39 protein-coding genes (2 of these 39 cut by a window edge) are annotated in these 57,671 nt (G+C 37.7%); 32 read left to right on the top strand and 7 right to left on the bottom strand.

Going from position 1 to position 57,671, the window contains the following annotated elements; translation table 11 throughout:
• Nucleotides 1–1,931, bottom strand: the 5' portion of a protein-coding gene (locus LUA86_RS18190; protein ID WP_231465470.1) for a DUF1553 domain-containing protein. Its footprint begins 808 nt before the window's first position; the window shows 1,931 of its 2,739 coding nt (coding positions 1–1,931); it begins with the start codon at nucleotides 1,929–1,931; the stop codon falls past the left edge of the window.
• An 831-nt stretch (nucleotides 1,932–2,762) separates the two neighbouring features.
• On the opposite strand from LUA86_RS18190, the gene LUA86_RS18185 reads away from it, so the two are divergent.
• From LUA86_RS18185 to LUA86_RS18150, 8 genes are all read left to right on the top strand, one after another.
• Nucleotides 2,763–3,452 carry an HAD hydrolase-like protein gene (locus LUA86_RS18185; RefSeq protein ID WP_231465468.1) on the top strand — a complete coding sequence of 230 codons (690 nt, stop codon included), beginning with the start codon at nucleotides 2,763–2,765 and terminating at the stop codon, nucleotides 3,450–3,452.
• A gap of 93 nt (nucleotides 3,453–3,545) precedes the next feature.
• Nucleotides 3,546–4,628 carry an alcohol dehydrogenase catalytic domain-containing protein gene (locus tag LUA86_RS18180; protein WP_231465466.1) on the top strand — a complete coding sequence of 361 codons (1,083 nt, stop codon included), beginning with the start codon at nucleotides 3,546–3,548 and terminating at the stop codon, nucleotides 4,626–4,628.
• Nucleotides 4,618–5,859: an MFS transporter gene (locus LUA86_RS18175; RefSeq protein ID WP_231465464.1), complete on the top strand. Its 1,242-nt coding sequence runs from the start codon at nucleotides 4,618–4,620 to the stop codon at nucleotides 5,857–5,859. The genes LUA86_RS18180 and LUA86_RS18175 overlap by 11 nt, the downstream gene beginning before the upstream one ends.
• 13 nt (nucleotides 5,860–5,872) lie before the next feature.
• Complete coding sequence (locus LUA86_RS18170) at nucleotides 5,873–6,781, top strand: alkaline phosphatase family protein (protein WP_231465462.1); 909 nt, start codon at nucleotides 5,873–5,875, stop codon at nucleotides 6,779–6,781.
• Nucleotides 6,782–7,165: 384 nt separating this feature from the next.
• Complete coding sequence (locus tag LUA86_RS18165; protein WP_231465459.1) at nucleotides 7,166–9,979, top strand: TonB-dependent receptor; 2,814 nt, start codon at nucleotides 7,166–7,168, stop codon at nucleotides 9,977–9,979.
• Nucleotides 9,980–10,002: 23 nt separating this feature from the next.
• Nucleotides 10,003–11,670 carry an alkaline phosphatase family protein gene (locus tag LUA86_RS18160; RefSeq protein ID WP_231465458.1) on the top strand — a complete coding sequence of 556 codons (1,668 nt, stop codon included), beginning with the start codon at nucleotides 10,003–10,005 and terminating at the stop codon, nucleotides 11,668–11,670.
• 41 nt (nucleotides 11,671–11,711) lie between these two features.
• Nucleotides 11,712–13,052 carry a DUF5690 family protein gene (locus LUA86_RS18155; protein ID WP_231465456.1) on the top strand — a complete coding sequence of 447 codons (1,341 nt, stop codon included), beginning with the start codon at nucleotides 11,712–11,714 and terminating at the stop codon, nucleotides 13,050–13,052.
• Complete coding sequence (locus LUA86_RS18150; RefSeq protein ID WP_231465454.1) at nucleotides 13,049–14,209, top strand: TIGR03364 family FAD-dependent oxidoreductase; 1,161 nt, start codon at nucleotides 13,049–13,051, stop codon at nucleotides 14,207–14,209. Before LUA86_RS18155 ends, LUA86_RS18150 begins: the two co-directional genes overlap by 4 nt.
• 74 nt (nucleotides 14,210–14,283) lie before the next feature.
• Here the strand turns inward: LUA86_RS18150 and LUA86_RS18145 are convergent, their stop codons facing one another.
• The 5 genes from LUA86_RS18145 to LUA86_RS18125 form a co-directional block, all read right to left on the bottom strand.
• Nucleotides 14,284–14,862 carry a helix-turn-helix domain-containing protein gene (locus tag LUA86_RS18145; RefSeq protein WP_231465453.1) on the bottom strand — a complete coding sequence of 193 codons (579 nt, stop codon included), beginning with the start codon at nucleotides 14,860–14,862 and terminating at the stop codon, nucleotides 14,284–14,286.
• A 228-nt stretch (nucleotides 14,863–15,090) separates the two neighbouring features.
• On the bottom strand, nucleotides 15,091–15,849 hold the full coding sequence (locus LUA86_RS18140) for an SDR family oxidoreductase (RefSeq protein ID WP_231465451.1): 759 nt from the start codon (nucleotides 15,847–15,849) through the stop codon (nucleotides 15,091–15,093).
• Between the two features lie 32 nt (nucleotides 15,850–15,881).
• On the bottom strand, nucleotides 15,882–16,760 hold the full coding sequence (locus tag LUA86_RS18135; protein ID WP_231465449.1) for a heparin lyase I family protein: 879 nt from the start codon (nucleotides 16,758–16,760) through the stop codon (nucleotides 15,882–15,884).
• 51 nt (nucleotides 16,761–16,811) lie between these two features.
• Nucleotides 16,812–18,791, bottom strand: coding sequence for a heparin-sulfate lyase HepC (gene hepC, locus LUA86_RS18130; RefSeq protein ID WP_231465447.1), 1,980 nt, complete (start codon nucleotides 18,789–18,791; stop codon nucleotides 16,812–16,814).
• Between the two features lie 2 nt (nucleotides 18,792–18,793).
• Complete coding sequence (locus LUA86_RS18125; protein ID WP_231465445.1) at nucleotides 18,794–19,996, bottom strand: glycoside hydrolase family 88 protein; 1,203 nt, start codon at nucleotides 19,994–19,996, stop codon at nucleotides 18,794–18,796.
• Nucleotides 19,997–20,322: 326 nt separating this feature from the next.
• Between LUA86_RS18125 and LUA86_RS18120 the strand changes: the two genes are divergently transcribed.
• The 20 genes from LUA86_RS18120 to LUA86_RS18025 all read left to right on the top strand — a co-directional run bounded on the left by LUA86_RS18120 (nucleotide 20,323) and on the right by LUA86_RS18025 (nucleotide 45,156).
• Nucleotides 20,323–21,276, top strand: a complete 954-nt coding sequence (locus tag LUA86_RS18120; protein WP_231465443.1) for an ROK family protein — start codon at nucleotides 20,323–20,325, stop codon at nucleotides 21,274–21,276.
• A gap of 177 nt (nucleotides 21,277–21,453) precedes the next feature.
• On the top strand, nucleotides 21,454–24,621 hold the full coding sequence (locus tag LUA86_RS18115; RefSeq protein ID WP_231465441.1) for a TonB-dependent receptor: 3,168 nt from the start codon (nucleotides 21,454–21,456) through the stop codon (nucleotides 24,619–24,621).
• A gap of 11 nt (nucleotides 24,622–24,632) precedes the next feature.
• The gene (locus tag LUA86_RS18110; RefSeq protein WP_231465439.1) at nucleotides 24,633–26,498 is read left to right on the top strand and encodes a RagB/SusD family nutrient uptake outer membrane protein; all 1,866 of its coding nucleotides are present in this window, start codon (nucleotides 24,633–24,635) and stop codon (nucleotides 26,496–26,498) included.
• Nucleotides 26,499–26,561: 63 nt separating this feature from the next.
• Nucleotides 26,562–27,941: an alpha-L-fucosidase gene (locus LUA86_RS18105; protein ID WP_231465437.1), complete on the top strand. Its 1,380-nt coding sequence runs from the start codon at nucleotides 26,562–26,564 to the stop codon at nucleotides 27,939–27,941.
• Nucleotides 27,942–28,008: 67 nt separating this feature from the next.
• Nucleotides 28,009–29,340 (top strand): sulfatase, encoded by a 1,332-nt coding sequence (locus LUA86_RS18100; RefSeq protein ID WP_231465436.1) that lies wholly within the window; start codon nucleotides 28,009–28,011, stop codon nucleotides 29,338–29,340.
• A 22-nt stretch (nucleotides 29,341–29,362) separates the two neighbouring features.
• Nucleotides 29,363–32,041 carry a DUF4962 domain-containing protein gene (locus LUA86_RS18095; protein ID WP_231465434.1) on the top strand — a complete coding sequence of 893 codons (2,679 nt, stop codon included), beginning with the start codon at nucleotides 29,363–29,365 and terminating at the stop codon, nucleotides 32,039–32,041.
• 142 nt (nucleotides 32,042–32,183) lie between these two features.
• Nucleotides 32,184–36,290 carry a hybrid sensor histidine kinase/response regulator transcription factor gene (locus LUA86_RS18090; protein ID WP_231465432.1) on the top strand — a complete coding sequence of 1,369 codons (4,107 nt, stop codon included), beginning with the start codon at nucleotides 32,184–32,186 and terminating at the stop codon, nucleotides 36,288–36,290.
• Nucleotides 36,291–36,317: 27 nt separating this feature from the next.
• Nucleotides 36,318–37,118, top strand: coding sequence for a hypothetical protein (locus LUA86_RS18085; RefSeq protein ID WP_231465430.1), 801 nt, complete (start codon nucleotides 36,318–36,320; stop codon nucleotides 37,116–37,118).
• 229 nt (nucleotides 37,119–37,347) lie between these two features.
• On the top strand, nucleotides 37,348–38,316 hold the full coding sequence (locus LUA86_RS18080; protein WP_231465428.1) for a formylglycine-generating enzyme family protein: 969 nt from the start codon (nucleotides 37,348–37,350) through the stop codon (nucleotides 38,314–38,316).
• A 645-nt stretch (nucleotides 38,317–38,961) separates the two neighbouring features.
• The gene (locus LUA86_RS18075; protein ID WP_231465426.1) at nucleotides 38,962–39,528 is read left to right on the top strand and encodes a sigma-70 family RNA polymerase sigma factor; all 567 of its coding nucleotides are present in this window, start codon (nucleotides 38,962–38,964) and stop codon (nucleotides 39,526–39,528) included.
• A gap of 11 nt (nucleotides 39,529–39,539) precedes the next feature.
• A complete protein-coding gene (locus tag LUA86_RS18070; protein WP_231465424.1) occupies nucleotides 39,540–39,815 on the top strand; it encodes a hypothetical protein in 276 nt (91 codons plus the stop codon).
• 90 nt (nucleotides 39,816–39,905) lie between these two features.
• Nucleotides 39,906–40,376, top strand: a complete 471-nt coding sequence (locus LUA86_RS18065; RefSeq protein ID WP_231465422.1) for a YHS domain-containing (seleno)protein — start codon at nucleotides 39,906–39,908, stop codon at nucleotides 40,374–40,376.
• A 27-nt stretch (nucleotides 40,377–40,403) separates the two neighbouring features.
• Nucleotides 40,404–40,847, top strand: a complete 444-nt coding sequence (locus LUA86_RS18060; protein ID WP_231465420.1) for a YHS domain-containing (seleno)protein — start codon at nucleotides 40,404–40,406, stop codon at nucleotides 40,845–40,847.
• Nucleotides 40,847–41,452: a hypothetical protein gene (locus LUA86_RS18055; RefSeq protein WP_231465418.1), complete on the top strand. Its 606-nt coding sequence runs from the start codon at nucleotides 40,847–40,849 to the stop codon at nucleotides 41,450–41,452. The genes LUA86_RS18060 and LUA86_RS18055 overlap by 1 nt, the downstream gene beginning before the upstream one ends.
• 13 nt (nucleotides 41,453–41,465) lie before the next feature.
• Complete coding sequence (locus LUA86_RS18050; protein WP_231465416.1) at nucleotides 41,466–41,855, top strand: DoxX family protein; 390 nt, start codon at nucleotides 41,466–41,468, stop codon at nucleotides 41,853–41,855.
• Nucleotides 41,852–42,367, top strand: coding sequence for a hypothetical protein (locus LUA86_RS18045; protein WP_231465414.1), 516 nt, complete (start codon nucleotides 41,852–41,854; stop codon nucleotides 42,365–42,367). Before LUA86_RS18050 ends, LUA86_RS18045 begins: the two co-directional genes overlap by 4 nt.
• A complete protein-coding gene (locus LUA86_RS18040) occupies nucleotides 42,355–43,059 on the top strand; it encodes an NRDE family protein (protein ID WP_231465412.1) in 705 nt (234 codons plus the stop codon). The genes LUA86_RS18045 and LUA86_RS18040 overlap by 13 nt, the downstream gene beginning before the upstream one ends.
• Nucleotides 43,060–43,084: 25 nt before the next feature.
• Nucleotides 43,085–44,071 (top strand): hypothetical protein, encoded by a 987-nt coding sequence (locus LUA86_RS18035; RefSeq protein ID WP_231465410.1) that lies wholly within the window; start codon nucleotides 43,085–43,087, stop codon nucleotides 44,069–44,071.
• A 2-nt stretch (nucleotides 44,072–44,073) separates the two neighbouring features.
• A complete protein-coding gene (locus LUA86_RS18030) occupies nucleotides 44,074–44,730 on the top strand; it encodes a LysE family transporter (protein WP_231465408.1) in 657 nt (218 codons plus the stop codon).
• Between the two features lie 6 nt (nucleotides 44,731–44,736).
• Nucleotides 44,737–45,156, top strand: coding sequence for a DM13 domain-containing protein (locus LUA86_RS18025; protein ID WP_231465406.1), 420 nt, complete (start codon nucleotides 44,737–44,739; stop codon nucleotides 45,154–45,156).
• A gap of 223 nt (nucleotides 45,157–45,379) precedes the next feature.
• On the opposite strand, the gene LUA86_RS18020 is transcribed toward LUA86_RS18025, so the two are convergent.
• On the bottom strand, nucleotides 45,380–48,463 hold the full coding sequence (locus LUA86_RS18020) for a beta-L-arabinofuranosidase domain-containing protein (RefSeq protein ID WP_231465404.1): 3,084 nt from the start codon (nucleotides 48,461–48,463) through the stop codon (nucleotides 45,380–45,382).
• Nucleotides 48,464–48,921: 458 nt separating this feature from the next.
• Here LUA86_RS18020 and LUA86_RS18015 point away from each other — a divergent pair, with 458 nt between their 5' ends.
• The 4 genes from LUA86_RS18015 to LUA86_RS18000 all read left to right on the top strand — a co-directional run.
• Nucleotides 48,922–51,666, top strand: coding sequence for a DUF5695 domain-containing protein (locus tag LUA86_RS18015; RefSeq protein ID WP_231465402.1), 2,745 nt, complete (start codon nucleotides 48,922–48,924; stop codon nucleotides 51,664–51,666).
• Between the two features lie 281 nt (nucleotides 51,667–51,947).
• The gene (locus LUA86_RS18010; protein WP_231465400.1) at nucleotides 51,948–54,965 is read left to right on the top strand and encodes a SusC/RagA family TonB-linked outer membrane protein; all 3,018 of its coding nucleotides are present in this window, start codon (nucleotides 51,948–51,950) and stop codon (nucleotides 54,963–54,965) included.
• A 26-nt stretch (nucleotides 54,966–54,991) separates the two neighbouring features.
• Nucleotides 54,992–56,389: a SusD/RagB family nutrient-binding outer membrane lipoprotein gene (locus LUA86_RS18005; RefSeq protein WP_231465398.1), complete on the top strand. Its 1,398-nt coding sequence runs from the start codon at nucleotides 54,992–54,994 to the stop codon at nucleotides 56,387–56,389.
• 83 nt (nucleotides 56,390–56,472) lie between these two features.
• A protein-coding gene (locus LUA86_RS18000) for a M1 family metallopeptidase (RefSeq protein WP_231465396.1) crosses the window boundary here: on the top strand, nucleotides 56,473–57,671 show its 5' portion. The gene runs 427 nt beyond the window's last position; 1,199 of the gene's 1,626 nt are visible here — the first part of the coding sequence; its start codon is at nucleotides 56,473–56,475; its stop codon lies off the right edge, out of view.

Below are 57,671 nucleotides of genomic sequence, written 5' to 3'. Positions count from 1 at the left end.
TCCTCCAATGTCTCCACAATACCAGCCCCATATAACTGTTCCCATAATCTGTTAACAATTGTTCTTCCCACTAAAGGGTTTCGCTTATCAGTCAGCCACATCGCCAGGCCCATGCGGTTCGCTGGTGCATTTCCGGGCATTGCAAATCCGAGTGAGGCTGGTACACCTACGGTAACTTCCTTGCCCTTTGAGGTCCAGGCGCCACGTTCAAAGACAAAGTTTCTTCGCCTCATGCTCGATGGATTCTCGATCATTACCGGTGTAGTAATCGTTCGGCTGTTCATCAAATCGGTAAAGGTTTTTTTATACTTCACATAATCTGCCCGTCCTTTTCCTGGAAACTGCTTTGTAAAGTAAAACCAGTCGAAGTAGAGCATAAATTCGTTGGGGTCTTTCACCGAAGGATTGATGTATTTCAGGTAAACATCTTTTGTCCCTTTCTGAAGAACGATATCTTTTTCAACCGTTTCATTGCCTTTGGTTTGATCAACTTTCCATGACGTTATCATTGGGCCATTTGGACCACCTGAGTGTAAACTCAGCGTCCCGTTTGATTTTGTACAATTATAGCGTAGAATGATATGATTAACATCTTCCATATTGACAGCTTTCAATCTCGCGGAGGATTTGTTTTTGAAAAATAGGGCAATATTATTATTTCCAATAACCGAATTTATAAGTTGGTCTGCTGTTGTGGAATTGATAGAAGGTTGTCCTGTCTTCAAAAACAGGCTCACTTTTTTTGCTCTTTCATTGCCCGCAATAGTACTGACCCAGCTTTCTAGATTGTTTAGCTCATTTTTTAAACTATCATTAAAAATCTTGAATAAAGGATACTCTGCTGGTACATCCTCATCTCTTGTATTGTTGAAATAAGACATGAAATTGTAGTACTCTTCATGCTTGAAAGGATCATAAGGATGGCTATGGCATTGTACACAAGAAAATGTCGTACTCATTAATCCCTCCCATGTTGCATTTACGCGATCTAAAACTGCTGAAGTTCTAAATTCCTCATTATTTGTGCCGCCCTCATCATTGGTTGGTGTATTTCTGCTAAAGGAGGTCGCGATATACTGTGCATCTGTTGGATTTGAAAATAGGTCACCAGCAATTTGATCGGTGATGAATTTATTATATGGCATATCAGCATTAAAAGCTTTAATGAGCCAATCCCTATAGCTCCAGATATTTCGGTTTGGGTCGCTCTCATACCCTTTTGTATCAGCATATCGGGCAATATCCAACCACATCGAAGCCCAGCGTTCTCCAAATTTCGGCGAAGCAAGCAAACTATCCACTAGCAATTCATAAGCCTGTCGTTCATTTTTGCTGCTCAAATATCTATTAGATAGCTTTTCAGATGGGTAGGTGCCAATCAAATCCAGGCTCACTCTTCGTAACAATGTTGCCCTGTCAGCATCTTCAGCATGCTGAAGTTTGTTTTCATTTAGTTTTACTAGAATGAATTTGTCCAGATCATTTCTAATCCAATTATCTTTTATCTGAGGTATGGTTGTGGGTGCCAAACTGACATAAGCCCAATGTTTACCCCATTTGGCACCTTGATTAATCCAGTCGCTTAGAATATTGATTTCTTGTAGCTCAAGAGCAGGGTGCTTGTATGGCATGCGCTCTTCCGGATCATTTGATTTTAAGCGCTTGATAAATTCACTATCCGCTGCGTTTCCGGGTATTATAGCAGGTTTACCACTTTGTGTTTTGGCTACTGCTTCTTCTCTAAACAGCACACTAAAACCACCCTGCTGTTTCACTCCACCATGACAGGAGATACATTTTTTATTTAAAATCGGTTTTACTTGCGAATTAAAATCTATTTGCTTTTCTATATTAAAAGTGGAAAAAGCGATCACTGCGATAACAGTTAACGTAAATCCTACAGGAAAGAGTATTTTTTTATTTCGTAACATCAGGTATCCTTAGGGTTAAACATGATTAAAAAATAGAAATGGCATGATATCATTGGATGTACTGCTTTCCAAATCCAATTTATTTTATGTAGTATATCTGGTTTACACAAATATAAGGTGAAAACCATATTTTTAGTTGTCTTTAAAGGTCTACAAACTGTAATATATAAAATGGAAAAGTAATATTCAGTAAATCAGCTATATAGGTCGATTGTTTTGAAATTTTGTATGAGAAACAAGATTGTTTTTTATTGTTTTAAGCTCATAAAAAGATACGATGACTGGTTAGGTCTAAGTAAATTGCTCGGTATGCACAAAAATAAGATTCTGTTCGCGATCAATAGTCATACACATATTAACGCGTTGTTAACCATTTTAGGGATTCTGTGTTTATATATTAATTCTGCTTCTTACTTTTGTAGGCGATCAACACAACCGTAAGACTTATCCTACTGAATTTGAGCAACAATATCCATATTTAAGAATGATCTGCCCTATAAAGACCCTTTGTTCACTCTTATTGCGATTGATGCGAAGCGAAAAACAATAATTATCAAAGGCGCTTCCGGCGAATGGATTGGGCAATCACCAGAGCAGCTAGGTTACAAAGGGATGAAATTGCACCTGTGATTAGCCCAAGAAAGTTCAGCTATTGAGTGCAAATAGTAACGTCTTGGTAAGTATTTGCAAGTTCGAAATTGCTTTAGCGCTTCCAGAAAAGATAGCCTTAACAATAAATTAACACCAATGCCTTTTATTTTAAATAAACAATGTTTAGTTTTGCTAAACAAAAGTTATTTTCTTTTGGTGTAATATTTAAAATTAAAGATAATGGATATAAAAATGGTTGTATTCGATATGGCTGGAACAACAGTGGATGAAAACAATTTGGTATATAAGACACTTCAAAAATCAATCAATTTGGCTGGTTTCGATTTTAGTTTAGATCAAGTTTTAGATCAAGGCGCTGGTAAGGAAAAAAAGCAAGCCATTAGAGATATCTTGGCGACATTTGCCAACGTTGAAAAAGAATCGGTTATTGATGAAATCTATTCAGACTTTATCGTATCATTAACACTTGCCTACCAGGAAGCGGAAATTTTTCCTCAACCCAATTCATTTGAGCTTTTTTTAGAGCTGAAAAGAAGAAATATTTTGGCTGTTTTAAATACAGGATATGACCGCAAAACAGCAATGTCAATATTAAAAAAATTGGGCTGGAGAATAGGGGTCGATTTCGATGCCCTTGTTACCGCATCTGACGTTCGCAAAAATAGACCCGAGCCTGATATGATTGCATTTGCGATGGATCAATTTAATATCCAAGATAGTAGAAGCGTGGTAAAAATTGGTGATTCCACCATTGACATCATGGAAGGTAAAAATGCCGGTTGTGGTTTAAGTATTGGCATTACAACGGGTGCGCACACCTCTCAACAATTATTAACGGTCAAACCAGACTACGTAATCAATAATCTGTCTGAATTGCCAGCACTATTGAACTATCCTATAAATGTCTGAGAGATTGACAAATTATAAAATTTATTCCTGATACACTTGGTTGGGTTCTCCTAAACGCAGTCTCCTAAACCATTCAGGACAATGAAATAAGCAATGGAAAAAGCAAATCTTCTTGCCTTCAACGGACCAGGCTCGTCGTTGGAAATGTTAACAGTAGACATACCACCTTTAAAAAAAGATGAGCTTTTAATCAAAAACCTATATACCACCATTTGTGGAAGTGATCTGCATACCTATTGTGGTTTGAGAGCAGAAAAAACGCCAACAGTTCTTGGCCATGAAATAGTTGGTGAAATTGCTCAGTTTGCTGAAGGACACCGCAGGTATGATTATTTGGGTAACCCATTAAAAATTGGTGACTTAGTTACCTGGAGTATTTTCTCTTCTGATCCAAACTCTTTGTTAGCAACCAGAGGCATGCCTCAAAAAAGCGATAATCTCTTTAAGTACGGACATGCTCAAATCACATCTGATGATTCGCTTCATGGGGGATTGGCTACTCATTGTATAATCAAAGCAGGAACCACCGTTATCAAGTTAAGCAAGGCTATTCCTTTAAATGTAGCAGCTACCATTAATTGTTCTATTGCTACAGTTGCGGGGGCAATCAGACTCTCTGGTAATGTTCGCAACAAAAGAATATTTATCACGGGGAGTGGGCTGTTAGGTATAGTTTGTGCAGCGATGTGTCACTCTAATGGTGCAGAGGCCATTTACATGGGCGATATTAATGCCGATAGATTAAAAAGGTCAGTCGATTTTGGTGTGAAAGAAACCTTGCTATTAACTAAAGGACAGGCATTACCCAAAAATATTGATGTTGTTTTCGACATGAGCGGATCTCCTGATGCCATGGAGCAAGGGCTTGAGACACTTGCCGTCGGCGGTATGGCCGTTTGGATAGGCGCCGTATTCAAATCCCGGCCTGTTCATGTAGATGCAGAAAAAATTGTGCGGGGGATTATTTCGATTAAAGGCCTTCATAATTACAATCACGATGATTTAGTTGCTGCTGTTGATTTTATCACCGAGCATCATGATGCTTACCCTTTCGAGCAAATTGTTGAGAAAGAATTTAGTCTTGAAGATGCTGAAAGCGCCTTGGCTTATGCAGTAGCGCAAAAGCCCATCCGAGTAGGAATAAACATAACTAATCTTAAAAGCAATGGACAGTAAATCTTTCAGAAAGCAGCAGTGGAGGATGTTGCTGGTGACGATGGTATGTTATCTGTTTTTCTATACAGGGAGACATAATTTTGGTTGGGCGGTAACAGGTATGGCTAAAGATCTGGATATTTCCTACACCAGAATTGGCTGGATTAGTTTTTCTATGCTGATTGGTTACTCCATCGGTCAGTTGATCAACGGAAACTTGGCCGATAAACTAAGCGCAAGGTTTATGGTGCCAACAGGCGCTTTTCTTTCCATTATGGCAAATGTTGCCATAAGTTTCTCGCATTCTTCAGACATGATACTCATTTTATGGGCGCTCAACGGATACTTTCAATCCATGGCATGGGCACCCGGAAGTAAGGTGATTTCCAATTGGTGGTCTAAAGATGAACATGGAAAGGCTTTCGGTTTCTATACCATGGCTGCTGGATTATCTTCCGTTGTTACCTATTTATTCTCCATAGTATTATTGCAAATGAACCTCGACTGGCGCATGCTTTTTAGGGTACCGATCATTCCACTGGGCTTTGTAGCCATTTTATTTTTAATTTTAATTAGAGACAGGCCTTCTGCTTCACTCCACTCCATGTCTGCATTACCAACTCAGGATTTGCTGGCGAATGAAAGTTGGCTATCCAGGTATAAAACCGTATTGGCCAACCGAAACTTTGTATTGGCCACATTATCTTTTGGCTTTGAAAGTATGGCCAGGTATGGTCTGATTTTCTGGGTACCGGTTCACTACCTGGGAAAAGGTTGGAAAGATAACCCGCACTATTTGTGGGCCACCCTACTATTGCCAATAGGTATGGCTGCCGGAGCAATTTCTTTCGGAACCCTGTCTGATTCAATATACAAAGGCAACCGAATTGCTTCCATAAGATTAGGAATGGGCATAAGCGCAATCTTAGTGATTTTAGTCTACATTTCTCCATCATCTAACCTTTTATTAGGTGGAGCACTGATGTTCCTGTCGGGATTTTTTGTTTATGGACCGCAAGCCAATTTTTGGCCACTAAGTCCACAAATGCTACCTGCTAACTCCGTTGCAACCGGCATAGGTTGTATGAACATGATTGGCTACTTATTTGCTGCCTTAGGCGAACCGATTTTTGGATGGGTTATCGATTTAACGAAAAGCACTTCAAGTGTTTTTGTGCTTATTTCTATCATGTGTTTAATGTCGGTAGTACTTATCTCTACCATTACGAAATCAAATACTAACAGTAATTAATTAACAGAATTAAATGAGAAAAGAAATGAAAATTATTTTGTCCCTATTATTAATATTCTTTTGCAGTTTTGCTCAGGCTCAGAAAGCCAGTACCCGTGTGCTGGTGCTTGGATTAGATGGATTTAGTGCTGAAGGATTCAAAAAAGCAAAACATCCCAACTTGGACCGAATGATTGCTGATGGCGCACTATCACTCTCCACCAGGCCAGTAATGCCCTCTGTGACATTACCCAATTGGACAAGCCACTTTACGGGTTCTGGGCCTGAAGAACATGGAATAACCAATAACGCGTGGACGTTGGCAACGCATGAGTTGTCGAGTGTTGAAACTGATGCGGATGGCTATTATCCTTCCATTTTCAAAGTGCTGAAAGATCAGATAAAGAACGTCAAAACAGCCTACTATTACAACTGGAAAGAATTAATATACCCCATCAATAAAAAATATTTAGATGAAATCTCCTTCGGAGAAAATGATGCTTACCTTGAAAACTACAACAAAGCATTTGATTTTCTTTTAAGGAATCAAAAAAATCCTACTCTTGCCTTTTTATACAGTGTGCATACTGACCACGCCGGACATGGTTTTGGTTGGATGAGTACGGAATATATTACCGCAATTGAACAAGCTGATGTTGCCATTGGCGAGCTATTGGAAAAGTTGAAAAAAGTTGGTTTATATGAATCTACACACTTCTTATTAATTACAGATCATGGCGGGAAAAATAAAGGGCATGGAGGTGTATCAATGGTTGAAATGGAAGTGCCCTGGGCAATTACAGGTCCAAAAATAAAAAAATTGGGGCTTTTTACCCAGTATAACAGCAACAAAAATACATCAATGGTAATCGCTGATATTTTCGGAGCCAAAAAACTTCCCCAATCATGGACAGGCAACTTACTTTTAGATTTGTTTAAATAAAGATTTAACCAGTTTGGTTGCAAGGCCCATAAAGCGTATAGCATAATTATTAAAGTTGACTATTCTTTTTCGTCCCACAACTGGTAAAGGACGAGGACAATTTGCGAGCCATCACATGTCTAATATTTCACTTGATGGTCATCACAATAGGCCATTTTTTCCCATCCTTGAAATTGCTTCGCTTCTAGAATAAAATCTATAAGCGGTTTCTGATTCACATTAAGCTCATATCCTCAGAGTAAGTGATAGTTTAGTATTTGTTAACTTTATTTAACTATAAAGTTAAGCATACAATATCCATATTATGATTACGTTAAATTTGTAAACATTGTATAGTATTTATAAACATTGAAGTAGTTTTGTCTTGTTATAAACGCAAGCGAAATGAAAAAACAACTCTTACTGCTACTCATAATTTTTATGATGGTACAATATGCATTTGCCCAAAAAGGAAATTTAACAGGATTGGTTCGTGATAACCTGGGCCCACTTCCTGGGGTATCTATATCAATAAAAAATGTAAAAATAGCTACAAGTACTGATGTAAACGGAGCATTTACATTGAGCAATGTTCCCTCCGGGATGCAAACTTTAACCATAACCTCCGTGGGTTACGATGCACAAGATATAATACTTGACGTTACAGAAAACTCGGTGGCAGTAGTACCTGCTATCATTTTACTTTCTAATCAGCGCTCACTAGGAGAAATAACCATTAAAGGCAGTTCCTCTAACCGTGCTTCGGAAGCAAGGGCGCTTAACATGCAGAAAACTTCTCCTCGAATTGTAAATGTAATTGCCGCTGATGGAATTGGGAAACTACCCGATAGAAATGCAGGTGAGGCTGTTCAACGTATACCCGGTGTAGTATTGGAAAGAGATCAAGGGGAAGGGCGTTTTATTTCGCTCCGTGGTTTGCCAGCTCAATGGAGTGCGGCTACTATCAATGGCGACAGGATTCCAACGGCCGAAGAGCAAACCACATCAAGATCTACAGCATTTGATTTTTTTCCTTCGGAACTGATTCAGTTTGTCGAGGTTTCAAAAGCCATTACGCCCGATCAGGAAGGGGATGCCATGGGTGGTTCAGTGAATTTTATTACCAGAACTTCGGTAGATCAACGCACTTTGGGTGTTTCTTTAGGTGGTGGATATAATGATTACGGCAAAGGGCCAATTTTTAGTGGTAACATTCTATATGGCAACAGGACTAAAGATAAAAAGTTCGGATTTGTGGTAAATGGTACCATTTGGAATCGCAAATGGGGAACAGATAATTTTGAACCAAGATTCTCCGGAAACAGAATTGCCAGAATGGAATTACGGGATTATTTCGGTACCAGAAATACTGTAGGATTAAATGCTGCAGCTGACTATCGTATTGGCCAGCAATCAAAAATTTACGTTCGCGGTTTATACGGATCATTAAATGACAATGAAAAACACTATAAACTGCGTCTTCGTTATGAAAAAGACAGGGCTGAAGCTCAGAACATTCATAATATACTAAAAACGAGGATGTTTGGAGGAGATGTAGGTGGCGAATTTGCACTAGGTTCAGCAGCAAAGCTGGATGTTAAAATCTCACACTACAACAATAATTTTAACTATGGCGATATTCCAAATGCTGATTTTCCATCATATTATATCGTTCAGTATAATCAAGAAAAAGTTGGTTACCAAGGCTTAGGTGCAGATAAGATGACTGCATATCAGGTAGATGGTGGTCCGATTGATCCGAATTCGCCTCAAACACTTTTACCAAGTCAGTCTGCTGTCAACGACCCAAGTAAATACACTTTCAATTCTGTGCAGATGGAACTGCACCATATTAATGAAACGGATCGGATTGTTGCACAAACCAATTATAAAATTAAAATAAGCAACGATATTGAACTCAAATTTGGCGCAAAGTATCGAGACAAGAAAAGAACTGAACGCTATGAACTCCCGACCTGGGTTTGGGATGATAAAGGTGGAACACAGCCAGCACCATCTTACACCAGTTTTAATTTGGTTGCTAAACCTCAGGCCAATAATTACCTAAAAAATATTGGTAATCAATTTCAGGGAATTTTTCCAAATTTCCTCTCTGTGGGCGATATGGATAGTTTTTTCAATCGCTATCGCAACAATTTGAAAGTCGATTCAGTTGGTTCTGCATTGCTAAAGAATGGGGTTCAGGTAGGTTCTAATTTTGATCTTTATGAAAAGCAATCTGCAGGTTATGGTATGGCTACAATTAATGTAAGCGAGAAATTCAGTATTGTAGGTGGATTGAGATTGGAGAACACAGATCTGACTGTACAAGGCTGGTTATATGAACCCGTTGCTGGTCAGCCTAATTACAAGGGAAAATTAACGCCGCAACGCCAGAAAAATAACTACAGCGTATTACTGCCTATGCTTCACATTAAATATAGTCCGATTGATGAACTAAATATTAGAATGGCTGCCACTAAAACCTTCTCTCGCCCAGATTTCGGTTCATTGGTAGCAGGTGGCTCTTATGCGGTTCAGGATAATGAATTTACCTACGGCAACCCTCAATTGTCGCCTATCAAATCATATAATCTGGATTTGATGAGTGAATATTACTTCAGTAACGTTGGGGCAATTTCGGCCGGGCTATTTTACAAACACGTTGAAGATCCAATTTTTAGGGGCTCACAATTCTACAATGCTTTTGAAGGCCAGCAAAATGTTAGGGTTTTTCAGGACCAAAACGGCGATCGTGCAAAAGTATATGGTTTCGAATTTGGTGCCAGTAAGAAATTCGACTTTCTTCCAGGTTTTCTCGGTGGATTTGGTTTGAATACCAACCTGACCTTGATTAGATCAAACATGAATGTGATTGGCAGAACAGATAAACTTCGTATTCCTGGCCAGGCCAATACCCTATTTAATTTAGCGGTTTTTTATGAACGCGGTATTGTTCAGGCAAGACTTGCTGCAAACTATAAGGGTGCAAACATTGTATCCTACGGTGACACGGCTAACGAAGACGAATATTTTGATGAGAACCTGACCATGGATGCCAACCTATCTATCAAACTTTCCAAATCAATTTTAATGTTTGGAGAGGCTAATAATTTGCTCAATACCCGGTTTAGATACTACTATGGAGTTCCGGCCCGCCCAACACAAGTTGAATATTATGGCATACGCGGACAGTTGGGTTTTCGATTTAATCTTTAATTTTAATAAATATCCCTATGAAAATGAAAACAATTCTAGCTTTTGCATTTACACTGATTTTGAGTCAGTCATGCAAAAAAAGCGATGAAGCAAATGATCAAACGATCCGGAATATGGACGATAAGAATGTTGCTGTCCTCAATCCAACTGCATCATCAAAAGTAAAGAAAGTACTTTTTATTGGAATAGATGGATTGGTTTGGCGCACAATAAGTGCCGCTTCAGCTCCAAATTTAAAAACACTGATGGACCAATCGCTCACCTATACCAATGCTTTGGCTGAGGTTCCTACCTGGAGTTCAAATGGATGGTCTGCACTTTTCACTGGAGTTGGTGTTTCGAAGCACAAAGCGTCAGATAACAGCTTTTCAGGTGCTGATTTTGTAAATTACCCTTCATTTTTCCGATCGGTAAAAACAGCGCTGCCTAATGCTAGAACGGTATCTATTGCAACTTGGGCGTCAATTAATAATAACATTATTTCTCCTCAGGATTTAAGTGTGAGAAAAAACAGCGCTAATGATAATGTAACGCAGGTTAGCATTATCGAAGAGTTAACAAAGAATAATCCTGATGTTTCATTTTGTCATTTTGATAATGTGGATCATGCAGGGCATGCAAGCAATTATGTTCCAACAACTCCAATGTACCTCGATTCTGTAAAAGCAGTTGATGTTCGGGTTGGAAAAATTCTTCAGGCCGTTAAATCGAGAACCAATTATAACAATGAAGATTGGTTAATCGTTGTGGCAACCGATCACGGCGGAGATCAAAGCCATGGCGGCGCATCTTATAAAGAACGAAATGCATTTATCATTGTAAATAATGCATCCGTTTTACCGAAATTAATCAATCAGGAACCTACGGAAACTGTACAGACTAAACCATTAACTGTTAATGCTGCAACCTTTAATAGTAATGTTTATGGATCCCTACCTGCACTTTCCGGATTAGATTTGAGTGCCGGTGCAAGTTTTACCATCGAATTTCGGGTACGAGCAACCAATTTTACCAGCGATCCGGTTATTATCGGTAACAAAAATTGGGCTAATGGTTATAACAAAGGAATTATTATCAGCAATAGAAACGGGGTTATAAGGGCGAATTTTGGTGATGGAAGTAAACGTTTGGATGTAGATGGAGTAGATTTGAGGGATCAAAGATGGCACCATGTTGCAATTGTTGTGAATAGAACTACACAAAAAGCACAAATTTATGATGGTGGACTGTTGGTAAGCGAAGGTAATATTTCCAATGTTGGCGATCTTCAAAGTAACCAGGCCTTTAAATTAGGTCAGGATGTTACCATGAGTTATAATCCTTCATTTACAGGTAATATCACAGAGGTTAGATTTTTCAAAAAGGCACTTTCTCCATCCTCAATTAGTAATTACGCCTTCAATTTTTTATCTGAAAGTCATCCAGATAGATCATCATTGGTTTTTTATGTCAAAGGAAATGATGGTTCTGGTGGTACTTTTCAAGGTAGCCTTTCTTCCCCAGCCGCTACATTAACTTCCAAAAACGGAGGTGCAATCGCCTGGACAAGTTTGAGCAGCCCAATATTCTGGAAAAAGGAAACCGATTACCATGGAGCGCCATATCTATACACGGTTCCGCCAACCATTCTCGGGTTCTTGGGTATCTCGAAACCAGCTTATTATGATGGAAATAGCCTGGTTCAGTTTTAATAAAATCGAATATTTAAACAAACAAGCAAGCCGATAAGCAAATGTTAGTTGGGAAGAGAATAAGTGATAAACTGACTGGAATGGGCGTTACAGCCATCACCTTATGGGGCGCTATAGCGGCTTTCGGTTGCTACACCTCCATGTATGCTTTTCGAAAAGCGTTTGCTGCAGCTACATTTTCCGGGCATGAAGAATTACTGGGCATTGATTATAAAATCTGGTTGGTCATTGCCCAAATGATCGGTTACACAGCCAGTAAATTTTATGGCATTAAATTTATTTCTGAACGCAAAGGTAGGAGTAGAGCAAAGAATATCCTTTTGCTTATTATGGTAAGTTGGGGAGCACTTTTAGGTTTAGCAATAATTCCTGCTCCATATAATATTTTGTGTATGATTCTAAATGGATTTCCTTTAGGTATGATATGGGGTCTGGTTTGCAGTTACCTTGAAGGGCGTAAAACCACCGAATTTATGGGTGCTGTTTTGGCTACCACGTTGATATTTGCCTCAGGATTTGTAAAAACGGTAGGACGGATGCTCATGGAAATTATTGGGCTTAACGAAATATGGATGCCTTTTGCAATGGGACTTCTTTTCATACTACCATTAATTGGCTTTGTTTTGATGCTGGAAGCAATGCCTCAACCAACGCAGGAGGATATTCTTTTACGAACTAAACGAGTAGCTATGAATGGGGCAGAACGCCTCGCCTTTTTAAAACGGTTTTTTCCTGGCATTATCGTAACAGTAATAATTTATGTTCTTTTTACTGCATTAAGGGATATGAGGGATAATTTTGAAGTGGAAATATGGAAAGGCTTGGGCATATCAAACAATAAAATATATGCCCAAATTGATACTATTATCAGTTTGGTTATCCTGGTGCTGCTCAGCTTATTAATCATGGTTCGAAATAATCTGAAGGCTTTTATGCTGATTCATATAATGATCATCATGGGTTGCTTGGTTATTCTTTCAGCTTCATTATTTTATCAATGGGGTTACATCGATCCCGTGGTTTGGATGACCAGTATTGGAATTGGCCTCTTCATGGCATATCTTCCTTACAACGCGGTTTTTTTCGAAAGGCTAATTGCAACATACCACCATAAGGGCAACATTGGCTTTCTCATATATATTGCTGATGCTTTTGGATATTTAGCCAGTATTACAATCCTTGGTGTTAAAGAAATTGGTAATCCGCGGATAAGCTGGATCGAATTTTTTAAAGGATCGCTTTGGCTTGTATCCATCTGTGGATTGGTGCTAACCATTTTTTCCATGATTTATTTTAGATTTAAAAAGCAAACTCAACCGATTGTAAAACCAACTATGGATTCAATCAATAGTCGGGATAAAAATCAAATACTATTTGTATGAAACAAAAATATGATCTGATCATCATTGGTGGTGGGATATTGGGCACTTTTCACGCTTATCATGCCTTAAAAGAAAATAAATCAGTGCTTCAGTTGGAAAAAGACAATTATGCTGTCGGTTCAACAGTTAGAAATTTTGGGCAGGTAGTTCCATCGGGCATGGAAGATAAATGGTTCGAATATGGACGGACTGCAACAAATATTTACAAGGAGATCCAGGCTGACTTTGATATTTCAGTGAGACAGAATGGTAGTTTGTACCTTGCTTCTGATGATGATGAAGTACAGCTTTTACATGAACTCAAAAAACATTATGACGGTTTGGATTATGATTCTTCGATGCTAAGTAAAGAATCAACACTAGCTAAGCATCCAGCACTCAACGGTCAATATGTAAAGGAGGCGCTATTCTTTCCACAAGAAGTTAGTGTAGAGCCCGATTTGATGATACACAGACTACAGCGTTACATGAGCGAAAAGTTTTCTCAATATGCCATCATTTATAATACACCCATAGTATCTAGCGAAATTGTCGGAAACGAAGTGCATACCCAATCTACAAAAGGAGAGCAATTTTTTTCAGATAAGGTGATAGTTTGCAATGGCTACGAATTTAAACTGTTATTTCCCGATCTTTTCTTATCAAGCGGCATTGTAATCAGCAAGTTGCAAATGATGAGAACTGTACCGATGCCAGAGGTAAATCTGGAAGGAAATATTTTAACAGGATTAACCACTCGGCGATATGAAAGTTTTGAGCATCACTGCCCATCTTTCAATAATATTTCTACACCTGCGCATTATGAAGAATTAAAAAAATGGGGGATACATATTTTATTTAAGAAAGCTGTTGATGGAAGTTTCATCATTGGCGATAGCCATGAATATGCAAATGTTGATCAATTTGATGATTTAGGATTCAACTTAAAGCAATTTGTAAATGAACTTATGCTTACCGAGGCACAAAGAATTGTGAACTTCGATGTTCGGAAAATTCAGCACTATTGGGCAGGTTTTTATCCGCAACACCCCACAAAACACATCGTAGAATATGACATAGATAACCGAATTCACATCCGTACTGCAATAGGCGGTAAAGGAATGACAGCCAGTGCTGGTTATGCTGCGGAAAGCATTCAGAAAATATTTAGAAACTAAACTTTTATCACTGCAATCCAAAGTTAATTATTTTGGATTGCATTTATCAGAACGCCGAAAGGTAAAATTGCCCTTTAGTTTTTGTCCTCAAAGAAATAGATGACCAGCATTACTGCCTTTTTCTTCCCGATGTTGCTAGGTGTATGGGGAATTCGACCATCAAAAAGAAGTGAATCTCCTTCGCTTAATTCATAGATCTTATTGTCGATGTTATACGATACTTTCCCGCTAAGAATATATTTATACTCAAATGCTTCAGTTTCAACCATTGGGCGATTGGCATTTGGCTCCAGTTCCAGTAAGATTACATCAACGGTTCCTTTATTAATCGATGGGGTAAAAATTCTTTTGTATAGAAAACCATTGGCATCTTCTTTTTCAAAGCTTTCGTATTCAGATGCTTTTTTTACCAGAACCATTTCCTGATTATCACTGTTCGTAAAATCTTTAAAAAAAACATTAAGATCTATATTTAACGCTTTAATAATATCAATGAGCACAATCAGAGAAGGTATTGTTCTTGAATTTTCGATTTGAGAAATTAATCCTTTACTTACATTCGCTCGATCTGCTAACTCTTGAACAGTAATATTCTGCTCTCTTCTTTTTTCCTTTATCTTATTACTAATCTTTAAAAGCGTATCTTCTTTCATCCTTTGCTAAACTTTACAATATGCCAGAAGTGAAATTTTCTGGGGTTTTCAAAGTTAAGTATATGTAAACATTTTTGCGATTAAAATTAACTTTTATGTTTGCTCTTAACTAAAGTTTAGGCATAACCCTGATATCAAAGGGTTTTGTATCTCATCTTCTATTAATTATTAATATGTAAGGTTTCCAGAAAAATTGAGGTGATAAGTTTTAGGCAAATTGAATTGAGATTATCTGCCCATCCATCCGCCATCAACAGTTAATATTGTTCCATGAACGTAATCACTTGCTTGTGAGGCTAGAAATAGAAGTGGTCCTTTAAGATCCTCTGGCTCTCCCCATCTTCCAGCGGGGATTCTCGATAAAATTTGGATATTTCGATTTTCATCTTCGCGAATTGCGTTGGTGTTATCTGTAGCAATATATCCAGGGGCGATCGCATTTACGTTTACTCCTTTTGAAGCCCATTCGTTTGCAAAGGCTTTCGTTAGCGATGCAATTGCGCCTTTACTAGCGGCATAACTAGGCACAGTGAGCCCTCCCTGAAAACAAAGAAGTGAAGCAATAAATATGATCTTACCACTACCTCTGGCAACCATATCCTTTCCAAATTCCCTGCTGAGAATAAATGGAGCACTTTGGTTAATAGAAATAACCTCATCCCAAAATTCGTCTGAGTGCTCGGACACAGGTTTTCTTAATATTGTGCCGGCATTATTAACGATGATGTCAATGCACTTGTGTTTTTTTTTGACTTCGCTAATAAACTCATAAATTTTTTGCCGATTTCCTAAGTCACATTGGTATGCGTGAAAATTTCTTCCCAAACTAAGAATGGCATTTTCAACATCGCTGCCAATTAGTTCCAAACTTGCTGATACGCCAACTACATCAGCCCCAGCTTCCGCCAAAGCAATGGCCATGGCTTTGCCAATGCCTCTTTTGCAGCCGGTAACTATGGCTGTTTTTCCAGAAAGATCAATTTTCATTTTTTATATTTTTAAGGAATTAATTGCCCAAGCTATTGTAGCGGCAACTTAATAATTCTGATGTTATCATGGTAAGCAATACGGATCAAGGGTGCTTGAGTTACATAAACTCCCCATTTAATGTAGCCTACATTTCCAACACTTACATCGCCAGCAAACGTGAGATAGTTCGTTTTTTCATCAACCAGAACATAATTATTTTGTCCTGGAAGCTTCATATAGGTTTTCATGTAGCCTGTATTATTGTCTGCCCATAGTACATCTACCCTAAAATTTAACCATTGGTTTACATAAGGGCGTAAATCTGTAATAATGTCTTTTATTGAAGTGGAACCTTCATATCTTAAACGCATCGCATTTCTTGCAGTTCGAAATTGTAGTGGAACGCCAGATCCGGATGTAGAATTGCCCGATACTTTTAGTTGGTATATTGTTGTTTCGTAGGTAGATCCAGAAACCCAGGGTGTCCAGTCCTTTAATAAAACACTGAATTCGTAACGACGTTCATCGCCAGGGAAAAACCTTGCACTCTGTATATCGACTGCGTCACTTTCACTTCTTATGTTTCCATCAGAATTGTACGCGGTATCGCCATATACGATTTTATGAGCAATGGCAAAGTTGCTGCCATTATTTGCAGGATTTACTATATATGCAGCATCTGCGGCACTTGCATGCGTGGCTGTTACGCCCGTAATCCCTGAGTCAAAAGTACCAGTTTCGTAATTTACATTAAGGATTGTATCACCATTATTAAATGTGTCACTCGCTTTCTTAACATTGTTTTCATTATTCAAGGATAGCGTTGAAACACTATCTTGACTTTCAACAGCACTTTCTTTACTACACGACATCGCTAGAAGCGTAATAAATATCAGAAGTTTGTGCGACGTAAGATTTATGTTTTTCATTATTCCCTTTGGTTAGATTGTGTTTAATAATTAGGATGCGACAAACAGCCTTTACTGATTAATGTTGGTTTTAACATTTTGGCTTTTTCCGTTGATCATCAATTCGAAATCTATTTTACCTTGAACAAAGTCATTTCCAGTATTTTCCTTCATCGTTATCTCAGGTGCTTTTGTACCTGTAAAAGGATAAACTACGCTGATAAAATATGGTGTTTTTGCATCAATCTTCTGTTTTTGGAAGGCTACTGCCGGACGAGTCATTTCTTTTCTATACTCGTAAGAAACTTTACTTTGCTCTTCTAACAAGGCTGTGTTTTCTGGGTTAAGCAATTGTATCAATAAGTTGTTGCCATCGCCGTAGGTGGTATATATTAGGTGTTTTGATTTGTAGTAAATAGGCTTGGCATCTTCTTTTAAATGAAAGCGGATATCTAATTTCCCTTTTGCAGATCCAATTGCTCTATCTATGATGATAAAATATTTTTGATCAATAAATAAAACAGTTCGCTGATGATCTAAATTCTTATAACTCGGGTTGGTAAATGTCAATACATCCATCATTTTACCCGTTTTCCATTTATTTTGTTTAGCATTTGTGATGACCATATTCTGATCATCCAATGTTAGTGTATTATGCATTTTGGTTTGGCGATATTGTTCACGAAGCTTGTCAATTTCTGCATCGCCACTGTAAACAAAAGCACCTGCATCAGGCATAAAATTTCTACCCTTTACATAAAGCTCAAATGTACCATTATCGGGTTGCGCATGGAATTCTCCAGGAGGGCTAGCCTTTAAAACCATCACTGTTGATTTATCGTTCCATCCGTTTCTGAAAGTATAAAAACCAGCGTTGCTCGATGCATGGGAAAGGTGATCAGGTAATGCTCCTTCTTTCCCTTCTGTGGCAAAATATTGAATTACCTTATTCTCGGGAAAGATTTTTGCCCAATTTTGATATTGTTTAATTCTTCCTGATTTGTTAGCAATCCATGAATCTCCAAACATTGGCGCATTATAATCTGGGAAAGAAAAATCAATATTAGCCATGATCATGTGCTCAATAGTCTTGCTAAAAGTTTCTGGGAATTCACTTTCAACACCAGCCATTTTAGCGGCGTTGTAAGCTTTTAGAAAGATATCAATAGATGCAATATGATATACAGGGGATAACTCAAACTGTACCCCATCGGCATAAACCTGCTTTTTGATTTCTGTATTTAATATATCTATTCCGCTCTTTCTCCAGAATGGCGATTCTTTAAATTCAGGAAAAAACGCTCCTGCAAATAATACTCGCTGGGCTTCAAACAATAAATGATTGCCTTCTTTGGAATAATGCTGTGGAATATAATCCGCTTGCTGGTGAAATGATTTCAGGAACTCCATTAAAAATGCTGGAGTAAAATGAGTTGAAGATAGAAATAAGTTGAAGGTTCCAGGCAAGCTTTGTACTCTTTCCGAAACTTCCAGTGGCCTCCATGCATAGGCATCATTATCTGCAGAAAGGCCTAATGGGTTTTTCTTAACCCAATCGCGGAATTGATAAACCCATTCCGCTGCATATCTTTCATCTCCCGAGCTTCTATAGGCTAATCCCATAGTTTGCCACCAGTATACGCGATGCAGCTGCCACCTTACCTCGTTATCTTTTACCGGCCAGAGCTGCCAATTGATGTCTTTTCCATAATCGAAAAATCCGTAACCTTTATGTGGCTGGAATTTATGAAGCAATGCGTTATCTGCTTTCTCTTGGTTTGCTGCCCCTATTGATTTTCCTTTGAAACGCTGCTCATCTGCGATATTGAATTCAGGATGGCGAATTTTTTTTCGGTTGCGGTAATATAACAACAGTTCTTTGGCAGCATCATCATACTTGGCAGATTGAAAGCGTTGATTTACTCTTTCCAGTCCATGGTAGGTTAAGTTAATATTGCTGAAGTCTTCTTTTGAAATCGGACCTTCCTGCGCCTTCAAACTTACAATGAACCCTAAAAGAATTGCGAGGGTAATATATATTCTTAGTTTCATGGTTAAGGTTTTTTGAATATTTTTGAATCAATTTTTTTGATTTCTTTATAACGTTTCAGCGCTTCCAGGTAGTAGTAATCTGCATAGTCTAGTGGCGTATCAATCTCTGAATTATAAAGGAAAGCACCAACACTGTGTTTCAAAATAAAATATTTGTTTTCACCAGGTTTCGCCAGATAATCATCAGATGAAAGGGATTTTAGAATATCTTCTGCATAAGTGAAATATTTCTGACCATCTTTAACTTGAGTACTCAGTTCTAATAATCCTGATGCAATCACGGCTGCGGCTGAAGCATCTCTCGGCGCTTGCTCTGCGGTGTCAAGGGCGTTATGAACATCGAAATCCCAAACAGGTACTTTGTCTTTTGGCATTCTCGGATGATTCATAATAAAAGATGCAATGTGTTCAGCTTGTTCTAAAAATATTTGATTTTTGGAATTGGCGTAGCACATGGCGTATCCATAAAGTCCCCATGCTTGCCCGCGGGCCCAGGCCGATTCATCAGTTAATCCCTGGTGTGTGGCCTTGCGAATGACTTTACCTGTTTTAGGATCGTAATCTACAACATGGTACGAACTATAATCTTTCCTGAAATGGTTTTTAATGGTGGTTAAAGCATGAGCATTTGCAGCATTAGCGTAATTGGGCTGTTTAAGAAAATCTGAAGCCCAATATAAATATTCCAAATTCATCATGTTGTCAATGATTACAGGATAATTCCACCATGCAAAATCCCAAGAACGAATAACTCCTATTTTAGGGTCAAAACGGTTCAATAAATGCTTTGCCCCGTCTTTCAGCACTGGTAGATATTCTGTGTCCCCAGTAATGCGGTATGCATTTCCATAAGAACTGTAGAGCATAAAACCAACATCATGTGTATTGGTAATATACCTTACAGAATCTAAAGCTAAAGTAAAGCGCTTGGCATCAGCGGCAAGGATTTTATCTCCCGTAAGTTCATAACCATACCATAACGAACCTGGAAAAAATCCAGTTGTCCAGTCTTTGTACGGTGCTAGCCTGACCGTTCCATCAGGATTCACAGAACGCGGATTTTTTCCGGGCTTGTAGGTATTTGCTGCTTTTTTAAGTTGAAGCTCGACTACACGGGTTGCTTTGGAAAACCATTGCGTTTCTTGTTGTGCATAACTTTTAAATGTCAGGGCACTGATAAAGAATATGGTTAGAATTTTTTTCATTTGATAGATGTATCTTTTTGCTGGTTGAATAATCTGCTTAATAAGCAATTGTGAAATTAAGGTAGGCGATGCATTTTTGATTTTGATTTTAGTTAAAATGCTTTTGATTTTGATTAAGATTTTTTTTGGCTTAAACCTATTTCAAATGCCTTCTGTGGAAATATTTTACCACATTAATAATTGTTAGCATTAGTCAAAACTTAAATACTTTAGGCTAAAATCGAAATTATAAGTTTTGAAATGCACCTACTTTAGGGTTTGATTATGTTACTCATCGCAAGTCGACACTGATCATAAATTATCTCAACCTAAATAATGTTTTAAACATGAACCAATTAAATGCAATAGGTATCGACGTTGGCGGATCTTCAATAAAGTGTGGTGTCGTAAATGCCCAGGGTAAAATTTTGTACTCAACAACTTTTTCGCTAAGAAATGTAAAAACACATGGCGCTGTAATCGGTTATATGACCGAAGCCATTAAGGATTGTGCCAAAAGATATGATAATTCAATTCTTGGGGTAGGAGTAGGATTTCCAGGTATCATTGAGAATAATGTAGTAATTGCTGGTGGAATCAATTTGCCAGGTTTTAAAAATGTAGAACTTGGAAATATACTGAAACTAGTTACCCGCAAAAACATTATTATTGATAATGATGCGAACTTAATGGGCTTAGGTGAGCTGACTTATGGTGCGGCGAAAGATTGTAGTGATGCGGTGTTTATCACAGTAGGTACCGGAATTGGCGGTGCGGTATTGATTGACTCCAAACTTTATGGCGGGTTTAAGAACAGGGGAACGGAATTGGGACACATTATCGTAAATCATAAAGGTAGGGCTTGTGCATGTGGGGCCAGGGGATGTTTGGAAGCCTACGCTTCTGTTACAGCAATGGTCAATCACTATCAATCTATCCGTACAGATGCTCCTGATAATGTTGATGCAAAATATATCGTCAGTAAGTACATGTTAAGGGAAAGCGATGCCTTGGAGGTGATGGAATCCCATTTTGATTATATGGCAACAGGTATTGTAAGTTTTATCAACCTGTTCAATCCCCAAAGGATAATTATTGGGGGAGGCATTAGTGAGTCGGGTTCCTTTTACATCAGGGAAATTGAAAAACGTGTCTTGGCATTGGCTGTACCAACAGGACCAGGATCAGCCCAAATTGTTGCTGCTGGTCTTGGTAACAAAGCAGGGTTATTAGGCTGTGCAGCAAACGTATTTCAAAAGTACGGCGTATCTGAAGCTATAAATCAAAAAATGGTAGTTTAAACTTTCAATTAATCAATATTGATAATATTTTAATCAAATTTAAAACTCAAAATGGATGCTATAACCTAGATTCGTTTTTGAAAATAACCAAATATTTGCAGTCAAATTTCAGCAAATATAACATCGATACAACTAACCAACATATTTTAGAATAAATACCAAACTAACCTAACTGAAATGAAAAAAATCGTACTTATGCTGTGTCTGCTATGCTTAGCTACTTTATCACAAGCTCAAAATGTGATTACGGTAAAAGGCGTAGTCAGAGATGGAACTAACCAACCTATCCCAGGTGCGACAATCCTTGAAAAGGGAACTAAAAATGCGGTTGTCTCTGACCAAAATGGAACCTATCAAATTAAAGTAGCGGAAACTGCTATCCTGGAATTCAGATTTATCGGCTCAAAAACATTGGAAATAAAGGTCAATAACAGAAATAATATAAATGCAAAACTCACAGACGAAGCTAATAACTTAAACGAAGTTGTGATAACCGGCTATGGACAAGAGACCACAAGAGGTAGTCTAACCGGATCTGTATCCTCCATCAGTGGTACTGAAATTGCCAAAGTTCCTGTTCAGAACGTCGCTCAGGCTTTACAGGGTCGGATTGCCGGAATGCAGGTAACGGTGGGTAGTGGCGATCCAGGCGCAGAACCCTCAATAAAAATCAGGGGTGGAACTTCCATCACGCAAAGCAATGAACCTTTATATGTAGTAGATGGGGTGCCACAGACTGAAGGATTAGCATTTTTAGATCCAATGGATGTGGAATCAATCGATGTATTAAAAGATGCTTCTGCTACCGCAATATATGGAGCCCGTGGTGCCAATGGAGTGGTTTTAGTGACGACCAAAAAACTTAAAGGCGGAAAAACCACCATTAACTATGATGGATATGTGGGTCCCAGAATCACCAGCAAATATTTGCCTGTATTGAGTCCGCTTCAGTATGCTCAGTATGCTTATGAAAATTCAGTTCGGGATGCGACAAGGCTTCAGCGCTTCATTACTACATACGGCTCTTTTGATTCCTTACAATTGAATTATGGTAATCGGCCTGGAATCAACTGGCAGGATGAAGTTTTAGGCAAAACAGTAATGAATCAATACCATAAAATCAGCATTAATGGTGGTAATAGCGATATCAGGTACAACCTTTTTTATTCTAAAAATAAAAATGATGGACTATTACTGAATAGTGGTGCAAATAAAGATATCGCTAAACTGACCGTCACCAATAATATTGGAAAGAAAGGCGTGGTAACCGGTATTGTGAATTATTCAAATCAGGCAATTTATGGCACCGGTGGAACGCAGACTGGGGGTAATGCCAGATTAAGTTTCTTGCAAACATTACTTCAATACCGTCCAATAAATGGTAAAAACAACAATGATCTTGATTTATTAGATGATACAGTAGACCCTTTGGATAACCAGGGAAATCCAGCTTTCCAGAGCCCTTTAGTTGCCCTTAATTCACGTGAGGTCAATCAATCGATAAAAAGTCTGAACGCAAGTGCCACCGCAAGATATAGTATTCTGGATCATCTGACTTATAACGGATTAATTAGTTATACCAGTCAAACCAATAAGGTCAAAACCTTTATTGATGCTACCAATATCCAGGCGATTCGTGCAGGTGGGCCAAATGGAAGCATTAGTGATGCATTATCACAACGCCTCTCTTTTAATAACGTATTCACCTATGCTAATACATTTTCTAAAGACCATAAAATGGATGTCTCTCTGGGGCAGGAATATGTTTATAATTATTTGGAAAACTTTTCAGCATCGGCAAGTGGATTTCCGGCGGTGAATAATGGTTTTGACAATCTTGGTGCTGGTACCGTGGCTGGCTTTCCATCATCTTATGCTGAGGATGATAAACTTCTGTCATTCTTTGCACGAGGAAATTACGCTTATAAAGGCAGATACTTATTGAGTGCTTCTATAAGAAGAGACGGATCTTCTAAATTTGGAACCGAAAATGTGTTTGGCTATTTTCCTTCAGCAGCAGTGGCGTGGAGGGTAATTCAAGAGCCTTTTATGGAAGGAAACAAGGTTTTTTCTGACCTGAAATTGCGGGTAAGTTATGGAAGTTCGGGTAACAACAGAATTGCTAATTATGCATCGCTAAGTACATTTGTAACAGGTAATTATCCTTTAAACAATCAGATTATCAGTACCTCTTACCAATCAAATTTATCCAATCCGTTTTTAAAATGGGAAACCGTAGTACAAAGTAATGTGGGTTTAGATTTAGGTTTATTGAAGCAAAGAATAACCCTTACTACAGATGTTTACGATAACCGTTCAAAAGATCTACTTTATAATACCCGTATTCCGGCCAGTTCCGGTTTTACAACGCAGCTCCAAAATATTGGTGAAACTTCCAGTAAGGGAATTGAATTTACGCTAAACACCGTAAATATTAGGAATGCAGCTTTCCAGTGGAATACCAATTTCAACATCGCCTTCAGCAAGACAAAAGTTTTAAAATTAAGTAATGATGAAAATTCATTGTTGGTGAGTAGTTATAATACTTCTTTTAATGATTATATCTTGCAGGTTGATCAACCTGTTGGTATAATGTATGGTTATACCAGTGATGGATTATATCAAGTAAATGACTTTAATTTTAATGCCACAACAAATACTTACACGTTAAAAACTGGTGTGGTTAATAACGGTACTATTGTGCAGCCGGGCTATGCTAAGTACGCCGATTTAAGTGGTCCCAATGGCACACCAGATGGCCTTATCAATGATTTCGATCGTACGATTATTGGAAATGCGAATCCGAAATTTACCGGCGGTATCAATAATAACTTTAGTTATAAAGGAATCGATTTAAGCGTCTTCCTGGATTTTACTTATGGAAACGACATTTATAATGCAAACATTCAGAACAATCTGGCCATATCAGGTGATTATAACAGTAATCTTGCATTTCAGGCAGACAGGTGGACCAATATAAACGCAGCAGGCCAAGTGGTAACCAATCCAACTGAATTAGAAGCATTAAACAATGGAAAAAATACGGTGGCTTCCATCGGCGGCGTAACTGCTGGTCGTTTAACCCGCTACGCGATAGAAGATGGTTCTTTTTTAAGAATCAACAACGTAAGCTTAGGTTATACACTTCCAAAGAAATGGCTGGAGAAAGTAAGAATTAAGAATGCACGAGTATATTTCACAGCTTATAATCTCCATGTATTTACCAATTATTCCGGTTACGACCCGGAAGTAAGTGTTATCAATAATCCATTAACGCCAGGTGTAGATTTCAGTGCCTATCCAAGAGGCAAATCTTTTGTAGCTGGTTTAAATTTATCCCTTTAATATCGTTCGAAATGAAAACTATTAATATCAAAATCAGTAAAGTTTTAGTTATTGGCCTTATTGCGCTGATGCCACTAGCTTCCTGCAAAAAATCGATTGAAACCGAACCTTATTCCTCTTTCACTTCCGCCAATTATTTCCGCTCTGCTAGTGAGGCTTACTCGGCCACACTTGGCATCTATGAGGCTATGAAAAGTCCTAACACCTACGCGTGGCACATTCCATTGGTGTTTGACGCAGATACGGATGTGGAATTTTTGAGTCCAGGAACAACGGTAAATGATTGGAGGGAGGTTTCGCACTATTATTATCTTGCTGGAAACTCTTTGTTTTATGCTACCTGGTCAACACTATATGCGGGGATTGATCGTGCAAATGTGGTGATTGAACGAATTCCACAGATGGATTTATACAATAATGGATCAATAGGTGAGAAAGCTGATTTAAATAGAATGTTAGGCGAAGCAAAATTCTTAAGGGGGTTTTACTACTCTGAATTGGTTAGACTTTGGGGTGATGTACCTTTTAAAACCAAAAGTTCTGTTACCGGAGACGATTTAAGATTAGGTCTTACCGATCGCTTTGTCATTTACGAGCAGGTAATTAAAGATATGCAAGAAGCTATTGCGGTATTACCTGCATCTCTTCCAACTGATGAGCGCATTAATAAATTTGGTGCTAAGGCAATATTGGCCCGTGTGGCACTCTTCGCAGGTGGATATTCATTAAGAGCCAATGGCACGATGCAGAGACCGGGCGATTATACAAAGTATTATCAGATTGCACAAACTCAAGTAAATGAAGTGATTGCATCAGGGCTTTATCAGTTAAACAATAGTTATAGTCAGGTTTTCAAAAATCAATCGCAGCAGGTTTTTGAGCCTAAAGAAAGTCTTTTCGAAATTTCTTTTTATACTCCGGCTGTAACCACAACTTTCAGTTCAAGTTTTGGTTTTTTTAATGCCCCGCTAACTGCTACGGGTCTTTATGGTAGTACATTAAACAGGACTTTTGTACCAGCGTCCTTTTATACCAGTTTTGATAACGGGGATTTGCGTCGTGATTTTTCGATAGCGAGGTACAGTCTGGATCTGAATGGCAACAGGGTTCCCTTGCTAACAGCCAGGCAGGATGAAACCTGGACGCCAGGAAAATGGAGCCGTGAGTATCAGAAAAACTCTGCCTTGGAAAGAAGTTACACAAACATTAACTGTGTTGCGATGCGTTATGCAGATGTTCTGCTAATGAAAGCAGAAATTGATAATGAATTAAATAATGGGCCTACCACAGAGGCTTATGATGCAATCAACACCGTTAGGAGAAGAGCTTATGCAACCAACACTCCAGGAAGTGGCATTACCATTACGCTTGGTGCCGGTGGAACTGGATACACAGCCGCTACCACTATTAGCATTACTGGATCAGGTGTTGATGCTTCTGCAGTTCCGGTAATCACCTCTGGGAGGATTTCAGCTGTAACTATTTTAAATGCAGGAAGCGGCTACACTACTCCACCAACACTAACCATTAACGGTGTAGGCACTGGCGCCGTGCTAATTGCTGGCTTGCAAACCAAGCGTACAAATGCAACTGTAGATTTACCGATTGGATTATCGAAAGATGCATTCCTGCTAAGAATTCAAAATGAGCGGGCATGGGAGTTATGTTTCGAAGGTATGCGTAGATCTGATCTGATTAGATGGAATTTACTTGGTGATAAGATAAAATCAACCCAGGATGCAGTAAAAGCCATACGTGCGCAATACGCTTATGTAGCGAGTACCAACTTTGTAAAAGGCAAACATGAACTTTATCCGCTGCCGCAAAACGAATTGGATGTAAACAAAAATATTACTAGGCAAAATCCGGGGTTTTAATACGGGTCAACTAATTACTATGAATTGTTGGCATTTAAATCTAAATAATGTTAAAGTTATAATATGTTAAAAAAGTATGTAGCTTCATTCAGCCTAGCTTTCTTTTTAGTCATTGGTATAGCATCTGCACAATCCATAAAAACAGATAAAATGGACTGGTGGAAAGATGGCAAATTTGGTCTTTTTATTCATTGGGGTTTGTATTCAATAGGTCATTGGAAAAATGCGGCACAGAAAGGCAATGAACATTTTATGTACTTTGAGCGTATTCCAATAAAAGAATATACAAAAATAGCAGAAACATTTTATCCAAAGCAATTTAACGCTGATTTGTGGGTACTGAGGGCAAAAAAAGCTGGCATGAAGTACATAGTAATCACCGCCAAACATCATGATGGTTTTGCGATGTACAATTCACCCAGTAATAATTTTAACATTGTTAATCTTTCACCATGGCATAAAGATCCAATGGTCGATTTGGCCAAGGCATGTAAGAAATATGGTTTGAAGCTTTGTTTTTATTATTCTCTTGGCAGAGATTGGGAAAGTCCCAATACGGTGTGGAATAAGGTTGGTGCAAAATCAGGCAATACTTGGGATTATCCCAATGAAAGTAAGAAAGATTATCAAAAATATATTGACGAAAAGGTAAAACCACAGTTAAAAGAACTTTTAAGCCAATATGGCCCAATAGGAATGATTTGGTTTGACACACCAGAGGGAACAACGCCTTCACAGAGCGAAGATCTACGCAATTTTATCCTGCATATACAGCCGAATTGTATTATCAACAATCGTATAGGTAATGGTTTTGGAGATTATATAGTTTCCGAGCAGAAAATAAGTGCTGGTAAAGAAGTTCAGGCTTGGGAGGCCTGCATCACCATGAGCAGAAAATGGGGATATAGTAAGTTTGACAATGAATGGAAATCTCCCGAGCTTTTAGTTCGTCAGCTGGTTGAGGTTGTGTGTAAGGGTGGTAATCTTTTGTGGAATATTGGTCCAACAGATTTGGGTGAGCTTCCCCCAACCAGCGTTGCTAATTTAAAGGTTATTGAGCAATGGATGAAAGTAAACGGTGAGGCTATTTATGGAACGAAACCTTGGTCGGTACTTAATGAAAAAAGCATATCGTTCAATGGTAGCCAAGAAGACGTAATGGGTAAGTCGGATGCAGATTTAACATCTAAAAACATTTTTCCTGACTATTATTATAATCAAAAAGGAGAAAACGTTATCTATCTATTTGCTCGCAGTGTAAAGGAGAAAAAATTGCAGGTAGAGAGTTTAGTGAAGCAAGGCATTAAAATTAAAGCGATTAAGTTACTTGGCAATACTAGTAAAATATCGTGGGAGAACAAAAAGGATAAAACTACTATTGACATTCCAGAGGACTTTAAAGCAGTTTTGCCTGTTTATGTATTTAAAATAGAATTTTCTTGAAAACGATCTTAATATGAACAGACAAGTGCTTAATTATTCCTTACTGTTATTCTTAATGTTTTGCAATTTGAGTAACGCAGTTGCTCAGAATAAACAGCGTCCAAATATCCTCGTCATCATGACCGATCAGCAGACTGCTGAAGCCATGAGTGTTGCAGGTAATAAATATTTGAAAACCCCTGCAATGGATAAGCTTGCGAAAAATGGTGTCCGATTTACGAAGGCTTATTGTGCACAGCCATTGTGTACGCCATCGCGGTCTTCAATTTTAAGTGGTAAAATGCCTCATGAAACAGGTTTTGTAGGCAATGCGCCTGAAAAAGATGGACAATGGCCAGATAGCTTATTGATGATGGGTAAAATATTCCAGAATGGGGGTTACCAAACCGGTTATGTGGGTAAGTGGCATTTACCTGTGCCCACAGCTAAGGTTAGCCAACATGGATTTAACTACATAGAAAACACCAGTTTCTTAGATTATAACGACGCGGCAACTCCGTCATTTTGCGCCAGATTTATAAAGGAAAATAAAGATAAGTCATTTTTATTGGTTGCTTCTTTTTTAAATCCTCATGATATATGCGAATGGGCAAGGGGCGAAGCCTTAAAGATGGACGTTTTGGCAAATGTGCCACCGGTAGATGAATGCCCGCCCTTGCCAGCAAATTGGCGAATTCCCGAACTGGAGCCAAAAATCGTAAGAGATCAGCAAAAAACGGTTGGTTTACGAACCTATCCAACGGTTGGCTGGACTGGAGATCAGTGGCGTCAATATAGATGGGCCTATAACCGTTTAGTCGAAAAAGTGGACGGTTATATCGAAATGCTATTGGCCTCCCTTCAGAAATATGGGGTAGAAAAAAATACCATTATCATCTTTACTGCAGATCATGGAGATGGTTATGCAGGGCACAGCTGGAATCAGAAACAGATTTTATATGAAGAATCTGCAAAAATTCCCTTTATCATTTCCAAAATGGATGGGTCAATTAAATCCCGTACAGATGATATGCTGGTTTGCAATGGCATTGATATGTTACCAACAATTTGTGGTCTTGCCGCTGTAGAAAAACCAGGTTATTTGAATGGAGCAGATTTAAGTAAAAGGATGATTAATCCTAAAGTTTCACTTCGAGATACTTTAGTGATAGAAACGGAATTCGCCGATAATGAAGAATTGCTGGGGATTAATGGAAGAGCGGTCATAACAAAGGATTTTAAATATATCGTTTATAATCAGGGTCTTTTGCGTGAGCAACTTTTTGATCTGAAGAAAGACCCTGGAGAGATTCATAATCTGGCAAAGGAAAATGAAAGCAAAAATAAATTATTAAAAATGCAAGCCTACCTTAAGCAATGGTGCACAAAAAATGGCGATAAATTTAATTCAGGTTTATAGTAAAGCCTCTCAATATATTATAATGAAAATTTTTTTAGCAGTTTTTATTTCCTTGCTCTCAATTAACTCATTCGCACAGCAGCCAGCTGTAATACAAGTTAATGAATCAAAACTTCATGCCCGGGTACGGGAGTGGCCATATCCAGCTAATGGTATTACGGTTCCCACTAATGCACCAGCTTTATTGTGGCCGGGCACAAACGGTAAAATCAGGGTTTTGCCTATGGAAAGTGGTAGCGAGATTCCAGAAGATCCTAATATTGGAAACGTGAAATATAAAATAATGTTGGCCACCGATCCAAATTTTAAAACTAATGTGATTTTAGGTAAGGAACAGCGTTGGGCAGTGTATCCCTTACATCAGGCCTTGAAACCAGGTAAATGGTTTTGGAAATATGCTTACACACTTAAAAATAGCAATAATTGGATTTGGTCTGAAACCTACAACTTTTTAATAGATCCCAAGTACGCCAGTCTCCAAGTGTCTCCATCAATGGAAACCGTGCTAAAGCGAAATGAAGGGTCACATCCATTATTATGGAATATGAACCAGATTGGAGAAGATTTTTATAAAAAAAATCTTGATAACCCTGAAGCTAAAAAATTTATTGCTTTTGCTGAAAAATTGATGTTGGAGCCACTTCCTATTGAAAAACCTCAAAGAATTATTGATACCACAGGTAAAACGCATTTAGAAAAAAAGATTATTATCGAACGTATGTACCATGGCTTCGGGGATGCAGTAGGCACACCAGTTAGAAATCTTTGCATTGCTTTCCAGTTAACGAAAGATAAACGTTTTATTCTGGATGCAAAAAGAAGGGCATTGAATATTGCCAATATGAACCCGAATGGTTTGGCTACTGGTGATGATTTTACCAGTGGCGCAGTGTTAGAAGCTTTAGGTTGGTTTTATGATGCAGGTTACGATTATTTAAATCAAGAAGAAAAGCTCCAATTAAAAAATATCATTACACTCAGAGCGAAAAGAGTTTATGACCATCTTCCAAATCGTTTTGAACTTCATGTAAGCGATAATCATGTTTGGCAAATCACTTTAAGAAACCTTGCTATTGCAACAGTTTCAGTAATTAACGAAGTACCCGAAGCAAAAGAGTGGTTAACTTATATGTATGAAGTTTGGTCGGCAAGGTTTCCTGTTTTGGGTACAACTGATGGCGGCTGGCATGAAGGAAATGGGTATTTTAGGGTTAACTTTAAATCCATTATTTACCTCTCGCAAATGTTTGGCGATTTTAGTGGAGTAGACTATTTTAAGCTACCCTGGATGCAAAACCTGCCTTATTACCTGATTTATACCCATCCAAATGGTTCTGCATCGACCGCAACGGGTGATATGTGGGAAAACATTCCATACATTGTGAAAGGAGAAGCTTGGTTTGCAGACGCTCTTAGTATAAAAGTAAATAATCCCTATCTAAACAATTATGTAGCGAAGATAAAACTCGATAATCCTGAATTTTTTAAAGGAACGGATGATTATCTGCTGTTTAGACTTCTAAATTATAAGCCAAATCAAAACATCTCTGTAAAATCTTTTGATGACCTACCCAAAGCAAGGACATTTAGAGATGTAGGTGTTGTTGCCATGCATGAAAACCTCAACGATGCCAAAAATAATCTAAGCAGTTATTTGTTAAGCAGTCCATTTGGTGCATCTGGTCATGGCCATGCTTCACAAAACGCTTTCACCCTCAATTATAAAGGTAAGGTATTGTTTGGTGGAAGTGGGTATTACAGCAATTTTAGCGATAAACACAACCTTTTTTATTATAGAAGTTCTAGGGCGTATTCAACAATTTTAGCCGATAGCATCAGTCAAAAAATTGGTGAAGAAGGTTATGGTTGGATACCAAGATCAATCAACGGTAACCATATTCAGTACGCTTTGGGAGATGCGAGTAATGCCTACGGAAAAATCCAAAGTGAGTTTTGGTTAAACCGCTTTGATCAGCTCAAGGTTCAGCCAACTAAAGGAGATGTTTATGGTGAATCTGGAGTAACCTTGGATCGCCGACACATGCTTCAGCTTGCTGGAGAATATATTGTGCTATACGATGAATTATCTGCTAATAAGCCTGTAAAATGGACCACACAGTTTCATGCGCCATACAGTAAAATTCAAGCTGAAATTGCAAATTTTTCAAATCGAAAGGATTTTATTACAGAAAATGATTCAGTACGCAGCTTGGCCACGGTTTTTGCCAACAGTCCGATTAGCCTTGTGGTGCACAATCAATTTTCCGAACCTGCCGAAAACTGGAATAAGGTAACCGATGATGAGGGAAAAATTAAAGATTTCAAAAACCAGTGGCATGCAGGCATTACTTCTTTACCATCTAAGAATTTTAGGTTCTTAACCATCATACAAATTAAAACCGGTAAGGTGGAAGTGGTAAAAATGCCAAGCGATAACGAAGGAATTTGTGAAGTGAATGTAGGGGAGTGGAATATTAAGGCGCAATTGAACGGTGATAAAACGGCTGGATTAATAATCGATGGGTCGAAAAGCAAATCATTATTTACTTATGGTGATATGCCAGTCAAATTTCAGGGAAAAACTTTTATCTCAAAACTGAAGGGGAGTTCAATTCTGCTCGAAATTATCAATGGCAAGCTTATCAAAAAGGAAATAATAGATGAGTTACCTGATGTTTTAAAATACGATAAAGCTAATTAACGGTTTTGAATTAACCAATATAAAAAGTTTTTTAACTAAATTTTAAAGTGAATGGCTGCAGGAATAACTAATTTTATCGTATTAAGCACATGTAAAAAATGCTTATCTTGACTAATTAAAATCCCAGGTTATTCAAATGATTATGCTTCAACAGAGGTTAACAATATTACAAAAGTCTGTAGAGAAGTTCCGCTTTATGTGGATAAATGTCATTTTCGGACTTGGGTTTATTTTAATGCCTGTCCATGCAGAAGCCCAAATCACTGATCGCCATTTTAGGAATATTTCCGTAAGTAAGGGACTCTCACAAAGCACAGTTTTTTCAATAAAACAAGATACCCTTGGCTTTATATGGATGGCCACGCAGGATGGACTTAACCGCTATGATAGCAAAGGTTTTAAAATCTACCGACCAGTAAAGGGTAATGTTAATAGCCTGCAATCCTATTATATTCGCACTTTATTTGTTGATCATGGCGGAAATTTGTGGATTGGCGGCAATCAGGGGGTAAGCCGATATGATTACGCAAAAGATGAGTTTGTGAATTATAAACTGCCACGCAGTTTAGGAGAGTGGTATGTTTCTTCCATCACCGAGGATAAGCAGCATAATCTTTGGGCAACATCAATTGTGGGGGGCGTTTTTAAATTGTCGGCAGGTTCGAAAAGTTTTAGTGAAGTCAATTTTGATTCGTTTAATTACGGGATTAAGAAAATAGCCTACATCTGCAATTGGAATGACGATCTTTTAATTGGAACAGATGTCGGGCTTTACAAAAGGTCGGGAAATAAGAACAAATTTTTAAAAATCGATCTTGGTTCAGAAAAAGCCGCCATAAATGAAGTGTATCTGGATGGCGATGTTTGGTGGGTGGCTACAGAAGGTGCAGGATTAATTCGATACAATCCTGAAACACGACAAAAAAAGAGTTTTTTACATAAAGCCAATACAAATAGCATCGCCGATAATAATATCAGGAGTGTGGGTAAAGATACCGAGGGGAATGTCTGGCTTGGAACGTTCAAAGGTTTGTCTATCCTAAATGCTGCCTCTGGTCTATTCGATAATTATTTTCATCAGGTTTCGCAACCTTACACCATTAGCCAGAATTCGGTACGCTGTTTTTTCAAGGATAAACAAGATGGTATTTGGTTAGGTACATTTTATGGGGGTGTAAACTATTACCATCGTAATGATATTAAATTTAATTTGCTTAGCCAGAACACGGGCAAATTATCGCTAAATGATGAAGTAGTTAGTGCCATTAGTCAGGATGTAAAAGGTAATTTTTGGATCGGTACCAATGATAAAGGACTGAATTACTGGAACAGAACAAATAACACGATTACATACTATTCGAGTAATGAACGCAATGCTAATTCATTGGCATCCAACAACATTAAAGCCATTGCTTTTGATGACCGGGAGCAAGTGCTTATTGGAACGCATAACGGAGGATTGAATATCCTAAACCCAGCTACAGGTTTAGTTAAGCGTTATCTGCATAATGAAAATGACCCAAATTCTATTGCCGGAGATTTGGTGTACAGTGTACTAAAAGATTATAAGGGAAGGATTTGGGTGGGAACCCGATCGGGGCTGGATCAATTAAATTTAGAAAAGGGAATATTTTCTCATATTCATCTGGATAAAGCTGGCAAAAGATTATCATCTGATGATATCACCTTTCTTTTTGAGGATAGTAAGCGGCGGATATGGATTGGTACAACCAATGGTGTGACCTTGCTTTATCCAGATAACATGCTTTTTGGGAATACGGAGAAATCTCAACTAAGTGATGATGTAATTACCTGTATTACTGAAGATAATAATAAGCAAATATGGATAGGATCGAGGGAAGGCTTAAGTACGTTTGATGAGTCTACTCAAACATTCATCACGTATAAAAATAGAAAGGATCTTATAAAAGGTACGATTTATGGAATTGAATCCGATCAGGAAGGAAATCTGTGGGTTTCTACCAATCGTGGTCTCATTCGTTATAATCCAGCCAACAAATCAACCCAAACTTTCGATGAAAGTGACGGATTGCAGAATAATCAGTTTAATGATTATGCTTTTTGCAAGGCCGAAGATGGAATGTTACTTTACGGAGGCATTAGCGGCTTGTCTTATTTCTATCCATCCAATATTAAACAACAATCTCTCCCGTTAAAGGTATCCTTTACCGAACTTGAGGTTTTCGGCCGGATGGTGAACATGGGCGATGAAACTGAAATCCTCGAAAACCCTTTGGATGAGACCAGTAAAATTTCAATCGCTTCTGAATATAAACAGTTTACTATCCGTTTCAATGCCTTCAATTATATTTCAGCTAACCGGACGCATTACCTCTATATGTTGGATGGTGTGGATGAAAACTGGCAGCGAACAGATGATTTAAAGGTAGTTTATAATAATTTAAAAGCTGGAAACTATCATTTCAAAATCAAAGCGGTAGGACCGAACGGAGAAACCAGTGAGATAAGAAGTTTAAAAATTTATGTGCTGCCACCGTGGTACAACACCTGGTGGTTTTATACTTTAATACTAAGTTTTGCTGTAGTTGGAGGTTATATTGCTTACAGGATGATTGCTGAACGTGTTAGAGCACTACACCAATTAAAACTTGAGCGTGTGGATAAGGAAAAGGTTCGTTACATCAATCAGATGAAAATGGATTTTTTTACCAATGTTTCACACGAACTTAGAACACCGCTGACATTAATCCTCGCACCGTTGGAAGAGATGATAAGTAAACCCTTAGCGCAAAAAGCAATTACAAAGCGTCATGAAATGATGCTTACGAATGCCAAGCGGTTGTATAATCTGGTCGATCAACTTTTTGAGTTTAGAAAAACCGAAACCGGAACAAGGCGTTTGAAGGTAGAAAGGGGCGATATCGTAAGTTTTATACATGAAGTATACGAATCCTTCAAACCCTTATCCGACCAAAAAAACATCAAATATACTTACCGCTCTACCCAGGCTAAGCTTGCCTTCTTTTTTGACCATGATGCAATGGAGAAAATAATGTTCAACTTACTCTCTAATGCATTTAAGTACACTAAAAATGAGGATCAGATTAATATTGATTTGTCCATTTCAGAGGAGTATGCCATTATTAAAATAAGTGATTCTGGTGTGGGAATCAGCGACGATGATCTTACTAAGATTTTCGACCGCTTCTACCAGGTTAATAATGACGAAATGAACCTGGGTTCAGGTGTTGGTCTGGCTTTTACCAAGCGATTGGTTGAACTTCATCACGGATCTATCACTGCAGAAAGTGAAATTGGTAAAGGAAGTGTTTTTACTGTTTCAATTCCAACTTCGGATGCTGCCTATGGAGATTTAAGCAAAAAAGATAGTCCGGTTTATGAATTATCTATTGTATCTGAAGCAATAGCCAACGAAGCCGAACCAAATCCCGAACAAAGTGAAGAAGATTTTGAAGTTGTTAAAAAGGATAACCTTCAAAAAAGCCATATATTAATAATAGATGATAACCAGGATATTTTAGATTATTTGCGAGAATACTTTGATACAGATTACTCGGTTACTGTAGCATTTGATGGTTTAATGGCTTTACGAATGCTTGAAGAACAAGCTTTTGATCTGATTGTGAGTGATGTGATGATGCCGGAGCTTGATGGTCTTCATTTTTGTAAACGAGTAAAGCAGAATATAAATACCTCTCATATTCCTGTGGTTTTACTTACAGCAAAATCAGAGATTAATCAGCAGATTAAGGGATTGGAGATGGGGGCTGATGATTATATTACAAAACCTTTTTCTATAGAGATGTTGGCCGCAAAAATTGCCAATCTTTTGCGGGTAAGAAAACGGCTTAAGGATTATTATAGCGGCACCAGGGAAGTAATTCCACAAAATCTGGCTTTCAATACGCTAGATGAAGAATTTCTAAAAGAGGCGATAGACATTGTAGAGAAGCATTTATCAGATTCGGATTTTTCAGTAGAAAAGTTTAGCCGGGAGATTGGCATGAGCAGATCTAATCTTTATTTAAAGTTTAAGGCGATAACGGGAGAATCTGCAACAGATTTCGTTAAAACCATCAGATTTAAAAAGGCAGTTGAGCTGATGCAAACCAAGCGCTATACCATAGCACAGGTTACTTACATGTGTGGGTTCAACTCTCCCTCATATTTTTCAACCGCTTTTAAACAATATTATGGCTGTATGCCAACTGAATATTTAATCAAGTTAGATTCTAAAGAGGGCTAATTTCCAATTCATTTACCAATAACAGATATGATGACAAAAACCTATTTGAAGTTTATTATAACAGCAACATTCATTACAATTAGTGGTTATGTTCAAAGTCAAACCGTTGCCGTAGACCATTATTTTAATAGTGAAACCAAGCTTGGAGCAGATGGTCAAACTCAACCATTTCATTACTTATGGAATGATTCAGAAATGACTGGCTTTTCTATTTTGGGAGCATCTTTTAAAAACAATGGCGCAAAAGAACTTACCGTACTTTTTCAGAAGCCAACAGCAAAAACATTGGCTCAGATCGATGCTTACATCATTGTAGACCCTGATAACCTGAAAGATAATTCTAAACCAAATTACATGAATTTAGAAGATGCAAATGCAATAGCGGATTGGGTAAAACGTGGCGGCGTTCTTTTACTGTTGGCAAATGATCAAGCGAATGCAGATTTAGAGCATTTCAATATTTTAGCTGAGAAATTTGGATTTAAATTTAATAACGACTTAATTTTGCATGTTGTAGATGATGCCCATTTCGAAGATGGTGCAATAAAAATCAATAACAACCAAATATTCAAAACCTCGAAAAAGATTTTCATCAAAGATGCTTCTTCCATCTCCATAAGCCATACGGCAACACCAATTTTAAAAACTATCAGAGAAGAGATTGCAATGGTAATTTCTAGGTATGGAAAGGGAACTGTTTTAGCCATTGGCGATCCATGGTTGTACAATGAATATACCAATGGAAGGTTACCTCAAAGTTTCGAAAACGATAAAGCAGCAGATGATTTATCTAAGTTCATGCTGAAAGCAACAAAATTGAAACATTAATGAACATCAGCTAATCAATGGTTAGTTTTTAAATGCGGATGTATTCGTTTTGCCTTTGGACTTTTTGAAATTTGTGATTTTGGACATGAGAAAATTTGAATTTTTAATCTATATACTACTGCCACTCTTTTGTTTAGCATGCTCCGAATCAAAGAACAAGACAGAGTCAATAGTTATCCAAGATTCCCTGGCCTCTTGCCAGCAAAATCTTCCCCGTAGGTTTGGGGTTTTGAATGATACTTCCAGCTTTGTTAGAAATAAAGTCAGTCATCGCGACATGGTTCTGATTCCTGCTGGTGAGTTCAATATGGGAGCTAAGGATAAAGAGGGACGTGAAGATGAGTATCCACAACACAAGGTCAAACTATCTTCTTTTTGGATGGATGTTAATGAGGTAACGAATGCAGAATTTAAAAAGTTTGTGGATGCAACCGGATATATCACTACAGCAGAACGGAAACCGGTTTGGGAGGAAATGAAAATACAACTGCCAGCAGGAACCCCAAAACCACCAGATAGTGTGTTTGTTGCAGCATCACTGGTATTTTATCAACCTCAATCGATTGATGGTTTAGATAATGCTGCTCAATGGTGGCGCTGGATGAAAGGAGCTGATTGGAAACATCCACAGGGACCGAAAACAAATATCAACGGAAAAGTTAATTATCCGGTTGTTCATATTTCTTGGGATGATGCGATGGCTTATTGTAAATGGTCTGGAAAGCGTTTGCCTACAGAGGCCGAATGGGAATATGCAGCAAGAGGAGGATTGAAAGAGAACTTATATTCTTGGGGAAATGAGGATGTTGAGAAAGGTATTGCCAAAGCCAATACATGGCAGGGAAGTTTTCCGATTAGTAACACAAACTGGGATAATTATGGAGGTCTGGCGCCCGTAAAACGATTCAAACCAAATGGTTATGGTTTATTTGATATGGCCGGAAATGTTTGGGAATGGTGCAGTGATTGGTACCGTTCAGATTATTATGAAACAGTTGGTGGATTGGTTACAAATCCAGTTGGACCATCAGATAGTTTTGATCCAATGGAACCAAGCGTACCAAAGAAGGTTGTTCGCGGAGGTTCATTTATGTGCAATGCATCTTATTGTAAAGGTTATAGGGTTACTTCAAGAATGAAAACTTCAACTGATACAGGTCTTGAGCATACAGGATTTAGATGCGTTAGTTCTAATTGACCATTTTCCTTTCCTTGCAAATTATCCAAGCAATTGCTTTCGAATGTCAAAATTATTGTATTACGCAAATCGTTAATTATCAGGTTTTTACTGGGTAGTGATATTGATTTTTCTAAATTTTAACTAAAAGTCTGACAGTTAAATTTTCTAACGCTAAAAAGTGACGATGAATAAAACTGCTTTCTCCTTGCAAAAAAGGATGTTTTTTCTTAATTTTAAAATACAAATTAAGGGTAAAAAGTCTGACAAAAGTCTGCCAAATACCCCCTAAAATTAGCGAAATGAGAAAAATAAAACCCCTCTCAGAGTATCAGAAAGGCATCTACGGTGAAATATTAGCCGAATTTTTTAATCCGATATTCTCCACCAAAACGCATAACGATTTAATTTTAAATGGTTATGCGTTTTTCTTGTTCCATTACTTGCCAAAATTGGACTCATGAATAGCGAATAATGAAATTAACATGGTTTCATAATTTCAAAAAAAATTGCTAGTTCAGCTAAACGCAGTCTAAGAGGTGTACTGGTTATACAAATTTCTGCAAACAGCCATTCTCCAAAATAAATTTAAAAATTATACAATTTTGCTGTAAGGTTTGCTAAAATCTTCCGACTAAGTGAAGATAATATCTTAAATTGAATGACATGAACACTGCAACCCAGCTACTTGCGCCAAACCTCTGGGTTAAAAATTATTCTGATTATCTATATGGTTTTGCCTTATCCAGGATTAATGACCACCAACAAGCCATGGACCTTGTACAGGATACATTTTTGGCTGCCTTGCAAAAAGTGGATGGATTTGAGGGTAAGAGTACCGAAAAAACATGGCTTACCGCCATCTTAAAATATAAGATTATTGATGTGTACCGTAAAAAGTCTGCTGGTTTAAGAAAGGTTGAGCAGATTAACGAAATAGAACAGCTTAATTTTTTTGACAGCAATGATGGACACTGGAATAATGCTCATCGTCCTGCAGATTTCATTAATAGCACAGATCCACTTGCTGAAAAGGAATTTGAGAAAATTATGGGTCAGTGTCTTAAAAAACTGCCCACATTATGGTTCGCTGTATTTACCCTAAAACACGTAGAGGACGAGCTAACCGAAAAGATTTGTAGTGGATTGGACATTACACCAGCAAATTTTTGGGTGGTAATGCATAGAGCAAAACTAAATTTGAGAAGTTGTTTACAAAAAAACTGGTTGTAATAATTATAGAGATGAATAAACTAAAAGCGATAGCCTACAACTGCAAACAAGCCACATTCTTGATTGAGAAGAAACAGCTGATGCCCCTTTCTTTGAGAGAGAAAATGGAGCTGAAAATCCATCTTACAGGATGCGTTGTGTGCAAACTTTATGAGCAACAAAGTATTTTTATTACAAAGCTGACAAGGCATATTTTTATCAACAGTGATAATACAGATTATAAACTATCTGATGATTTTAAAAAACAACTGCAAAAAACAATAGAAAGAGAGCTTGATAAAAAATAATTTTAAAAATTTCAGCATACGTTGTAAGGTATTGGCATTCTAACCTACCAAAGAGGAAAAACTTGTATAGTTTAACTCAATTACATCGAAATGAACAAAGTCATTTTATTATTACTGGCACTTTCAGTGAGTACCATTCATGCAACATTTGCGCAAAACGCTAGCGAGCGTAAAAAGGAATTTAATATTGATAAGTCTACTTTAGCTATTGATGGCTATGATCCCGTAGCTTATTTTTCTTCAGGAACCGCTATTGAAGGTAAAAAAGAACTAACGTTAGCTCACAATGGCGTCACCTATCGGTTTTCTACCATTCAGAACAAAGATTTTTTTAAGGCAAATCCTGCCAAATACGAACCACAATATGGCGGATGGTGTGCCTTCGCTATGGGCGAAACCGGAGAAAAGGTTGAAATAGATCCCGAAACATTCAAAATTCTTGATGGAAAGCTCTATCTGTTTTACAACAAATTCTTTAACAATACCAAAAAGAGTTGGAACAAGAATGAAAGGAGCCTTAAGGCAAAAGCAGACGCAAACTCGGCCAAATTCTTAAAATAAATAAATTCCTATTTAAAAATTCTCATTATGAAACGTACTTTATTTGTCGCCGCATTTGCTTTATTAACATTTTTCAATGCTAATGCGCAAAAATCAGAAATATTCGCCCCAGCTGGTAAAGCCATTAAGGGTTATGATCCTGTAGCATTTTTTACCCAATCAAAAGCCATTAAGGGTGCTGATTCACTCTCCTATCAGTGGAAGGAGGCAATCTGGCTTTTTTCAAGTATGGAAAACCAAAATGCCATTAAGGCAAATCCAGAAAAGTATGCTCCTCAATATGGTGGATACTGTGCGTATGGTTGTTCAGAAGACCATAAGGCGCCAACACAAACGGATACCTGGACTATAGTAAACGACAAACTTTATTTCAATTACAATGGCAAGGTAAAGGAGATGTGGATGAAAGATCAGAAGCAGCGGATCGAATCTGCAGACGAGAAATGGCCGGCAATCAAAAATAAAAACTAATGAGAAAACTGATTTTTGCCCTTTTATTGTTATCGGGTGATGTGCTATTTGCACAGGATACTACCAAAATTGCCGTAACAACTGGTGTAGGCTTGATTAGCATGCCTGGTTCATTATCAAAAGTGCTAAAGCCTTCAATTACTTTTAATTCGGGTATTGAGCTGAAGTTAAAAAAGAACTGGTTTTTGCAGGGAGATGTGAGCCTAAATTCTATCGGTTACAATCAAATTATTCGTGGTAATGCTAATAACTATCTGTTTGAAGACGCTAACAGTTCCTTATTTCAGATTGGTGTTAGCGGCGGTTATTCCATTAAATTTTTGCCTTCTAAATTTAGCTTGGACTTATATGCGGGGCCTGGATTTCAACGCTTTGGTGAACCAAGGGTAACCAACAATACATCTGCTTTGGTAACCAGGCAAAATATTGTTTTTAATAACACTGTTTTTGGAAAAGTTGGGAGTAGGCTGTCTTACATGACAAAGTCGTCACTGCTGCAAACTATTTATGTTGAGGCTACCTATTTTACTTCACCGCTACATGTACAAACATACCGTTTGCAAGGATTTACCTATTGTGTAGGCACCAGGTTTAGTTTAATGTAATCTAATTTATTTTATGAAAACTAAAAAAATAATATTTTGGATTCTTCGCCTTTTTGTTGCAGTAATCCTCTTACAAACCCTTTATTTCAAATTTACAGCCTCGGCAGAATCTGTATTCATTTTCAGTAAACTCGGTATAGAACCTTGGGGAAGAATTGGGACGGGAATAAACGAATTGATTGCCTCCATCTTAATTCTAATTCCCAGAAAAACTATTTATGGTGCATGCCTGGCAATGGGCACAATGGGTGGCGCTATCTTTTCGCACTTTACCAAACTTGGTATTGTAGTAGCGAATGATGGTGGAGAGCTGTTCATTTTAGCATGTGCGGTATTTCTTGTCAGTACCTTTTTGGTATATGTTAACAGAAACCAGTTATCTAACTCATTTGTACGATTATGAAGTTACAGCAGTCAATAGAAAGCCTTTTTGCACAGCTTGGAAAAGTATTGGAAGAACTAAGTACAGAGGAGTTTACCTGTGCCATTGATGTGCTTTCCAATTCGAGTATCGGTCAGCATACCCGTCATATAATAGAGTTTTTTATCGAATTGAATAATGGCTACGATAAGGGAATTGTTGATTACGACCAGCGTAAAAGGAGCCATAGCATCGAATCAGATAATAATTATGCGCTTGAGCAGTTACACTTTATTGCTTCAAATCTGTCTAAGCCTAATAAAAATTTAATATTGAAAGCAGATTTCGAGTGTTCAGATTGTTTGATAGAAGAAATTTCGGATACTGACATTGCCACAAATTACTTTCGTGAACTAATGTACAATCTGGAGCATACCGTACATCACATGGCACTTATCAGGATTGGAATAAAGGAAGTTTCAACTATAGAACTACCAGCACAGTTTGGCGTCGCTTTTTCTACTTTAAAATTTAAGGCAATATGTGCACAGTAAGCTATATTCCAACAGCTGACGGATTTTTTCTTACTTCAAACAGGGACGAAAAGAAAACAAGGTCAAAGGCAATTTATCCGGCTGCTTACGATAATGGAAATTATAAAGTTATCTATCCGAAAGATCCAGATGGAAAAGGAACATGGATAGCAATCAACACAAATGGAGTTGCTGCGGTGCTACTGAACGGCGCCTTCATTAAGCATAAAAGTGAGCCTGTATACCAAAAAAGCAGAGGACTGGTACTGATGGATGTGATTAATACAGAGCATACCACCGCCGCATTGACGGATATGAATTTAGAAGGAATTGAACCTTTTACGCTCATTGTCTGCAGCCGCCAATCATTAACGGAGCTTCGATGGGATGGCGTGATAAAGCATGTTAAAAGCCTTAACCCGCAAATGGCAGCTATATGGTCTTCAGTTACGCTTTATGAACAAGATATTTCAAGAAAAAAGACAGTTTGGTTCGAAGAATGGCGATCAACGAAGCCATTTCCACTACAAAATGAAATTATTGATTTTCATCATTTTTCAGGAAAAGAGAGCAGTGAAGGGCTGATTATAAACCGGGAAATGGTAAAAACAGTTAGTATAACCTGCTTAGCATTAACTAAAGAAAAATTGTCGATGACCTATAACGATTTGCAAAGTGAAACAACTCATAATATTACGGAAGTTTTATATTAAGCTCACGAATTGGGAGTACTGGCCTATGGAGGTGATTTACCTTCCCATTTTTGGCTATTGGATTTATTTGGGTATTAAGGCGAAATCATTGTTCTTTTTTAGTGCTTCCAATCCAAAAATCGAAAATGCGGGTTTTGCCATGGAACGTAAAAGTTTGATCTATCAAACCCTGCCCAAAGGCAGCTATCCAAGTACCGTATTTGCTAAAGTTGGTACAAGCGAAGATGAATTAATGGAATTGATGAAAAATGGGGAACTTCAATTTCCTGTTATCGCGAAGCCAGATGTTGGACAGAGAGGAATACAGGTTAAGCTAATTACTAACAAAGAAGAATTGGCTACCTATTCCAACCAGATATTTACAGATTTCCTTCTGCAAGAATACATTAACTATCCAAATGAAGCCGGTATTTTTTACTACCGAATACCAGGAGAAAAAACAGGAAAAATTTCTGGTGTAGTTGGTAAAGAATTTATGGAAGTTATTGGTGATGGTGTATCTACCATCCGCGATCTTGTTATTAAAATCGACCGTTACCTGTTTCAACTTAATGAATTAACAGATGTAATGGGAGAGTCTATTCATCATATACTTAAAGTTGGAGAAAGCCGAGTGCTTAATCCTTATGGCAACCATTGCAGGGGAGCTTTATTTTTGGATTTAAGCCACCGCATAAATACCAAGTTAATGATGGCCATTGACAAATTTTGTATGCAAATTCCAGAATTTTATTTCGGTCGTTTGGATATCAAATACAACACATGGGAAGAGCTTTGCGAAGGAAAGAATTTTGTGGTTATCGAACTGAATGGTGCAGGCAGTGAACCAACGCATATATATGACCCCAAACACTCGATCTGGTTTGCATGGAAAGACCTCATCAGGCATTGGAACATTCTTTACCAAATTAGTATGGTAAACAAAAAAAATAACAAACTTACACTAATGGGGTATGCAGAAGGAATGGAGTTGATTAGGAAAAACAGTGAGTATGTTAAATTAATTGCATAGTTGTGAAATACCTAAAAATATTTTCCGCCGGTTTGTTCATTAGTCTTATAGGGTCTATCCCGGTAGGAACGCTAAACTTAAGCGTTGTTGGATTAATTTTGAAACATCGTGTTGCAGATGCAATTGCTTTTGGAATAGGGGCAATAGTAATGGAAATGTTAATAGTATGGTTTGCCATCCTCATTTTAGATAAACTGGGCAAACTTAAAAAAGTGCTGACTTTTCTTAACCTAGTTATGTGTGTTGTGCTGTTTGTTCTGGCAATTTCAAGTTTCATTGCAGCATTTCAAATGGAGAAACTGAAAGATGTTATCCCATTCAGCAGCCATTATCCATTTTGGGCTGGAATCTTATTGAGTTTTTTAAACCCACTGCATCTTCCTTTTTGGATGGGCTGGACAGCTGTGCTGAGAAACAAAAATGTATTTGTTAAAAGTAGATTCGGTTATTGTGTATATATCTTTTCTATTGCTTTAGGAACAAGCACTTCATTTGCGCTTTATGGCTTTACGGGTAACCTGTTCATAGATTTCTTTGAAGCCAATCAATATATTCTTAATTGGATTGTTGGCTTTACGCTAATACTTACCGCCTCAATCCAAACTTACAAGTTGTTTAAGCAAGTTTTTACGCCTAAAAAAACAATCACCATAATTTAAAAGAGTATGAAAAATTCGATTTTTTTATTGATAATTTTATTGCTGTTTTGCGGCTGTAAAAAAGAAAATACGCCAACTGAGGTTTTGGATGAAAAGGTAAGCGCTGCAGCTTTTGTTAAGGCAGGTGGAAACTTTACAAACGGACCTTACGGTATGGTTACTGGGTTGGCCAAAGTATACATGGAAGCAGAAGTGCTAAAGTTGGCTTTTGAAGATTTCTCTAGCACTAATGGTCCAGATTTGAAAGTGTATTTAAGTAAGGATATCAACCCTGTTGATTTTATTTATCTTGGCGATCTTAAATCAGTAAGCGGAAATCAACTTTACACAATACCTGCTGGTACAATTGCCAAAGACTATAAATATGCTTTGGTTTATTGTCAACGTTATAAACATCTATTTGGGTCGGCCGAACTGAAATTTTAATTTTCTACACAAGGATAAAATGAACTGATAACATAATGATCATAGATAAATATTTTAAATAGGCTATTCTTGTTTAAATGCTATTTTTTGATTATTATTTTTAAAAAAAAATGCCTCCACATTGTGTATAACTTTTTGGAGGCAGTGCATTCCTTTGGAATGGCCTTTTGCTATGCATTTAACTTAATGATGGCAAATTTTTACCATGTACAGCTAGTCTCAACTATTTCAAGGTTACATCCAGATAAACCGAATGCCTGCCATAAGTATTGTAAAAGGGTTTAAAAACCACATCGTCGATGGTAAAATTTAGTTCTTTTGGGTTGCCTTTTATGCTTTTACCTATATCGTTTGCGTTAAAAGTTATTTTGCGCCAATCTTTTCTGGCTTCGGGCTCCTGAGCTGCAAGCAAAATGGGACCATAAAATAAACTTGCAATATTTTGCTGGTCCATCACCGGGTCTAAATGAAAGGTAAACGGCATTTTTAATTCAATGGTATCTCCATCTTTCCAACTGCGGTTAAGTGCGAGGTAAGAACCAGGTGTTACATTTACCTTTTGTGCAACTCCGTTTATTTTTACCAGAAAACCTTTGGTAGCCCATCCCGGTACACGAACATGAATTTCAAATTTTCCATTGCCTCTTACTGTTAATTTCGTTTGGTCTTCTTTTGGAAAATCTGTCGTTTGCTCAATGCGTACTTTTTGCTCAGTCCAATCCAACACGGATGGGATGTAGAGGTTTACATAAAGTGCTTTGTTATCTTTGCTTTTAAAGTAAATTGAATTTTGGAGTTTTGTGCTACTCTCAATAGCGGTACCGTTACAACACGTAAAACCGGTCATGTCTTCATTTCCAAACTGTTTTACAGAACCTGGTCTTAGTGGTACATGGTAGGTATTTGCAGGACTATTTTCTGCTACAGATGCCAAAATGTGATTATATAAACCACGTTCGTAATAGTCCATTAATTCGGTTCGCTGGTCGTACATAAATAAATCACTTGTTAACTTAAGCATATTATAAGTGGCGCAAGTTTCATTTTGTCCGCCTTCAGAAAAACCATTTTCATAAAGTGTTGAGGGTTGGGCTACAAAGCACTCGGCATTGGCCGGATTGCGTGCACCCGCTACACCACCAATGCTATACATGTAATCGCTAATCATTTTATGCCAAAAATTATCAGCTATGTTATAATATTCAGGATTTTTAGAAGCCTGATACATCTCTATACTCCCAACAATTTGAGGGATGTGCTGGTTAGCATGAAGGCCGCGGAAAAGATCAACATTTTTTGCCAGGCCATTTGTATGGGATGCATCACCATAAAAAACTTTGATATTATCGAACAGTTGTGCAGTTTTTAAATATTCTGTCTTCTTGGTGATTTTATAAAGTCTGGCCATTGATTCATTCATACCTCCATATTCGCCGGCTATGTAAGTATTCCACATTTTAATAAGCGTTTCCTGAGGCAGGTTATTTAATCTTGCAAATACCCAATCGCCCATGTTTGTGGCAATTGCCAATGCTTTTTTATTTCCACTTACTTCGTAAACATCTATTAAGCCTGCCAAAATTTTGTGTAATGTGTAATAGGGGGCCCATACCTGATTTTTCTGACCGCCGTATTTAGCACCTTTTTCCAGCATAATAAATTGGTCTGGCGGATAAGCACTAATAAAACCGGTTCCCCAATTCCAATAATCGTTGCGTATACTTCCGGTAGCTAAATCAGAATCAAAATCAGCTTTGCCGGCTCCAACCGGTACTTTTGTTGGGTCGGCGTTAAAAGTTCCGCCTGCTTTTTGAGGCTTTCCGGAGCGCTGCGATAAATCGTATAGAGTATTCACCATATAGTTCATTTTATCAGCAAAATTTTGATGTAATGTCTTATCATATCCTGTCCCGGCATAAGCCTGAGCAATTGCAGAAAGGTAATGTCCGGTAGCATGACCTCGTAACTTAGTATCTTCTGTATCCCAAACGCCTAAGGGCTTTGTTCCCGAAGGTTGCTTTTGTCCAAAGGCATGTCTAAACATATATAAAAACGAGTTTGGATCAGTTTTAGAAAGCCTTTTAATAAATTTATCTCTGTTTTCTATAAATTTTGTTTGATTGCCATCAGCATCTGTTTTTAACGAAACCTGATTAAGTTTAAAACCAGATAGTTTCTGCTCAGGAGCGATTTTTGATGAGGACGGTTCAATAATTACTGTGGCTTTTGGTTTGAAACTGGTGCCAGGGATATCGCCTGTTACACTATAAGTTCCTGGTTTTAAAACTGAAGAATTATCTGTTGGTGCTGGCCAGATAACCCTCACTTTTGGTCCGATAGTATTGTTTTTATAAACTGCATCAATAAAGGCTGGTAACCGTGGTAACGAGCCAACGGCAGTTTTTATGGTAATATCAGGCACACTTACTAAAGATCCATTGTAAAATTGAGGAAGATTGGCTGCAAATTTCGGGAGATCGTCTTCAGGCTTGGTATTGGTATTTACCAGACCATTGCCACCTCTATCTGCGTTTTTAAAAATGCCTGCAACTTGTTTGCTGTTTAAAGCTACCCGGTAAATTCTAAAGTCATGTAAATTGGCATTAAGGTGTGGATTTCCTTGAACAAAAGATTTGCCGATATAAAGTCTGTTTTTATCTTTCGATTGTGGCGAGGCAAATATTTCAGATAAATCTGATATTGCATGAGCCACTTCCCCTGATGGCTTTCCGTTTATGTAAGTAATTAAAGTTTTTGAAGGAATATCAATCACCACGGCTAAATGAACCCACTTATTCAGCTCTATTGGAGATGATATAGCATTTATTTGATTCTTGGCAGAAACAATGGTTGCGGTTAAACCTTCAGGCTGGTTGCTTCGGGCGTTAAGCATGTAAAAGTGCTTGCTGTTATTCACACCAAAGTCAAACACAGCTTGATTTGCCTGATTTGAACGTAGAAAAACCCATCCCGATAGGCTTATCGACTCCATCTCCTTTAAAACAGCATCTGGTAAATTAATAAAAGAATTAGCTTCACCAGAAAGTGAAAGCACTTTTCCAAAACGCGTATCGTTAACAAATTTTACTTCGTTAGATAGCGATGTTCCATGTAGATTATTTCTCGACCAATCTTTTAAATTGCCATCAAAAATGTATCGGGCGCTTAATCCGGTTTCTCCAATACCATCTAATATTTGGTCGCCACTTTGCGCAAAGGCAGTATTAAAAAACGAAAAAAGTGCAAATACAAAAGTTGCTAACCAATGTATTCTGCTTCTGATTTTTGATGTTGCTATTTTGCTCATTTTTTTATTAATTGATAGATATCTAAGTAGTTTTAAAACGAAGAAATTTACAGATATGCTGTATGGAAAATTTTATGCCATTCGTTTAGAAAGATAAAGCTATAAAGAACATTGAGCTCAACATGCATCCTTTTTAGCTGATAACCGCAAGATATTAACAAATTACATTTGTTGATTACAGGGATTATGTAAAAGTTATCAGCCTGAATTTAACTGCTTTTAGTAGATTAAATTTTAAATAACTTACATCTGGCAAATGGTTTACTGATGATTTTTTAAAATGAAATAATTCAAGTTTCAGATTTAAATTTAACCGTATCCCGTAATTACCATTTTAAACTGACCATAATTAAGCAGATTATTTACTGATTTTGCCTAAATCTGCTTCTCATGTCAACCTTCGTTTATTATAATATATTTTTGGTTATATAAAATTGAATATTGGTTATCCAAAAATAATGATGAATATACATACCGGTGTGCCAAAGGCATATTTACTTACCTTTTTAATAATCGTATCAGTTTTTGCTTCCATGGCGCAATCTCCGTGGGTTAATCTTTCAAAAAAACCATCAACATTAAATTTATCTGATGGTTTTGTAGAATTTGATGCTGGCGCCTTTAATTTAAGATTGGTAAAATCATCACAAACTGTTGCCGGCTTAAAGCCAAAAAATGTAAAAGATTTCGATTTTGTTCCAAGTGATAGTTTAAAAGTTAGAAGTTCTGATGGCCTTTACCATTTGGGCGATATCAATTTAAGAATTCGCAATGTTGGTACTGAATCGTGGAAAAGCTATAGTACAGCAACCAGGCGAATGCCTGTTAATGCCATTGCGGTTAAAGGAAAGGTTTTAGCTGCCGCAGATTTATCATCAACGCTGCCCTCAGATATTCCTTTACAGATTATCCGCTCTTGGGAAATGGTTAACGGGAAACTTTCGCTAAAGTTTACGCTAAAAAATAAAACCAATACCAATATCGAAATTGGAGCATTGGGTATTCCGATGATTTTTGATAACATTTTAGAAGGAAGAACATTAGAACAAACGCATGCTAAAAATGTATTTTACGATCCATACATTGGTAACGATGCCGGCTATTTGCAGGTAACCCGATTAAGCGGTCAAGCACCATCGTTAATTGTTGCGCCATTGGGCAAAGCTCCTTTCGAGGCTTACAACCCTTTAAATGATGATAAAACACCAAGAGGAATTGCTTTTGAAGGATTTTACGAGTGGATGATACACAGCAAAGCTTATGCAGAAAACGAATGGAAAACAGCTGAACCATGGAACAACCCTACTTCAATAATCATTAAGCCGGGCGAAGTTAAAACTTACGCCTTACAGTTTATTTTATCCGGCAAAGCCGAAGAAACAGAAAACACCTTAATTGAAAATAAAAAACCTGTAGCGATATCGGTTCCGGGTTATGTGCTAGCCCAAAATGTTGATTCAAAATTATTCATCAATTACCCTAAAAAAATTAAATCAATTAATTGTTACCCCGAAGGCGCTTTAACTTTTAATGCCTTGCCATTAACAAAGGGTGGTTGGAAAAATTATGAAGTAAAAGGTAAAATTTGGGGTAGGGCAAAATTGACTGTAACCTATGATGATGGTTTGGAACAAACGATTAATTATAAAATTATTGCACCAGAAAGTGAAGTTATTGCCAGTTATGGGAATTTCCTGACCACAAAACAGTGGTTTAATCAGCCTGATAATATTTTTCATCGTTCTCCATCGGTTATAACTTATGATTACGAAAAGCAGCAACAAGTGGCGCAAGATAACCGGGCCTGGATTGCAGGCTTAAGTGATGAAGGTGGGGCAGGTTCATGGCTTGGCGCCATTATGAAGCAATTGGTGCAGCCGGAGAAGACGGAGATAGACAAGCTTCAAAAATTTGTAGATACGGTAATGTTTGGCAGAATACAAATAAAGGACGGACCAAATAAGTATGGTGTTAGAAAGAGTCTTTTTTACTATGCGCCAGATTCATTGCCAAAAAATACTTATGCTAAGGATATTAATTTTAAAACCTGGTCGGCTTGGCCTAAAAAAGAAGCAGATAACCTGGGTAGATCATACAACTACCCACATGTTGCTGCGGCACACTGGATGTTGTATCGCCTGGCTAGAAATTATAAAGGTTTGGTAGCACAATCTACCTGGAAACAACACTTAATTGATGCGGCACAAACGGGTATGGCGATGGTAACTATTGCGCCTTATTATGCGCAGTTTGGGCAAATGGAAGGAACCGTTTTTTATCTGATTTTGAGAGATTTAAAAAATGAAGGTCTGTCGCAACAGGCAACCGAACTTGAAACCGCAATGCGAAACCGTGCTAACCATTGGCGTACTTTACAATATCCTTTTGGTAGCGAAATGCCTTGGGATTCTACCGGGCAGGAAGAAGTTTATGTGTGGTCTAATTATTTTGGTTATGATGATAAAGCAAAAGTTACACTAGATGCGATTTTGGCTTATATGCCTGTTTTACCTCATTGGGCTTACAATGGAAATGCCCGCCGCTATTGGGATTTCCTCTATGGCGGGAAATTACAACGTGTAGAACGTATGATTCATCATTACGGATCGGCATTGAATGCGATTCCGGTGTTGATGGATTACAGAAAAAACCCCGATAATTTCTACTTACTTCGCACCGGTTACGGTGGTTTGATGGGTTCCATTTCTAACATTACCAAAGATGGATTTGCACCTGCAGCTTTTCATGCTTATCCTTCTACATTAAAAAATGATGGTATTACAGGCGATTATGGGTCAGGATTTTTTGGGTACGCAGTTAATACTTCATCTTATATATTAAAACACAAAGAATTTGGCTGGCTGGCTTTCGGCGGTAATTTACAAACCAAAGGTGATGTGGTAAACGTAACATTAACTACTGCCGCAAAATCTGCAGTCTACCTTGCACCAATAGGCTTGTGGGTAACTTTAGATGCTGGTAAAATAGAATCGGTAACGTTCAATATTTCCAATGGTGATGTTTTGTTAAAACTGCAAAAAGCAGATGATTTTACGCCCGAGGCTGTACTCAGAATTGATCAACCAGCCAAACCAACAGGAACTGGCGTTTACCAAATAAAAACATCGGGTAAACCAGATCGTGGCGCTTTGGTAATTCAGCTTTCGCCAAATGGTACTACAGATGTGATAATTAAGAAATAGGATAGTATAAACTTTTTAGAAGCCTCGCACACTAAAATGCCCCCAACAAGTTAAACACTTATTTGGGGGCATTTTTGTGAATGGAGAAACCAAGTTTAGTGTAAGTTATGCAAAAAATAATCAGCTGCTAAATCCTTATTTTATAAGTAGTTAACTTAAAAACGAATGGTGTTAGCTAATTGTAAATATTCTGTTAATATTCGGTTACAAGTAGCTAAGATCATCTTAAGGCATTCATTTAATGGAAGTTAAATTTGAATTGAACAAACAAACTAATTAAGATGATTACTAAATTAAAATCTGCTTTAACCGTTATTGTTGTTTTTTGTTTGATGTTGGCTTCGGCCTCTGCACAAACAGAAACGTTAAACGGTAAAGTAAATGATCAATCGGGTATGGCTATACCTGGTATTTCGGTTAAAATTAAAGGTAGCAACAGCGGAACTTCCACCAATAGCGAAGGAAGGTTTACGCTGAAAACATCGAATCCGGCCACCTTTATTTTTAGTGGTATTGGCTATCAAACTAAAGAGGTAGCCTACACAGGTCAAAATAATATTACTGTTGTTTTGATGGATGACCAAAAAGACCTGAACGAGATTGTGGTTACGGCCTTAGGCGTAAAACGTGAAAAACGAAATTTAACTTATAGTTCTCAGGAAGTTAAAGGCGACCAGCTTACGCAAACCAAAGAACCCAATTTGGTAAATGCTTTAGCAGGTAAAGTTTCGGGGGTGCAAATTACCAGTTCATCTGGTACACCTGGTAGCTCATCAAGAATTGTGATTCGGGGTGCCAATTCGCTTTATGGAAATAATGAAGCTTTAATGGTTGTTGATGGTATTCCGGTAAATAATGATGAAACCGGTAACTTAAATTCTGGGCCTGGTACCAATCGTATTGCCGATTTAGATCCGAATATTATTGAAAGCATTAACGTTTTAAAAGGTGGTGCAGCAACCGCATTATATGGTTCTGATGGTGCAAAAGGTGTAATTATCATCACCACAAAAGCCGGCGCATTAAATAAAAAACCAAGCATAAATTTAACCTCTTCCTTTTCTTTTGAAAATCCGCTGATTCCTGAAATTCAAAATAAATATTCTTTGGGCTCTAACGGGGTATATTTTGATGGTGAAACCAGAAAAACAAGTACTTCGTGGGGCGCCAGAATGGATACCTTAAAAATTAACGGACAGCCTGCACAAGTTTATGATCAATCTGATTTGTTCTTTAAAACAGGTAAAACCTACACCAACTCGATTGCTTTAAACGGCGGCGGAACGTATAGTTCTTATTATTTATCGTACACAAACCTTACACAAGAGGGAACAGTTCCATCAACTTCATTTGATAGAAATACCGTTTTTGGAAAATTTTCTACACAGGTTGTAAAAGATTTAAATATTACTTTCTCTTTAAATTATGCCAACACTAAAAATAACAGGCAACCAGAAGGTTATGCTTTAGAGAGCCCGGTATGGACTATCTTTTCTGCACCGGTGTCTTATGATTTGCGTCCATCTACCAACCCTGATGGCACTCAGCGCCTTTATCGTTTCTCGAGAAATAATCCATATTGGGTTTTGGATAACATCAAAAACACTTCGATTGTGAACCGATTTTTACCAACTTTTAATGCGGAATACAAGGTATTGCCTTGGCTAACAGTTATAGAGCGTTTTGGTGCTGATGTTTATGTAGAACAAGGTAAGTATATAGAATCTTTAGGTTCTGTTTCTAACCCAAACGGTAGAATTGTTAATAATAATACCAACTTCAGACAGTACAATAATGATTTAATTGTGAGTGCCTCTAAAACAGTTGGCGATTTTAATTTAGATGCTATTTTAGGAAATAACCTTATCTCTACCTACAGTCAAAATTCTTATGCAAATGGTTTGGGGATTACCGTTCCCGATTTCAATAATATCAGTAGTGCTTCTACAGTTAAATTTAGCGAAAATAGCTACCTCACCAGAAAGATAGGCTTCTACCTTCAATCTAATATCGATTATAAAAGGTTTATTATTTTATCCTTAACAGGAAGATACGATGGTACTTCGGTATTAGCCAAAGGGAATAGTTTTTATCCTTATGGTTCGGCTGCTACAAGTTTCATCTTTTCTAATTTCTTTTCTAAAGGATTATCTGATGTAATGAATTTCGGTAAATTAAGATTATCGTACAGTACAGTTGGAAATGCTAGTATTGGTCCATACAGTTTACTTACACCTTACGAATCGCAAACCATCAGAAATATTGCTTTTCCTTTTCAAGGGCAATCTGGTTTCTTAATTAGCGGTACATTAAGCGACCCAACTTTGAAAAATGAAAGAATTAATGAGTTTGAGGTAGGTTTAGAAACAGGTTTTTTCAAAAATCGTTTAAGCCTTGAAGTAACTTATTTCGATAAGAAAACTACAAGCGGCATTATTCCATTTGTTGCGCTGGCACCATCTACGGGTTATAACTCTACCAGCGTTAACTCTGCATCTATGCGCAATAGGGGTATAGAAGTATTATTAAATGCTAACCCGGTTAAAACAGAAAATTTTAACTGGGATTTAACATTCAACTTTAGCAGAATCAGAAACAAAGTATTATCCATTTACAAAGATTTAAATCAGGTAGGCAACGGTTTCACCTTTATCTTTTTAAATCAGCCGTATGGCGTTATTTATGGAACAAAATATGCCCGAAATGCTGAAGGAAAATTATTAATTGGTGATGATGGTTTGCCATTTCAGGCAGATGAGCAAGGGATTATTGGTAATATCAATCCAGATTTTATGGCTGGAATTGTCAATAATTTTAAGTACAAACAGTTTAGCTTCAGCTTTGCTTTTGATATGAAGAAAGGCGGCGACATTCAAAACAACGTAGATGGATATGGCTATTTTTACGGAACGCCAAAAGTTACTGAAGACCGCGATCCAAGAGTTGTAGAAGGGGTAAATGTAAATACAGGACAGCCGAATAACGTATCAGTTACCGGCCAGGCTTACTATCAGCGTGCCAATAGTGTTTTAGAATCTGTTATCCAGGATGGTACTTATGTAAAATTACGTAATGCAAGTATTGGTTATAGTTTTAAGCCAGATTGGATTAAAAAAACTGGTTTTAAAAACATATCACTAAATGTTACGGGTAGAAATTTATGGATCTATGCTCCACATTTTACCGGAGGCGACCCAGAGGTAAGTTCATTTGGTTCTTCAAATGGTTCACAGGGAATTTATTCTTTCTCTACACCAACTTCCAGATCCATCGATTTTACATTGAAGTTAACATTATAATCAATTATCAATTAGAAAGAAAAATTATGAAAAAGATATATTTTGTTATCGCAGTTTTATACATGGTATCACTTACCTCGTGTAAAAAATATATTGATGTAAATACAGATCCAAACAGGCCGATAGATGTAAAGGAATCTTTGATTTTGCCACCTGTTCAAATGCTGATATCTCAGAATATCAATGCTTCAGGAGACGCCAGCCTTAGTATTATTCTGCAACAATACCTTCAGGTTATTGCCTTAAATCAGGTTGCACCAAATCAGGGTACATACCTCATGTACAATGTAGATATGGATGGCGACTGGAACAATGTTTACGTTAGAACTTTAAATAATCTAATCTTATTAAACAAAAAAGCATCGGCAAATGGCAACACTAAATATGGCGCTATTGCTAAAATACTTACCGCTTATTGTTTGGGTTATGCTACAGATGCATGGGGCGATATTCCTTACAGCCAGGCTTTCAAAGGCACAGAAAATCCTACGCCGGTTTATGATACACAACAGCAAATTTATGCTCAAATACAGCAGTTATTGGATCAGGGTATTGAAGATGCCAATAAAAACGCTGGTTTAAGCCCTGGTGCTGATGATTTTATGTATGCTGGTGATATGGCTAAATGGAAAAAGCTGGCTTATACGCTAAAAGCGAGATATTACATGCATTTAAGCAAAGCGCCTGGTTCAACAGCTGCTGCGCAAGCTCAATTGGTGTTAACGGCATTAAATAATGGTATGCAAAGTAATGCAGATGATTGTAAAGTTGCTTTTAGTGGTGCTGCTGGTGCAGAAAACCCTTGGCAACAGAACTTTTTACCGGCCAGTACATTGGTGCTTGCCAATACATTTGTAGAAGGATTTAAAACGAGAAACGATCCACGTTTGAGCAAAATGATTGCTCCAGCTGTTCAAACCGGCTTATATACCGGACGCGAAATTGGTTTAGATGAAATTGGAAGTCTGCAATCTTACTCCATTCCTGCTTCTTTTTATGCCGGCGCAAATGCAAATAATTATTTGGTAAATTATACAGAAGCATTATTTTTAAAAGCAGAAGCTACAAATATTATTTCTGGAGCTGCAGCAGCACAACCCATTTATCAAGATGCTGTTAGAAAACACATGGAAAAACTTGGGGTAGCAACTGCAGAAGTTAATACCTATTTGACGGCTAGAGGAACTTTGAGTAGCTCTAATGCATTAAGATTAATTATGGAAGAGAAAGCAATTTCAAACTTTTTAAATGCAGAAAATTTTACCGATTGGCGTCGTACAGGCTTTCCGGTGATTACAAAAGTTAAAAATGCAATAAGTGAAATCCCGAGAAGGGTTTTGTATCCTAACTCTGAGATTACGGCTAACCCGCAACCTCAGCAGAGAGCCAAAACTACCGACCGCTTATGGTGGGATGCTAATTAATTTTAAAAATTAAATGTAAAAGCTTTTATATAATCCTTCAGAGTATTATGATTCGTTTAATCCTTTTTTCCTGTCTTGCCCTTTTGAATATCAGTTTATATGCTCAAGAAACGAATAAATATACATTGGCAGATACATTAAGAGGCAGTTTAGCGCCTGAACGTACCTGGTGGGATGTTCAGCGCTATGAACTGGCTTTTACACCCGATTTTAATGGTAAAAGCATAGCTGGTAATAACGAAATTGTTTATAAAGTTGTAAAAGAAAATGATGGTAAACTGCGTATGCAGATTGATTTGCAGGAACCGCTTTTAATCGACAGTATTTTATACAATAACAAAGTTAAGCTTCAATTTGAACATTCAGGCTCCGTGTGGTATGCAAGAGTTCCTGCACAAAAAACAGCAGCAATAAACCGGGTAAAAATTTATTACCACGGCTTGGTACATCAGGCTAAACGGGCGCCATGGGATGGTGGCTTTATTTTTACAACCGATTCGCTTTCCAGGCCTTGGATGACGGTTGCTTGCCAGGGATTGGGTGCTTCAGTTTGGTATCCCAATAAAGATCATCAAAGTGATGAACCGGATTTAGGCGCATCTTTAACAATGACCATACCCGATACACTTGTTGGTATTGGTAATGGAAGATTGGTTTTTAAAAAGGACAACAACAACGGTACGGTAACCTACAAGTATAATGTGGTTAATCCGATTAGTAATTACTGCCTTATTCCTTACATTGGTAAATATGTCAACTTTAAAGAAACTTATTCGGGCGAAAAAGGCAAGCTTGATTTGAATTATTGGGTGCTGGATTATAACCTTAAGAAAGCAAAAACCTATATGCCAGATCAGGTACACAAAATGTTAAAAAGCTTTGAGTATTGGTTTGGGCCTTATCCATTTTACGAAGATGGATACCAGTTAATCGACGCATCGCATACCGGTATGGAACATCAATCAGCGGTATCTTACGGAAATAAATACAAATTTGGCTATTTAGGGCGAGATGTTTCTGGCAACGGTTGGGGACTAAAATATGATTTTATCATTATACATGAGAGTGGGCACGAATGGTTTGGAAATAATATTACAACCAAAGATTTGGCCGACATGTGGGTACACGAAGGCTTTACCAATTACAGCGAAACCTTATTTATTGATTATAATTTTGGTATCCAGGCTGGGAATGAGTACAACTACGGAATAAGAAAAGGGATTAGAAATGATAAACCGATTATTCCAGTTTATGGCGTAAATGCCCAAGGCAGTGGAGATAT

Origin of the sequence: Pedobacter sp. Leaf132 (assembly GCF_920984695.1) — a bacterium.
Classification (GTDB): Bacteria; Bacteroidota; Bacteroidia; order Sphingobacteriales; family Sphingobacteriaceae; genus Pedobacter.
The sequence above is the reverse complement of the archived record's forward strand: the minus strand, read 5'-3'. Positions and strand labels throughout refer to the sequence as shown.

Excerpts from the sequence above, each read along its gene's own strand:
- LUA86_RS18060 (WP_231465420.1), top strand. The coding sequence starts at position 40,404 with ATGAAACGTACTTTATTTGTCGCCGCATTTGCTTTATTAACATTTTTC.
- LUA86_RS18175 (WP_231465464.1), top strand. The coding sequence starts at position 4,618 with ATGGACAGTAAATCTTTCAGAAAGCAGCAGTGGAGGATGTTGCTGGTG.
- LUA86_RS18075 (WP_231465426.1), top strand. The coding sequence starts at position 38,962 with ATGAACACTGCAACCCAGCTACTTGCGCCAAACCTCTGGGTTAAAAAT.
- LUA86_RS18085 (WP_231465430.1), top strand. The coding sequence starts at position 36,318 with ATGATGACAAAAACCTATTTGAAGTTTATTATAACAGCAACATTCATT.
- LUA86_RS18120 (WP_231465443.1), top strand. The coding sequence starts at position 20,323 with ATGAACCAATTAAATGCAATAGGTATCGACGTTGGCGGATCTTCAATA.
- LUA86_RS18110 (WP_231465439.1), top strand. The coding sequence starts at position 24,633 with ATGAAAACTATTAATATCAAAATCAGTAAAGTTTTAGTTATTGGCCTT.
- LUA86_RS18135 (WP_231465449.1), bottom strand. The coding sequence starts at position 16,760 with ATGAAAAACATAAATCTTACGTCGCACAAACTTCTGATATTTATTACG.
- LUA86_RS18005 (WP_231465398.1), top strand. The coding sequence starts at position 54,992 with ATGAAAAAGATATATTTTGTTATCGCAGTTTTATACATGGTATCACTT.
- LUA86_RS18035 (WP_231465410.1), top strand. The coding sequence starts at position 43,085 with ATGGAGGTGATTTACCTTCCCATTTTTGGCTATTGGATTTATTTGGGT.
- LUA86_RS18065 (WP_231465422.1), top strand. The coding sequence starts at position 39,906 with ATGAACAAAGTCATTTTATTATTACTGGCACTTTCAGTGAGTACCATT.
- LUA86_RS18170 (WP_231465462.1), top strand. The coding sequence starts at position 5,873 with ATGAGAAAAGAAATGAAAATTATTTTGTCCCTATTATTAATATTCTTT.
- LUA86_RS18155 (WP_231465456.1), top strand. The coding sequence starts at position 11,712 with ATGTTAGTTGGGAAGAGAATAAGTGATAAACTGACTGGAATGGGCGTT.
- LUA86_RS18150 (WP_231465454.1), top strand. The coding sequence starts at position 13,049 with ATGAAACAAAAATATGATCTGATCATCATTGGTGGTGGGATATTGGGC.
- LUA86_RS18185 (WP_231465468.1), top strand. The coding sequence starts at position 2,763 with ATGGATATAAAAATGGTTGTATTCGATATGGCTGGAACAACAGTGGAT.
- LUA86_RS18050 (WP_231465416.1), top strand. The coding sequence starts at position 41,466 with ATGAAAACTAAAAAAATAATATTTTGGATTCTTCGCCTTTTTGTTGCA.
- LUA86_RS18160 (WP_231465458.1), top strand. The coding sequence starts at position 10,003 with ATGAAAACAATTCTAGCTTTTGCATTTACACTGATTTTGAGTCAGTCA.
- LUA86_RS18125 (WP_231465445.1), bottom strand. The coding sequence starts at position 19,996 with ATGAAAAAAATTCTAACCATATTCTTTATCAGTGCCCTGACATTTAAA.
- LUA86_RS18010 (WP_231465400.1), top strand. The coding sequence starts at position 51,948 with ATGATTACTAAATTAAAATCTGCTTTAACCGTTATTGTTGTTTTTTGT.
- LUA86_RS18095 (WP_231465434.1), top strand. The coding sequence starts at position 29,363 with ATGAAAATTTTTTTAGCAGTTTTTATTTCCTTGCTCTCAATTAACTCA.
- LUA86_RS18140 (WP_231465451.1), bottom strand. The coding sequence starts at position 15,849 with ATGAAAATTGATCTTTCTGGAAAAACAGCCATAGTTACCGGCTGCAAA.
- LUA86_RS18040 (WP_231465412.1), top strand. The coding sequence starts at position 42,355 with ATGTGCACAGTAAGCTATATTCCAACAGCTGACGGATTTTTTCTTACT.
- LUA86_RS18045 (WP_231465414.1), top strand. The coding sequence starts at position 41,852 with ATGAAGTTACAGCAGTCAATAGAAAGCCTTTTTGCACAGCTTGGAAAA.
- LUA86_RS18180 (WP_231465466.1), top strand. The coding sequence starts at position 3,546 with ATGGAAAAAGCAAATCTTCTTGCCTTCAACGGACCAGGCTCGTCGTTG.
- hepC (WP_231465447.1), bottom strand. The coding sequence starts at position 18,791 with ATGAAACTAAGAATATATATTACCCTCGCAATTCTTTTAGGGTTCATT.
- LUA86_RS18025 (WP_231465406.1), top strand. The coding sequence starts at position 44,737 with ATGAAAAATTCGATTTTTTTATTGATAATTTTATTGCTGTTTTGCGGC.
- LUA86_RS18165 (WP_231465459.1), top strand. The coding sequence starts at position 7,166 with ATGAAAAAACAACTCTTACTGCTACTCATAATTTTTATGATGGTACAA.
- LUA86_RS18020 (WP_231465404.1), bottom strand. The coding sequence starts at position 48,463 with ATGAGCAAAATAGCAACATCAAAAATCAGAAGCAGAATACATTGGTTA.
- LUA86_RS18015 (WP_231465402.1), top strand. The coding sequence starts at position 48,922 with ATGATGAATATACATACCGGTGTGCCAAAGGCATATTTACTTACCTTT.
- LUA86_RS18055 (WP_231465418.1), top strand. The coding sequence starts at position 40,847 with ATGAGAAAACTGATTTTTGCCCTTTTATTGTTATCGGGTGATGTGCTA.
- LUA86_RS18070 (WP_231465424.1), top strand. The coding sequence starts at position 39,540 with ATGAATAAACTAAAAGCGATAGCCTACAACTGCAAACAAGCCACATTC.
- LUA86_RS18105 (WP_231465437.1), top strand. The coding sequence starts at position 26,562 with ATGTTAAAAAAGTATGTAGCTTCATTCAGCCTAGCTTTCTTTTTAGTC.
- LUA86_RS18090 (WP_231465432.1), top strand. The coding sequence starts at position 32,184 with ATGCTTCAACAGAGGTTAACAATATTACAAAAGTCTGTAGAGAAGTTC.
- LUA86_RS18115 (WP_231465441.1), top strand. The coding sequence starts at position 21,454 with ATGAAAAAAATCGTACTTATGCTGTGTCTGCTATGCTTAGCTACTTTA.
- LUA86_RS18145 (WP_231465453.1), bottom strand. The coding sequence starts at position 14,862 with ATGAAAGAAGATACGCTTTTAAAGATTAGTAATAAGATAAAGGAAAAA.